Source organism: Corallococcus sp. AB018 (assembly GCF_003986945.1).
Lineage (GTDB): Bacteria > Myxococcota > Myxococcia > Myxococcales > Myxococcaceae > Corallococcus > Corallococcus exiguus.
Genome location: NZ_RAWR01000002.1, coordinates 1 through 55,742, shown reverse-complemented (window position 1 = coordinate 55,742; position 55,742 = coordinate 1). Strand labels below are relative to the sequence as shown.

The following is a 55,742-nucleotide window of genomic DNA, read 5'->3' as shown; positions in this document are numbered from 1 at the left end:
GAGTCCGGCGAGGAGCGCGTCAGCGCGTTGCCCGGCGAGATGGAGGCGCCCCCCACCAGAGTGCCCGTGAAGAAGCGGCCGGACAGGTCCGGCGTGCGCGTGAGGTCATACGCTCCGGCGCGCGTGACGAGCTCGTTCATGGGCAGGAAGAGCAGGTGGAAGGGGTCCATCAACTCGCCCAGGTCCACCTCGTTGTAGTCGGCGGTGTTGCTGCCGAAGAGAGCCAGCACGTCGTGCGTCTTCGTCACCGGCAGGTAATGCGCGGCATTGCTCTGCCCGGGCGGGAAGCTCTGCGAGGGCAGGCGCTCCTGCTCGAAGTTCCACATGGGCCCCGAGTAGAAGAGGTGCGCGATGTCCATGCGGTCCGTGTTGATGGCCCCGTCGATGTGGTACGCGGTCCAGTTCGTATCCGCGCCCACCAGGCTCACTGCCTCACGTCGCGCGCCGTCCGTGTACGTGACGGCGATGTAGACGAGGTTGCGGCCCTCGTGGTCCACCCACGCGTAGGCACCGCGCACCAGCGCACCGGAAGTGGTGTCGCCGAAGTCCTCGCCCGTGGCCGCCTTCAGCCGCTTCCATGCCAGCGGGTAGCGCTTCACGCCCGCGTTCGTGTCGTTGAACATCATCGACAGGGGACGCGGGTTGCTCCAGCCCGTGGCCGCGCACGGCGTAGGGTTGTACGCGTACATCATGTGGTCGATGCCGCCGGTGTTCGCGGGCGCGCCCTGGTAGATGATCAACCGGCCGTCGGACGTCATCGTGGGCTCGATGCCGCGAATCGTGGCGCCGGTGACGGTGCGCAGCGTCTCCAGCGGACCGGTGCTGAACGATGCAATGTCCGCCGCCGTCGTGAAGGGCTGGGACACGCGGATGTCCGTCGTGCGCCGCCGGAAGACGTTGTCCCCGTTGAACATCATCGAGTCGAAGAGGAACGGCTGGTACACCGCGACGCCGCTCGACAGCGCGTAGGGCTGGGCGGGGTTGGTGAAGCAGAACGCCAGCGCGTTCTCCCCGTTGCGCACGGTCACCGTCTTCCCCGCGGAGAAGGTGCCCGCGAACGACGGCTTGCCCGCCGAGTCGTACGTCACCGCCTCCGGACGGAACACACGGGCAATCCACGTGGTCGTCGTGGTCGCGGGGTCCTCGCCGATGTTGCCCACGAAGATGCGCCCGTCCACCGTGGACGAGTGCCCGTTCGCCCCGAACGGCGTCCCGATGCGCGTGTTCACCAGCGACGGCCGGCCTTGCGCGAACACCGCCCCGGGCAAGCCCGCGAGCGCCGTCCCAAGCATGACACCCAGGGCCCCACTAAGTAACTTTTTCATGGAAATAAGGTTAAGCCATTTTACCTGCTCTGATCTAAGTGGGGCGGGTCCCGGCTCCCTGTCGGAGCTGGACACACCTTCGAGGAAGACGATGGCGACGAGAGCCGGGAAGACGCTGTGGGCGCTGGCGGCGGTGCTGGGGCTGACGGCCTGTGGTGGGGGCTCCGCTCCCGCGCAGGACTCGATGCTGACGACGCCGGTGGTGGCGGAGCGGGAGCAGTCCGCCACGGCGGCGCCGCTGGGCCAGACGGTGTGGCTGAAGGCGTGCGCGACGCAGAAGTACGTGTCGGCGGACCGGAACCTGGGGACCACCGCGCCGCTCGTCGCCAACCGTGACAGCGCGCAGGGGTGGGAGCAGTTCCAGGTGGGTGACGCGGGCAACGACTTCATCTCGCTGCGCGTGGTGGAGACGGGCCTGTACGTGTCCGCGGATCCGAACGCGGGCGGTCAGGTGACGGGCTTCCGCACGGCGGTGGGTGACTGGGAGCGCTTCACCTGGGTGCCCTTCGCGGACGGCTCCGTGGGCCTGCGCGCCAAGAGCACCGGCCAATACGTGTCCGCGGACACGAACCTGGGCGCCAGCGCGCCGCTGTACGCCAACCGCGCCACGGCCGGCTGCTGGGAGTCGTTCTCCTTTGGCGTCGTGGGCGGTGGTGGCGAGGACCGCTGGGTGCAGGTCTGGAGCGACGAGTTCGACGGCAACAGCGTCAACACGGCCAACTGGACGCCCAACACAACGGTGCACGTGAACAGCGAGCAGCAGCAGTACACGAACTCCGGCGACAACATCTCCGTGAGCAACGGAACGCTGAAGCTCACCGCGCGCCTGCAGTGGAACAACGGCTACCCGTTCACCTCCGGCCGGCTGGAGAGCGCGGGCAAGCGCGAGTTCAGCCACGGCCGCATCGAGGCGCGCATCAAGATGCCGGTCGGCGCGGGCCTGTGGCCGGCGTTCTGGATGCTGGGCAATGACATCAACTCCGTGGGCTGGCCCGCGTGTGGCGAGCTCGACATCATGGAGAACGTCGGCTACGGCGACTGGGTGTCCGGGGCGCTGCACGGCCCGGGCTACTCCGGCAACACGCCCATCAACGGCCGCTTCTACCCGTCGTCCAGCGTGAGCAACTGGCACGTGTACCGCACGGAGTACTCGTCCTCGGACATCAAGTGGTACATCGACGGGGCGCTGGTGAAGACCACGACGCGCGCGGAGGTGCTGCGCTACGGCGCGTGGGCCTACGACAAGCCGCTGTTCATCATCCTCAACCTCGCGGTGGGTGGCGGCTATCCGTTCGGTGTGAATGGCGCCTCGACGCCGTACTACGGCGTGCCGCAGTCCACGGTGGACCTGGTGCGCAACGCGCCGCAGACCATGGAAGTGGACTGGGTGCGCGCCTACCAGTGGCGGTAGGCTCAACGGCATGACGCTTCCGCCCCTCCTCCTGCTGGCTGACAGCGCTCCGCTGTTCTGGCGCGTGGAGGGGCGTCCCTTCCTGGACTACGTGCGCGTGCTCACCGGCGCGGAGCTGCGTGTGCCTCCGGTGAAGGCCGCGTACCTGGGCGCGTCCAACGGTGACGTGCCGGAGTTCTACGACATCTTCGTCGCGGCCATGGAGGGCATCGGGCTCACGCGCTGCCGGAGCATCCCGGCCGCGCCGTCCGGCGAGGACCTGGCGTGGCTGAAGGACGCCGACGTCATCCTGCTGGCGGGCGGTGACCCACGCGTGGGATGGAACGCGTTCCAGGCCCACGGCGTGGACTCGATTCTCCGCGAGCGGCATCAGTCCGGCGCGGTGCTGATGGGCGTGTCCGCCGGGGCCATGCACCTGGGCCTGGGCGCGTGGTGTGAAGATTTGCCCGGCGAAGGCGAGCCCTTCCCGGTGCTGGGCCTCGCGCCCTACCTCATCGGCGTGCACGAGCCGCCCGAGTGGCCCGGCCTCAAGGCCGCCCTCCGGCGCATGGGATTGCCCACGCGGGCGTTGGGCATTCCGCAGGGGGGCGGCGTGCTCCTGCACGCGGACGGCAGCGTGGAGCCCGTGCGGCAGACCGTGGTGGACGTGACGGTGGACGTGGAGGGGCGGCTGCACGAATCGCTGCTCATGCCTCCGGCCACGCCGTACCGGGGCGAGCCCCCCGAAGCGCCGGTGGACCGGCGGACGCTCCAGTAGATGGCTCCCTTTCGAGGAACGACGATGGCGACGAGCACGTACAGGACGGTGACGGCGTGGGCGCTGGTGGCGGGGCTGATGGCGTGCGCGGGGGCACCGAAGCGCGCGGGAACAGTGGCGGGCGCGGCGGACGGATGGGTCCAGGTGTGGAGTGACGAGTTCGACGGCACGGAGGTGGACGCGAGCAACTGGCGCATCCAGACCGACGTGCACGTGAACAACGAGCAGCAGCAGTACACGACGTCGCCGGACAACGTGTCGGTGAGCGGCGGCACGTTGAAGCTCACGGCGCGGATTCAGACGGCCAACGGATACCCGTTCACGTCGGGCCGGGTGGAGAGCGCGGGCAAGCGGGAGTTCAAGCACGGCCGCGTCGAGGCGCGCATCAAGCTGCCGGTGGGCGTGGGGCTCTGGCCGGCGTTCTGGATGCTGGGCGGAGACATCCACACGGCGGGGTGGCCGGCGTGCGGGGAGCTCGACATCATGGAGAACGTTGGCTACGGCGACTGGGTGTCCGTCGCGTTGCATGGGCCGGGCTACAGCGGCAACACGCCCATCAACGGCCGCTTCTTTCCGCGCACTCCGGTGAGCGACTGGCACGAGTACGGCGTGGAGTCGTCGCCGGAGGCCATCCACTGGTACATCGACGGGGAGCGCGTGAAGACGTCCACCCGTGAAGAGGTGGAGCGCCACGGCGCGTGGGCCTACGACAAGCCCCTCTTCATCATCTTCAACTTCGCGGTGGGCGGCGGCTACCCGGAGGGCGTCAATAAGGCGAAGGAGCCGTACTTTGGCGTGCCTCAGGCCACCGCGGACCTGCTGCGCAACGCACCGCAGACCATGGAAGTGGACTGGGTGCGCGTCTCCGAAAAGCGCTGAGGCCTCCCTCCAACGGGGGATGGTTCGCACCGCGGCCGGGTTCCTAGGGTGTTCCTCCTTGGGAGGAGCAAGCCATGGCGGTCACGGTGGTGGTGGTGTCGGGGCCCATTGGCGCGGGGAAGACGACCCTCGCGCAGGGGCTCGCGCGGCGGTTCGGCGCGCTGCATCTCCACTCGAAGGATTTCCTGCGGAAGCATGGCGGTGACGGTTCCCGGCGCACGCGCCAGGAGTTGACCGTCGCGCTGGACCGCGAGACGGGAGGGCGCTGGCTGGCGGACGGAGTGCTCGCCGCGCTTCGGGGCCACGGCCTGGACGCCCCCAGGCTGATCATCGTGGATGCCGCGAGCAGCGAGGCGCAGCTGGACGGCCTGCGCGGAAGCCCAGGGCTCCGCGTCGTGCACGTCCACCTGGAGACGCCGGAACCGGAGCAGGCCCGGCGCGACGCGGAGCCAGACAGTTTCGAAGCGGCCTGGGCGCATTCCGCCGAGCGTGCGGTGCACGCGTTGGCCTCGCTGGCGGAGCTCGTGGTCGACACGGCGAAGACTCCACCCGACGCTGTACTCGTGCGGGTGGCCAGCCGGCTCGGGCTGTATGGGCGGCCCGGCGAACGGCTCGTGGACCTCATCGTCCCGGGGCCCCATGACGGTGTGGATACGCGGCCCCTCACGGCGCAGCTCGCGCCTCACTACGCCGTGCTGTTTCGACCAGACGGGCCAGACCCGAGGCCCTCACGTGAGGAACTGGAGGACGCCTTCGCCCGAGGACACCGCGTGCTCGTCGAATGCGCGGGGCCTTCCGCCAGCGGCTGCATCCAGGCGGCGGGCATCGCGCCGGGGCGGGTGCGGCGGGTGGTCCTGGCGTGCAGCTCGGAAGGCCGCGCGTTCGACTGGGTGGGGCTGCGCGAGGCTGCTTCCCTCAATGCCCCCACGGACCTGGCGCTCATATTCGCGGGCGACCTGGCTGCGACCAACTGGGCAGCACGGCGCTTCGACCAGCTCACCGACGCGGCCCGTCACCACCTGGAAGAACTCGAGCGCGTCGCGGGTGCGCCCGTGTCCTTCCTCGCCCCCTCGCTGGAGGCCCGCCACCTCATCGAGCGGCGGCCCTGGTGAGCCGGGCGCCCACGAATCGCCGAAACCTTTTCTGATTTTCCGGGTTGGGGTGTCCGTACAGCAACCGTTCCCGGAGCCCGCGTGCCCCTCCCCTTCCCAACACCGAGCCGATGGCTACTGCCCGGGCTGCTGCTGCTCGGGTTCGCCCCCCAGGCCGTGGCCATGCCCACCGGTCCCGGCACCTTCTGCGCCGAGTACCCCAACGCGCCCGCATGCCAGGGCACCCAGCCGGCCTGCACGTACTGCCACGTGGCTCCGCCCCAGCGGAACGGCTACGGCGCCGCGCTGGAGCCGCACCTCGCCCCTGGTAAGCCGCGCCCCCTTTCCGACGCGGACTTCGCCGCTGCCCTCCCCGCCGCGCTGCGTGCCATCGCCTCGGAGGACGCCGACGGCGACGGCGCCCCCAACCAGTTCGAGGTCGAGCAGGGCTCGCTCCCCGGTGACGCCACCAGCGTCCCGCCCAGCGGCGTCTGCGGCGGCGGAGAGAACCCCCAGTTCAAGGTCTGCCAGTACGACCCGCGCTTCGCGTACCGCCGCATGCTCAGCGACTTCTGCGGCACGTCCCCCACCTACGCCCAGGTGGTCAGCTTCCTGGAGCTGGGCAACGAGGAGAAGCAGCGCGCCTTCATCGACCAGGAGCTGGACCGCTGCCTCCAGTCCGATTTCTGGCGAGGCAAGCACGGGCAGCTCTGGAAGGTGGCCCACCCGAAGATCCGCCCCGTCGGCTCCATCAAGTCCGGCGAGGACGCAGGCATCATTCCCCTGGCGGACTACTACGACGACTACGCCCTCTTCACCTGGTCCCAGACGGACGACCACGACGCGCGCGACGTCCTCACCGCCAGCTTCTACGTGAAGCGCTCGGGATCGAGCCCCACCACGTACACCACCGCCAACAGCCTCTCCTCCCAGTTCGTGGAGGCCTCGCGCCGCGCCGGCAACATGACGAGCGCGTGGACGCTGACCTCGTTCGTCATGTTCACCGCGCTGCCGCGCAACGCCGCGTCGCAGATGTACCGCGCGTACCTGGGCCTGGACATCGCGAAGCAGGAGGGCCTGCACAGCGTCCCCAACGAGCCGCGCGACTACGACGCCAAGGGCGTCCAGGCGCCCCAGTGCGCCGCGTGCCACGCGACGTTGGATCCGCTGTCGTATCCGTACCGCAACTACAACGGCCTGGGCGGGCTGCCCAACCGCTACATCCCCAACCGGCTGGAGCTGCTCTTCCCCAACGAAGCGGCCACGCTGAAGAACACGCCCGAACAGGGCGCCATCCTGGGCCAGCCCGTGAACAACCTCATGGAGTGGGCCAGGGTCGCCGCCAACAGCGACGCCTTCGCCATCTCCACCGTCACGGACTACTGGAAGCTGCTCGTCGGCCACGCGCCCCTGCCAGAAGAGAACGAGGAGTTCGTCCGCACCTGGCAGGCCTTCCGCACGACGCACGCGTACCGCGTGCAGAAGATGCTTCACGACCTCATCCGCACGGAGGCCTACGGTGCGCCCTGAACGCCTGCTGTTGACCTGTCTGCTGCTCACGGGCTGCTCCGACAAGCTCCCCCCCGCCGTCGACCTGGGACCGGACGCGAACCCCGGCGTGACGCCCGAATGGGACGGCGGCGTCGCCAAGTCCCAGAAGGGAAACCTGCGCTTCAAGGGCCCCGAGCGCCTGTCGCTCGACCTGGCCCAGGCGCTGGAGCTGCCCGCTGCGTCCGTGTGCAACGAACTGGGTCAGTACCCCTGCCAGAACGTGCACGGCGTAGCGCTGGGCGGCGTGGACCCCTATCAGCACAGCGTCTACGAAACCGCCCCCGTCACGGGCGCAACCACGCCCATCGCAGTGGAGCGCACCGTGCTCTCCGCCTGCAACGCACGCATCGCGCTGGACGTGAACACGCCCGCCGCCGCGGTGGTGTTCAAGAATGTGGTCCTCAGCGCGGACGGCAGGCTGGCGGACGCAGCGAGCCCGGCTGTCGCCACGGCGGTGACATCCCTGGTGCGCCGAGCGTGGTTGCGCGACCCGACCCAGGATGAGCGGGACACGCTGGTGCGTCTGTCCGCCGACGTACAGGCCACCGGTGTGGCCACGCCAGGAGTCGCGTGGATGCAGGCCGCGTGTCTCGCCGTCTTCTCTTCCGCCGAAGCCGTCTTCTACTGAGGAACCCCTCCCATGACCCTCAAGACCACGGGCCGGCTGTCGCGCCGGGAGATGCTGCGGGCACTGTCACTCTGCGCGGCGGGCACCACGCTCGCGCCCTTCCTCTCCGGCTGCCGGGACTCGCTCCAGACGCCCGAGTCCCTGGAGAAGCTGGGCCGCAAGCGCGACGCGCTCGACGGCAAGCCGAAGTTCCTCATCGTCATCGGGGCGGCTGGGGGCGCGTCCATCGTGGACAGCTTCCTCGCGGTACGCCAATCCGAGTCCTCCAACGCCGCCGCGTTCAACACCTTCCCGGACGCGCAGGTGCAGGGCGTGGCGGACAGTCCCTTCCGCGCGGTGAAGTACAGCAACTCGCGCCTGGGCAGCATCAACATCCCGGTCGACACCGACCAGTTGGCGTTCGTGAAGAAGCACGCGAGCGAGATGCTGGTGGCCACCTCCGTGGGCACGTCCGTGAATCACGGCATCGCGCAGAAGCGCTCGCTGACCGGCAACGGCGCGTGGCGGGGCCGCACGCTCCAGGAGGCCGTCGCGCTCCAGTGGGGAGGCGGCATGCCGCTGCCCAACGTCAACATGGGCACGGGCGGCTACGCCGAGCGCGGCACCGACGACAGCCTGCCCCTGTCCTGCTTCGGGGAGCCCGTGGTCAACCCGTCGCTGTGGCCCCTGGGCCTGGATGGCTCGCGAGGCATCGCCGGAGCGCCGTCGAAGGACGTCATCGCGCTGGCTCGGAGCACGCGGGACGCCCTGGACCAGAAATCCATCTTCGGCCGCACCTTCCAGGACAGCGGCGCGCTGAAGCGCTGGAGCGAACAGCTCGGCGTGCAGCAACCGAAGCTGGAGGCCCTGGACCTCATCACGAAGCTCAACGTCCTGCCGAACCTGCCGTCCATTCCCCTGTCGAAGTATGGGCTGGAGAGCTCACCGGACGGGGCGCGGCTGCGAGAGGTCTTCCCCGGCTTCTTCACGGATCCCGTGCAGGGCCAGGCGGCGCTCGCGTTCCTGCTGCTCAAGTACCGCGTGTCCGTGTCGGTGACGCTGGGGCCGGACTTCAACGTCGCGGTGGGCGGGCCCAACGGCATCGCCAATCCACCGCTCGCGTTCGACATCAGCCACAACGACCACCGGGGCGGACAGGCCTTCATGTGGGCGCGCATCCTGTCCACGGTGGACTCGCTGATCACGCTGCTCAAGGCGGAGCCATTCGACGCGAACTCAGGCGAGTCCATGTGGGACCGCACGCTCATCTACGTGGCCACGGAGTTCGGCCGCACGCGTCCGCGCCCCTCCGGCGCCACGGAGTTCGGTTCGGGCCACGACCTCAACAATGGCTTCCTGCTGCTGTCGCCCATGGTGAAGGGCAACACCGTGCTGGGAGGCGTGGATCCGAACACCACCCTCACCTACGGCTTCGACGCGCGCACCGGCGAGCGCCAACCAGGCAAGGTGACCTCCAACGAGCCGGACATCTTCTCCGGAGTCCTCACCGCCATGGGCGCGGACCTGAGCGGCAGCGGCCTGCCCGACGCCAGCGCATTCAAGCGAACCTGAAGCCTCCCAGGTCCGGAACCGCCCGAACTGGGGCAACGGACGGAGGCGCCCGCCCGGGACCGGTTGCCTCAAAACCTGTCCGACAGTCGGACAGGTTTTTCTCCGACCGGGCCCGGAGGGTGCCCCCTGGCTGGCAATGAGAAGGGTGGGCTCGCACGTCCATGTCAGACCCCTGTGGTTGGATGGCGATGCTGGGACGAGGAGGGGGAGTGGGGATGGAACGGCGAGGACTCGTGGCCTATGTGGAGGCGCAAATCGAGCGCGATATCGCGCTGGGGCGTCTGCACCCGAGCGGACAATTCGGCTCCGAAGCGAAGCTGGCGCGCCGCTATGAGGTGTGTCGGGGCACCATCCGCGAGGCGCTGAGGCGGCTGGCGGCGCGGGGGCTGGTGGTGCAGCGCCCCGGACGCAAGACGCGCGCGGTGGCGTTGGATGAGTCACTGACGCTGGAGAATCTGGGGCTGGCGCTGCATGACGCGAGCAACCCGGATGCCCGGTGGCTTCTGGAGGGCTACTTCAGCCTCAAGCGGCAGGTGCTGGTGGAGCTTCTGGCCGACTGCTGCGCGAGGGCCTCGGACCTCGACCTGGACCGGCTGGGGAGCACGTGCTACCAGCTCCAGGACGCGGCGCACTGGGAGTCGGGGGAAACCTGCGCGCAGGTGGAGTTCGAGTTGCTGCGGCAGGCGGCGCGGGTGGCGGCGCGTCCCGGGCACGTGCTCCTCGTTCAGTCCCTGCAGCGGGCCTTCCTGGGAGGAGCCGCCCAACTGCTGCCGCTCATGGGCGGAGAGGCGCTGCGTGAGTGGGCCTTCCGCGCGATGGCGATTCTGAACGAGCGCGACGTGCAGGCACTTCAGCATGAGCTGCCAGCGCTGCTGAAGGCTCGTGATGAGCGCGTGCTGAATGCCTTCGCTCCCGTCCCCATGAAGCCTGCGGCCCCTGAGGCCCCATGCGCCCAGGAGGGACTCGTTGGTGCGCCCGTGGCAGCCACAGGGATGGCGGACGCGCCGGAGGTACGCCCTTCTGTCGAGGAGCGGAGCCCCGGTTGCCTTGAACCGGCCTCCGAGGACACCGAGGCGCTCGGGGTTGCGCCGTGCCCTCAGGTGCAAGCCCTCTCCGTGGCTCCGGCCAGCGAGGCACTGCTGTCTCCAACAGCTCCGGGGCCTACTCCCCCTGAGATTGATGGAGCGCGCGCCGAGAGAGAGGTAATGGGCTCGGCCTTGGGCAACCTGTCCAGCTGTCGGGCTGATGGGGACGGTTCGTCTCCGGAGAGCGGCCTCCCGCGGATCGACGCTTCAGCTACCGGCCCTTGTGGACCACCCTGCGCGAGCCTTGCTTGCGCGCAGGATGGGTCAACGTGCCTCGGGCCTCCTGATCAGCCGCCGTAGCAGTTCAGGGTGGAGCCGCCACAGTAGCTGGAGCCGGAGTTGCTCCAGGAGCCCGCCGAGTTGGTGCAGATCTGGTTCTGCCGGCGCTCCAGCGTGGGCGTGCAGCAGCCCACCTTGATGGTGCGCGTCTGGCCGGGGATGCAGCCTGCCTGCGCGGACACCTCCTGCGTGTCCTCCTGCAGCGGTGCGCCCTCCTCCGGCGCCTCCACGCCACAGCCCACGGTCCCCAGCAGGCAGCCCACCAGCAACAGTCCCCGCTTCAGCGTCTTCATGTGTCGCTCCCGGTTGTCGTGCTTCACGGCGGCCCGGGACGGTATCAGGGAGTTCCGTCTTCACCAGGATGCACGGGATTGCCCGAGCCCGGGAGTCGGGCCCACAACACCGTGGCGTTGGGCCGGGCGGGCTCCGGGGTGATGCCCAGCCTCTTGAAGTCCTTCGAGTAGCGCGAGCCCTTCAACACCACCACCCGGCGTGCCACGCGCCGGGCTTGGTCCACCGTCTCGCGCGTCAGCGGCGAGTAGTCCGCGTGGCGGCGCAGCGCTTCGAACGCGGCGGAGGACTTGCGCTCGCGCTCGAACATCGGATCGAAGAGCACCACGTCGACCGCGCCGTCCGGCAGCCCGCGCAGGAACTCCGCCGCGTCCGCGTACACCGCGCTCACCGCGCAGGCGGCCGGGTGGCGCTCGAGCCCCTTGAGCCCGTGCCGCGCCAGGAGATACAGCGCCGGACTCTTCTCCAGCGCGATGACGCTTCCGCTCGGCCCCACCAGCCGCGCCGCCACCTGCGCATCCGCACCCAGGCCCAGCGTGCAGTCCAACACGCGCTCCCCTTCGCGCAGGCCCGCGACGCGCACGAGCTGGTCCTCCATCACGCCCGCGTCCAGCTGCTTCACTCGCAGGTGCGCCAGCCCCGGTGAGAAGCGCAGCGTCCCTTCCGCGTCCACCAGCGACACCGCCGTGGACTCGAAGACAATGAGCGCGTCCGCCATGTCGGTGAGCAGCTTCTTCAGGGGCAGCTTGTGGTGGCGCTCCACATACGGCACGCCCACCGCCTCCGCCGCACTCCGCGCACGCTGTGCGAGCGGTGCGTCCACCCGGTCCGACGTGGTGACCACCAACGGCTGGCGGGAGGAAGTCTGCGTTCCGGGCGGAAGGGACATGGGACGGCACAGCCTACCCCGCGCGCAAGCCGTCCCTCCGGGACATGCGCCTGTCCACCGCCCATCACCCCACCGTCCCCCGGGACGCATGGCCCCACCCGGCGCCCCTTCTTACTTCTTCAACACCACACGGGGATGTCACGGAAACCGTGTTCATACGGCCTTGCCGGTTCAGGGCCGTGAATCGTGAATGAAGAGGGGGATGAACATGAGACACCCACGAATGGCCCATGCGGGAGTGATGCTGTTCAGCGCCGCGGTGCTGATTGCCATGGCGCTGCCGCGGATGGCGGCCACTGCACCCCAGCCGCTGCTGGACGCGCCTCGCGCCTCTCCCACGGGGATGGGGCCTCGCGCCGTGGCGCTGGGCGACTTCGACGAGGACGGGCGTCTGGACGTCATCACGGCCAACCACACCGCGGGCACCGTGTCCGTGTTGCGGAGCCTGGGGGACGGAACGTTCGCGCCCGGCATGGAGCGGCCCACCGGGGCGTTGCCCGGCGCGGTCGCGGTAGGGGACTTCAACGGGGATGGCCACCTGGACGCGGTCACCAGCCACTTCGGAGGCACGGTGTCCGTGCTGCTGGGGCGCGGGGATGGGACGTTCGGCGCGCGGACCGACCACTCCGTGGGCGCGGAGCCCTCGGCCGTGGACGTGGGCGACCTGGACGGCGACGGACGCCTGGACGTGGTGACGGCCAACTCGCTCGACGACTCCGTGTCGGTGCTGTTGAACCGGGGCTCCGGACGGTTCGTGCATCAGAAGGATGTCAACGCCGGCACCAACCCATTCGCGGTGAAGGTGGCCGACGTCAACCACGACGGGATGGCGGACCTGGTCACCGCGAACTTCGTGGACACGGTGTCGGTGCTGCTCGGCAACGGGGACGGGACGTTCCGGCCGCGCATGGACTTCGCCACGGGCAACGCGCCCTACTCCGTCGCGGTGGTGGACGTGGATGACGACGGGAAGCTGGACGTGGTCACCGCGAACTTCCGGGGCCAGAGCGTGTCCGTGCTGCGCGGCACAGGCGCCGGTACGTTCCCCGTGCGCGTGGATTTCGCCGTGAAGGGCGGGCCGTACTTCGTCGCGGCCGGCGACTTCAACGGCGATGGGATGCCGGATCTCATCACCGCGAACTTCAACGAGGACACCGTGTCCCTGCTGCCCGGCCAGGGCCACGGTTCCTTCGGCGCGCCCACGCGCCTGGCCACCGGCGAGGGCCCCGCGGCGCTCGCGGTGGGCCTGCTCGACGGCGACCTGAAGCCGGACGTCGTCACCGCCAACACCCGGAGCCATGACGTGTCCGTGCTTCGGGCCGCGGCCTCCGCGGACGTGGAGGTGACGCTCACCGCTGTCCCCAGGCCGGGTGTGTCCGTGCCGCGCATCGACTACACGCTTACCGTCACGCAGCACGGGCCGGATCCGCTGAACCGGGCCGTCATCACCGTGGCCCTGCCCCCGGGCCTCCAGGCCAGCACCCGGGACTGCCTCATGGCCGCCGGCACGCTCCAGTGCGAGGTGGGACCGATGGCCGTGGGCGACACCGCCCTCCTGCGGTTCTCCGCGCCGCTGCCTCGCTCCAGCGTGGGCCTGTCCTACCGCATCACCGCCACGCGGACGCTCAGCGTCCCCGAGGACCCCCACTCCGCCAACGATGCCGCGAGCCAGGACTACGTGTCCCTGGGCGGACTCGCGGCGACGTGGTGGTAGCGGTCCAGCCGGCGCGCCTTCCCTGGAGCGCTTCAGCCAACGACGTGGCGAGCCTGGACCGCGTGTCCCTGGGCAGGCTCGCCGCGACGTGGCGGTAGCAGCCCGGCCGGTAAGTCCTTCCTGGAGCGCATCGGCGTGAGCGCTTCAGCCAACGACGTGGCGAGCCTGGACTACGTGTCCCTGGGCGAGCTCGCCGCGACGTGGTGGTAGCAGCCCGGCTGGTGCGCCTTCCCTGGAGCGCTTCAGCGCGGGCGCTTCAGCTTGGACCACATGAGCCCGACGAAGGTGTCGGGGGCAGGCTCCGCGGTCATCAACTCTTCGTCTTCGTGACCGCGCGCGGGGGGCGGCAGGGGCTTGGGGGCCACGGGAAACGGAAGGGGCTCCGAGGTGTTCAGGCCCTGTGCCTGGCGTTCCATCACCTCCGCGAAGGAGCGCTGGGGCGCGTTGCGCTCCGCCACCGGAGCGGCGCCTTCCACGCTATGGAGGGCCCGGATGCGAAGGATGACGCTGGCGCCTTCCGCGCGCGAGATGCCCGTCACCCGCCCGATTGGACCTCGCGGCCCGCGTTCCCGGCTCATCGGTTCCCTCCCGGTCTTCGCTAGAACCGTAGCGCCTCCGGCCCCCCGCCGGCCACTGCCCGGCCCTCCGGCGAGCCACGGAGAGGCCCGCCCGGCCGGCAGGTCATCGTGGCCCCGCTGTAACCGTTCCCCGGTGTCGCGCGTAAGTTGGAATGGCGCCCTTTCTTCCGACGGCGCCCGGAGGCTTCGCGACCCATGTCGTCCGCCCGTGCAGTGCCGTCTCCCACCCCGCGGCCCGTGGCGCACCGGCTGTGGCCCGCCCTGCTGGTGCTGGCCGCCGCCCTGAGCGCGTGCACCGAAGCGCGTGGTGCTCCGCCCGGCGAGAAGCCCGCGGCCACCGCGTACGCCCCGCCACAGGACGGCCGCGCGTACACGAAGCCGTCCGACGCGGAGCTGAAGCGCAACCTGTCCCCCCTCGCCTACCAGGTGACGCAGCACGAGGCCACCGAGCCGCCCTTCCGCAACGCGTACTGGAACAATCACGATGAAGGGCTCTACGTCGACGTGGTCAGCGGCGAGCCGCTGTTCTCCTCGCGCGACAAGTTCGAGTCCGGCACCGGCTGGCCCAGCTTCACCCGCCCCCTGGACAAGGCCCACGTGGTGGAGAAGCGCGACAGCACCCTGGGCATGGAGCGCGTGGAGGTTCGCTCGAAGGACGGCGACTCGCACCTGGGCCACCTCTTCGAGGACGGGCCCAAGCCCACGGGTTTGCGCTACTGCATCAACTCCGCGTCGCTGCGCTTCATCCCCGTGAATGAGCTGGCCGCGAAGGGCTATGGCAAGTGGCTGCCCTCCTTCGGCCGCGCGGCCCCGAGCGGACCCCAGGGCGCGCTCGCCCCCGCCGCGGGCGCCGTCGTGCTGGCGAAGGCGACGGTCCCCACGGAGGCCACTCGCGAGACGGCGTACCTGGCGGGCGGGTGCTTCTGGGGCATGGAGGACATCCTCCGGAAGATCCCGGGCGTCATCGACACGGAGGCCGGCTACACGGGCGGCTCGAAGAAGGACGCGACCTACGAGGACGTGCACACCGGGGAGACGGGGCACGCGGAGGCTGTGCGCGTCGTCTTCAACCCGAAGCTGCTGACTTACGAGGCGCTGCTGGAGCAGTGGTTCTTCCGCATGCACGACCCGACGACCCTCAACCGCCAGGGCAACGACGTGGGCTCGCAGTACCGCTCCGCCATCTTCTACCTGTCGGACGCGCAGCGCCGGACGGCGGAAGCGGTGAAGGCCCGCGTGGACAAGTCCGGCAAGTGGTCCCGGCCCGTCGTCACGCAAATCACCGCCGCCAGCGAGTGGGTGCCCGCCGAGGGCTACCACCAGGACTACCTGGTGAAGAACCCCGGCGGCTACACCTGCCACTACCTGCGCGACTGAGAGCCCCGCCGCGCCCTCACGCGGCGCGGTCGTGCACTTCGAACGTCATGCCCGCCTTGCGCAGGCGCTCCACCAGCACCATGCCCATGGCGGACGCGGGGGTGAGGATGCCGCCCCGCTTGGGGATGGTGTCGAAGGCGAGGCACAGCGCGGACTCCGCGAGCATGCGCGCCGTGGCCGCGTAGCCCGGGTCGCCCTTCGACGCGACCTTGCCCTCCACCTTCACGCGCTGGCCGCTCTTGGGCGAGTGGCCCTCGCCCAGGAGCCGCACCTCGAAGAGGCCGCGCTCACGCACGGTGGCGGACGGGCCCTCGCCCGGCGCGGGCAGCACGTGCTTCTCCAACAGCTCCCGCGCGGGGTCCACGTTCGACAGGAGCATGAACCCGCCCAGCCCCGCGGTGGTCGCCGCGGCGAGCGCCAGGCCCTTGGGCCCGGGACCGAAGTCGGAGACCTCCGAGTAGAAGAAGTCTCGGCCCCACGGGTAGCCCAAGAGCGCGTTGGAGCGCCGCACGACGCGCGTGTTGACGGAGGCCATCACGAAGGGCGCGGTCCACGTGCCCGTGTCCGGGCTCTTCTTCACCGTGGCCAGGTCGCGCTCCTCCTTCGTGCCTCGGGAGGGCTCAGGGTCCAACGCGTGGGCGCTGGTCAGCACCTTCTTGAGGGCCGGCTCCGCCTTCACCGCCGCCAGGGTGTCCATCATGCTGGCGATGGTGCCGCCGCTGAAGCCGCCGCGCATGCGCGTCAGGTGGAAGCGCACCTGGTCGCAGTGGCCGCCGTGCTTCTCACGCATGTAGTCCTGGACCATCAGCGTGCCCAGGTCGGAGGGGATGGAGTCGAAGCCGCAGGTGTGCACGATGCGGGCGCCCGTCTCGCGCGCCCGCGCGTCGTGGGCGTCGATGGTCCTGCGCATGAACTGCACCTCGCCCGTCAGGTCGCAGTAGTCCGTGCCGGCGCGGACGCAGGCGTCGACCAGCTCGTTGCCGTAGCGGGCATAGGGGCCCACGGTGGAGATGATGACGCGCGTGCGCGCCACCATCGCGTCCAGCGAGGCCGCGTCCTTCGCGTCCGCGAGCACCACCGGCAGGTCCGCGAACTCCGGCCGCACCTTCACCAGCTCCGAGCGGACCTGATCCAGCTTCGCCTCGTCACGCCCGGCGATGGCCCACTTCGCGCGGTGCGTCTCCTGGTTGCGAGCCAGGTACTCCGCCACCAGGCGGCCGGTGAATCCCGTGGCGCCCCACAGGATGATGTCGAACGCGGGCTTCTTGTCGTGGGCCATGGGGCGGCGCGTAGCCGGACCCTCCATGTGAGCGCAAGCGCGATTCCACGGCCCGTGAACGCCCTGTGCGGGGCACCACATCAGGCGCGCAGGCGCAACCGGATGGGCCCGCGCGCGGTGGAGGGCTCCACCACCCTGCCCCCCTGGACGATGTCCAGCACGCCGCGAGCCACGAGCCTGCGCGCCGCCTCGCGCACGGGCTCCATGCACGCACGCCAGTCCTCGCCGCCGGACGCGCGGGCGACCTCGGAGGGGCACACGGTGGCGCCGCCTGCCCGCTGGGAGAGCAACTCCAGGATGCGCGCCTCCCACGGGGAGTCCCGCGCCTGGGTCCGCGTCCCCCGGCATGCCCCCGAGCAGTACCGCACCTGTTCCCAGTCGCGCGCCCACTTGCGGCGCCAGGTGATGGCGCGGCCGCAGACGGCGCAGGGCTTGGGAGGCGGAGGGGACGTCATGCACTCCCATCGATGCGTCCCGCCACGCCGGGATTCAACCCCCGCCGACGTCGATGACCGGGATGCGTCAGCCCAGCGCCGCCTCCACCTCCACGGCGCGGTGCGCGTACGTGTGCTCGGCCAGCACGCGCCGGAGCGCGGCCTGTCCCATGCGCCGGGCGTCTTCCGGGGTGAGGCGCTTCACGTGCTCGGCGACCTCTTCACCGGAGCGGGCCACCAGGACCTCGCGGCCGGGCTCCAGGAATTGCTCCACGCCCTCGAAGGCGTCGGTGATGAGGCAGGCTCCCGCGCCCGCGGCCTCGAACACGCGCGGGGACGGTGAGAAGCCGAAGCGCGCCATGCTGTCGCGGTGCAGGTTGAGCACCGCGCGCGCCGAGCTGTTCACCGCGTTGTGGTCCTGCGTGTAGACGTGGCCCAGGCGCCCGACGTTGGAGGGCACGACGCGTTCCTCCCAACCGTTGCCGCCCAGGAGCATGCGCGAGCGGGGCAGCGACTCCGCGACCTTGAAGAAGCAGGCCTCCACACGCGCCTCTCGGTCCGGCAACCGGTTGCCCAGGAAGGCCAGGTCGCAGGCGAAACGCGACTCAGGCGCCACGGGGTGGTGCGTGTCCGGATCCACCGCGGGGTGGATGGCCACGCAATGCTTCGCGCCCAGCTCGCGGTACGCGTTCACCACCGGCGCGCCGCCGCCGGACGTGAGGATGTGGTCGAAGCGCGGGATGAGCTGACGGAAGAGATGGTGGGCGTCCTTCGCCACGTGCTCCAGCGTGGCGGGCGCGTTCATGTCCCAGAACACCACCTGCGTGCCGGAGCGGCGCAACTCCAGCACTCGCGCATCCAGATACGCGTCGAGGGCGCCCACGCCACTGGCCTTCACCACCACGTCGACACCGAAGGCGTCATCCAGGCACTCGTCCACCGAGCCCAGGTTGTTGGAATAGACGACGACGCGTGCCTGGTCCGGCCCCTGGAGGTCGCGGTGCTCCTGCCGGCCGGAGGCATCCGGTTCATAGAAGGTGACCTGGTGTCCGCGCGCGTGCAGGGCGCGCAGCAGGCCCCGGTAGTAGGTGGCCGCGCCGTTCCACCAGGTGGACACGAGGCTGGAACCGAAGAAGGCGAAGCGCAGGCCACGGCTCATGCGAGGACTCTTTCCGAGGACAGCGGGTGGAGGACGTCGCCGGACATCCCCAACTCCTGACAGAAGACGAGCAGCGCCTCCACCCGGTGCGCGCAGGTGTGCCGCGACAGTACCGTGCGCAGGCCGGCTTCCGCGAAGGCGTGCCGCATCTCCGCGTCCGCGACCAGCGCGGACAGGTGGCGCCGCATCTGCGCCCCGTCCCGGGCGACGAGGTAGTCCTTCCCCGCGGTGAAGAGCCCGTCCGAGTCCTCCCACGGAGCGGACACCAGCGGGATTCCGCACGCCAGCGCCTCGAAGGGGCGGATGGTGGGGACGCCGGGCAGCAGCGTGGCGTAGGGCCGCCGGGGGATGTGCACGGTGACGCGCGCCTGGGAGAAGGCCAGGGGCACGCGGTGGTTGGGCAGCCAGCCGGCGTACTCGATGCCGGCGTCGAAGAGGGCCCGCAGGGCGGGGACCGGATAGCGCACGCCATGCACCCGCGCGGTGAGGCCCAGCTCGTGCACCGGCTCCACGAGGAACTCCTGCAGCTCCTTCGTGCGCTCGTCATCCCCCCAGTTGCCAATCCAGACCAGGTCGCGCACCTCGCGGTTGCGCGGGTGCGGGTGGAACACGCGAACGTCGGCGGCCTCGTGCCAGGTCCACGCCCGCCGCGCCCAGCCCCGCTCCAGGTAGAGGTCCCGGAGCACGTCTCCGGAGGCGAGCACCCCGTCGTACCGGGACAGATCGTAGCCGGCCATCACCTCCGGCGCGCTCACGCTCCGGTGGAAGGTGTCGTGGAAGAGGAGGCGGAAGCGGCCGCCGTCACGGCGGTGCACTCCGATACGGCGCACCAGGTCCGGCGGCGTCCAGGCGTGCACCAGCACCAGGTCCGCGCCATCGAGCACGGCCTCCAGGTCCAGCGTGTCGGGCGCGTACCGCTCCGGACGCACGTGCGGATAGAGGGCGCGGACCTCGTTGAGCGCGGCCACGCCGTGGGGCTCCTCCAAGAGGCACTGGAAGCTCCCCGAGTCCTCGGGTTCGAACACGCGCACGGAGTGGCCTCGCGCGGCCAGCTCCGTCACCACCCCGCGCAGGAAGTGGGCGTCACCATGGTTCCAGTCCGACAGCAGGGAATGACAGAAGAGGATGACACGCATCGATGGACGACTCCTCGGGCTCCCCGCCGCGTGGCCATGGCCCGGTCGGGAAAACGGTAAACACCCCGCCGTCCGGTTCACCCCTCCCTGATGGCTTGTCTGGGCGTCAGCCCTCGGGGACGCCCTTTCCCCTCCCTCCAGGGTCCCTTGTTCGCGAAGTACGAAGGGCTTCGTTGACACCTACGAAATCGTTCGTATAACTATGCGTAGGAAGCGGTGAGGAGAGAGGAAGCCATGAGCCGAGGAAAGCTGCCGCGACCCACGGATGCCGAGCTGGCCATCCTGCGGGTGCTGTGGGACGGGGGCTCGCGCACGGTGCGCGAGGTCCACGAGACACTCCAGGACGGGAGCGGCTACACGACCGTCCTGAAGACGATGCAGATCATGACGGAGAAGGGGCTGGTGACGCGCGACGAGTCCCAGCGCGCGCACGTCTACAGCGCCCGGCTCCCCCGGGAGAGCACCCAGCAGCAGCTGGTCACCGACCTGATGGACCGCGTGTTCGGCGGCTCCCCGGCGCGGCTCGCCCTGCAGGCCCTGTCCACGAAGAAGACGTCCCCGGAGGAGCTGGCGGAGCTGCGCCAGCTGCTGGATTCGCTCGAGAAGGAGTCGGAGTCATGAACGGTCTCATCCTGGAAGCGGTGGGTTGGGCGCTCGTGCACCTGGTGTGGCAGGGCGCGCTCGTGGCGGTGGCCCTGGCGCTGGCGCTCCGGTGGGTGGGCCGTCGTTCGGCGAACCTGCGCTACGCGCTGGCGTGCGGCGCGCTGGGCATCATGCTGGCGCTGCCGGTGGCCACCGCGTGGCGGCATGCCTCGCGCGCGGTGGAATCCCGTCCCGTGGTGAGCACGGCGTCCGTCCCTCGAACCGTGGCGCCCATGGCGGCACCGGTGTCCGTTGCACTGACGCAGCTGCCCGCTCCGCGTCACCTGAAGGAGACCGCGACGCTGCCCCGGCTGGATGGAGTGTTCCAGCAGGTGGGCGAGCACCTGCCCTGGCTGGTGCTGGCGTGGGGCCTGGGCGTGGCGGCGTCGTCGCTGCGCCTGCTCAAGGGCTGGATGGGGCTGCGCCGGCAGGTGGACGAGGCGGTGCACGCGTCGTGGGAATGGCAGCAGCGGCTGGAGGTGCTGGCGCGGCGGCTGAACCTCACGCGTCCGGTGCGCCTGCTGGTGTCGTCGAAGTTGGATGTGCCGTCCACGCTGGGCTGGCTGAAGCCGGTGGTGCTGGTCCCCACCGCCACGCTCACCGGGCTGGCCGTGCGAGAGCTGGAGCTGGTGCTGGCCCACGAACTGGCCCACATCCGCCGTCACGACTTCGCGGTGAACATGGTGCAGACGCTGGTGGAGACGCTGCTCTTCTACCACCCGGCCGTGTGGTGGATGTCCCAGGTCATCCGCGTGGAGCGCGAGAACTGCTGTGACGACCTCGCGGTGCGCCATGGCCCCGGCGCCCTCCCCTACGCCCGAGCGCTCACCGCGCTGGAAGCGCTGCGGTTGCAGGGCATGGACGCCAGCGGTCCCGCGCTGTCCGCGCTGGGCGGTTCGCTGAAGGACCGCGTGCGGCGGCTGGTGGTGGCGCCCACGTCACGGTGCTCGTCGCGCTGGGCGGCGGGGGTCTCCATTGTCACGCTGGCCAGCAGTCTGGCGCTGGCGGTGCCGCTGACGGCGCTCGCCGTGCAGCCTGTGAAGGCGCCGGAGACGAAGGCCCTGGCGTCTCCTGTCGTCAGCGCCACGCCCCGTCTCCACGTCTCCGTGCCCGCGCCGGTCGCGGCTCCGGTGCTCGCGGTCGTCGCGGCGCCCCCTGCTCCGAACCCCGCTCCCGCGCCGGTCGTCGCGCCAGCTCCGAACCCCGCGCCGTCCCCGAAGGAGAAGGCCCGCGCGGCGAGCAAGGAGTCGGACGATGCCGACGAGAAGACCCGCGTGGGCGTGGATCCGCTGAGCGTGGACCAGCTGGTCGCACTGAAGATCGCGGGCGTCACGCCGGAGGTCGTCGACCGCATCACCGCCATGGGCTACGAGCCCACGGTGGACACGCTGGTGGGCTTCCAGCACGCAGGCGTCACGCCGGACTACGCGAAGTCCATGACGGACCGCTTCGGCCGCTCCATCCCCGCCGAGCAGCTGGTGGCCATGAAGCACCTGGGCGTCACGCCGGAGTGGCTGGGTCAGATGGCGGCCCTGGGCTTCGGCAAGGAGGACTCCGACGACCTGCTGGGCGCGAAGGCACTGGGCATCAACGCCGCGTGGCTCAACGAGCTGAAGGCCGCGGGCTTCGCGAACCTGACGCTGGATGAAGCCATGCAGCTGCGCGCGCTGTCCGTGGACGCCAACTTCCTGCGCGAACTGGAAGCCGCGGGCGTGAAGCCCGCCACCGTGGATGAGCTGGTGCGCCTGCGCGCCGGCGGCGTGGACGCGGACTTCATCCGCCGCATGCAGAAGTCCCGGAAGTAACCCCTCCCTTCCTCTCCCAAGCGGCCCCACCGCGCGCTCCATCCCGAGCGCGCGGAAGGGCCGCGCCTTGCCGAAAAGGAGTCGCCGTCATGACGTCGCGCCTGTCTCCGTGGCTCACCCTGGTCGTGATGCTCCTCACCCTCCCCGTCCTCGCCGCCGAGGCCCAGCGCACCGGCACGTGGGGCGCGTACGTGAAGGAGCAGCAGTTGCAGCTGTCATTGCAGCCCAAGGACCGTCCTGATTCGCACCATGGCTTCTCCGCGCCGCTCGCCGACTTCCAGGGACTGTCCACGGCGGAAGGAAGCAGCGCCCCCTTCAAGCTGGTGCGTGAAGCGGGCACGTTCGACTTCGAGGGCCGCTTCAAGGACGGACAGGGCGTGGGCACCTGGCGCTTCACCCCGGACGCAAGCTTCACGAAGAAGCTCGGGGAGCTGGGCATTCCCAAGCCGGACGCGGACGAGCAATTCCTCCTGGCCAGCGTGAACGTCGGCCCGCGGCGCGTCCAGGCGCTCGCGGCGGTGGGCCAGAAAGTCATCACCGTGGATGAGCTGGTCCAGGTGGGCATCTTCAACGTCACCCCGGAATACGTCCGTGCGATGGCGGCCGAGGGCTACCCGAAGCTGACCATCGAGCAACTGGTGAGCTGCCGCATCCACAACGTCACGCCGGAGCGCATCCAGGGCCTCGCGGCGATGGGATTCAAGGGTCTGCCCCTGGATTCACTCCTGGCCATGAGCATCCACGGCGTGACACCGGACTTCGTCCGCGAGATGCGAGGCCTGGGCTTCAAGGACCTGAGCGCGGATGACCTGGTGGCCATGCGCATCCACGGCGTCACGCCCGCGTTCGTGAAGGAGATGCGCGACGCGGGCTACGAGAACGCCACCGCGGATGACTTCGTCTCCATGCGCATCCACGGCATCGACTCCATCTTCGTCCGCTCCATGTCCAAGAAGCGCAAGTAGCCAGACACCGGGGGCCTTGACGTTTGGAGCGTCAGGCCTTAACACTGAACCAAATGGTTCAGTCTCAAGTCGCCCTCGACCGTACGTTCGCGGCGCTGTCAGACCCGACGCGCCGGGCCATCCTCCTGCGACTGGGGGGAGGGACCGGCACGTCCATCGGCAGCCTGTCCGAACACTTCGAGATGACGCTCACGGGCTTCCAGAAGCACGTGCGCATCCTGGAGGAGGCGGGGCTCGTCACGACGGAGAAGGTCGGACGGGTACGCCAATGCAAGCTCGGGCCGAAGCGACTGGAGGACGTGGCGAAGTGGATGGCCACCTACCGGACCATGCTGGAGCAGCGCCTGGACAACCTCGAGGACTTCCTCGAGCGCACGAAAGGAACGCCATGACGACCCAAGTCGCGAGTGCATCCCCCAACAAGGCCATCGTCACCCAGACCGCGGAGCGGGAGCTGCGCATCGAACGCATCTTCAACGCGCCCCGCGAGCGGGTGTGGAAGGCGATGACCGACCCCGCGCTCGTCTCCCAGTGGTGGGGCCGGGGCAACAAGGTGGTCGTCGAGCGCATGGACGTCCAGCGCGGCGGCCACTGGCGCTTCGTCGAACACACGCCTGAAGGCACCCACGGCTTCGAGGGCCGCTACCGCGAGGTGAAGCCCATGGAGCGCATCGAGCAGACCTTCGAATGGGACGGCATGCCGGGCCACGTGACCGTGGAGACGATGACGCTGGAGGACCTGGGCGACGGCCGCACCAAGCTCGTCAACATCTCCCTGTTCCACACCGTGGAGGACCTCCAGGGCATGGTCGGCTCCGGCATGGAGCAGGGCCTCAACGAGAGCTACGCGGCGCTGGACAAGCTGCTCGCGCGGCCCAACTGAGGCAGGGCCCCAAAGGCGGGAGGCTCCGGGCCTCCCGCTCCCCCTGGGTCCAGCAGGAGCTCCGTCGGATTCCGCACACGCAAAGGTCCGCTGCCGGATGCTCCGGCGGCGCGGAGTGGTGCGCGCCGCACATCCCTCCCACCCTTCAATCCGTCGTACCGTCCACCCGCTTTTCGGTGTATCCCTGGCTCCCCCTCAACGGGCTTCCCCCCTGCCCGGCCCATCAGGAGCGAGCCATGCATCACAGCCGACTCAGCACGTTCGTCATCGACTGCAAGGTCGAGGACTTCGACGCCGCCACACGGTTCTGGAGCGCGGCGCTGGGGAGGGCGGTGAAGCCGGTGGATCCGGACTCGCCCACCTACCGCGAGCTGGAGGCGAAGGACACCGAGCCCATGCTGCTCCTCCAGCAGGTGGAGCACGAGAGCCGCATCCACCTGGACATCGAGTCGGATGACCTGGACGCGGAGCTGGAGCGGCTGGAGGCCCTGGGCGCGAAGCGCGTCGCCTACGTGCAGCGCTGGTGGGTGATGGAGGCCCCCACCGGCCAGCGCTTCTGCATCGTCCGTCCGCAGCGCGGTCCCCTGGCGGGCCGCGCCAACGTGTGGGACGGCGAGGGCCGCTGAAGCGCGCCCTACCCCGGGCCCAGCGCGGCCTGGAGCAGGTCCAAGAGCCCCGGCCACTCCTCCGCGGACAGCCACAGGCCCTCCGGTGCGTGCTCCGCGGTCATCCGCAGGGAGGAGGACTCGAAGAGGCGGGCCGCCAGCGCGCCCTCCTTCGGCAGCGCCCCCTCCACCCGGAGCACCTGTCCGTCCCAGGCCAGTCCCGGCGGCAACAGCTTGCGCGCCAGGGCCTGGAGCGCGGCCTTCCCGGCCCCCGTGCGCAGCGCGCCCATCAACAGCGATGACGCGCCGGGGGACTCCTCCAGCTCCACCCGGCCGGGCGTGGCCAGCCACAGCGTGTAGCGCCCTCCGGCCAGTTCCACGCGCTGGGGGGTGGTCTCCACCCGCAGCTTCCAGCCCCGCACGTCCAGCCGCAGGTCGTACACGGACGGAGTGATGTCCCAGGAGCGCAGGGTGAGCCCCTTCACGCGGCCCAGCACGCCCCTCGACAGCGCCTCCACCCGCGCGTGCGACAGGCGCACCCGCCGGCCGCTCACGTCCACCGCCACCTGGTTGGACAGCCCCGCCGGCAGGGCCTTGGCCCACGTGACCACCCCGTCCAGCATCTCCGTCCACGGCTGCCCCGCCATCTCGCGTCACTCCCTGGGGGCCCGGCCGGGGCACCCGTCGGGTGCACAATGGGGGACGCGGGCCCCCCGTGCAAAGCATCCGCGCGGTGCTACGGTGCGCCCCGTGCCCCAGAGCGAGTCCCTGTCAGAGCGGGTGGAGCGGTTGGAGCTGCCCTTCAACGAATACGGTGTCGACCCCTACGGCATCTCCAAGAAGCACCTGAAGCTGGCGCTGGAGTTCTTCTCCTTCCTCTACCGGAACTACTTCCGGGTGCGTTGCACCGGCGTGCAGCACATCCCGAAGAAGGGCCGCGGCATGCTGGTGGGCAACCACTCCGGCGGCGTCGCGGTGGACGGGATGATGGTGCTCACCTCCACGATGCTGGAGATGGACCCGCCCCGGCTCGCGCAGGGCATGGTGGAGCGCTTCATCCACAAGTTCCCCGTGGCCTCGCTGTGGGCCAGCCGCACCGGCCAGTTCACCGGCCTGCCCGAGCACGCCGTGCGCCTCCTGGAGGACAACCGGCTGCTGATGATCTTCCCGGAGGGCGCCCGCGGCACCGCGAAGCTCTACCCGGACCGCTACTCGCTGGTGGACTTCGGCACCGGGTTCATCCGGCTGGCGCTCCAGACGCGCTCGCCCATCATCCCCTTCGCCTTCCTGGGCGGCGGCGCGGCCATCCCCACGGTCACCAACGCGTACGCGCTGGGCAGGCTGCTGGGCATCCCGTACGTGCCGCTGACGCCGTACCTGCTGCCGCTGCCCCTGCCCGTTGGGCTTGAAATCCATTACGGCGAGCCGCTCGTCTTCGAAGGCACGGGCGACGAAGAGGACCACGTCATCCAGGGCTACGTGGACCAGGTGAAGGCGAGCATCCAGCGGCTCATCGAAGACAACCGCGCCGAGCGCAACCTGCGCCGGGCCCGGAGGCTGTTGCCATGAGGGTGTTGATTGCGGGCATCTCCGGCGGCATCGCGCGGAGGCTGGCGCTCAAGCTGCGCGACAGCGGCCATGAAGTCGCGGGCATCGACATCCGCCCGTGGAGGGACGCGCCCAAGGGCATCGAGGTCCACCCGGTGGACATCCGCAAGCGCGCCGCCGAGGACCTCTTCCGGCGCTGGAAGCCGGAGGCCGTGATTCACATGGCCACGGTGACGGCGTTCACCGTGCAGGGCCACGAGCGCGGCCGCATCAACCTGGACGGCACCAAGGCGCTGTTCGACCACTGCGCGGCGCACGGCGTGAAGCAGGTGCTCTTCGTGGGGCGCCACACGTTCTACGGCGCGGCGCCGGACTCGCCGCTGTACCACTCCGAGGACGAGCCCCCGCGCGCGCTGGAGGCCATCCCGGAGCTGGCGGACCTGGTGGCCGCGGACCTGTACGCGGCGACGGCGCTGTGGCGCATGCCGGACGTCACCACCGCGGTGCTGCGGCTCGTCTACACGCTGGGCACGCCGGGCACGGGCACGCTCGCGAACCTGCTGCGCGGCAAGCGCGTGCCCATGGTGCTGGGCTACGACCCGCTCTTCCACGTGCTCCAGGAGGAGGACGTGGTGACGGCGCTGCAATTGGCGCTGGAGAAGCAGGTGCGCGGCATCTTCAACGTGGCGGGGCCCGCGCCGGTGCCGCTGTCGGTCATCATCAAGGGCACGGGCCGCACGCCGGTGCCGCTGCCCTCGCCGCTGTTCTCCGTGCTGATGGGGCGCGCGGGCTTCCCCCGGCTGTCCGTGGGGGCCACGGACCACCTGCGCTACCCCATCGTGGTGGACAACAAGCGCTTCCTGGAGGCCACGGGCTTCCAGGCCGCCTACGACGAGGGCCGCATCCTGCGCGCCTACGCGGACGCGCTGCCGGTGGACCGGGCGGGCAATGGTGGCTGACAGCGTGGGTGCCTCGTCCGCCGCCACTCCGGGCCTGCTGCGCCGGGTGGAGGCGGTGGTGTTCTTCACCGTGTTCCTGGACCTGGTGGGCTTCGGCATCGTCATCCCGATGCTGCCCTTCTACGTGCAGTCCATGGGCGGCTCGGCGCGCACGGTGGGCATCCTGCTGGGGTGTTTCAGCTTCACGCAGCTGCTCGCCACGCCGCTGCTCGGGCGCTATTCGGACCGGCACGGGCGGCGGGCGGTCATCCTGCTGAGCCTGCTGGCGAACGCGGTGGCCATGGCGCTGTTCGCGCTGGCCAGCCACCAGCTGATGCTGCCGCTGCTGTTCGCGTCGCGCATCCTGGCGGGGGCGACGTCCGGCAACATCGCCGCGTGTCAGGCGGCGCTCGCGGACGTGACGACGAAGGAGACGCGCGCCCGGGCCATGGGCCGCATTGGCGCGGGCATCGGCCTGGGCATGGTGCTGGGGCCCACGCTGGGCGGCCTGTTCTCCGGTCTGGGCCCCTGGGTGCCGCCGCTGCTCGCGGGAGGCCTGGCGCTGGTGGGCTTCGTGGCCGCGTTCTTCGCGATGCCGGAGACGCACCCGGTGGAGAAGCGCGTGGCGGCGAAATCCCAGACGCGCTGGTCCGCGTTGCAGGACCCGTCCCGGCGCAAGGCATTGGGGATGGTGCTGGGTTTGTTCTTCGCGGTGTTCCTGTCCATGACCACGCTCCAGGTGGCGTTCGCGCTGCTGGTGCAGGCGCGGCTGGGCTGGGGCTCCAAGGAGGTGGGCTACGCCTTCGCGGTGGTGGGTGGTCTGGGCATGGTCATCCAGGGCGGGCTGATTGGTCCGCTGTCTCGCGCGGCGGGTGAGTTCAAGCTGCTCATCTGCGGAGCGCTCCTGCTCGCGGGCGGCATGGCGGGGCTCGCGGTGTCGTGGCAGGCGATTCCGATGATGCTCTCCGTGGTGCTGGTGGGCGTGGGGATGGGCTTCCTGCAGCCGTTGATTTCAAGCCAGGCCTCCCAGGTCGCCCCGCCGTCGCAGCAGGGCGCCGTGCTGGGTCTGGCGCAGTCGTGCGGTGGACTGGCCCGCACGGTGGGTCCGGTGGCGAGCGGCTGGATGTATGCGTCATGGAGCACCCAGGCCCCCTTCCTGACGGGCATGGTTTCAGCGCTCGCGGCGGCTGGATTGGGACTGCTTCTCCATCGGGAAACCGGCGACGACGCAGGGCGGTAAAGCCTTTCAGACCCACCCGGGTCTCTTCCTTCCCGGAATGCCATACCTCCTTTGGGGGGCTTGTCTTCACCCAACCCGTGGGAGCAGTCTTTTGCTCACGAGGGGCGGTGAAGCCATCACTCCCGGGGGGTAGTGCTTGCCATTGGCGGGTGACGTCGCGCTGCTGGATGCGTTGGACCGCCAGGCCCGGCGCCGGGCGGAGGGCATCGCGACCCTGAGCGTGTTGGAGGGACCGGAGGCCCTGGGAGGGACCCTCTGGAGCCAGTGGGCCGCGCGGCACGGGCTGACGGTGGTGGAGGTCTCCGGGGAGGACCCGCACGAGGCGGCGCTGGGCTGGGCCCGGGCGCTGGCGGCGACCCGGGACCTGGGGGTGGACGCGGAGGCGCTGGCGACGTTCAGCCTGACGGCGGCGAACCCCAGACATACGCCGCGGTTCCAGGGAAAGACAGCACATGAGCGGCGCGTGCTGCTGGAGGCGCTGCCGCCGCCCGCGATGCTGGCGGACGCCACGTGGGCGCTGTGCCGGGAGCTGGTGATTGGCCGTGAGGCGGTGGAGCCCGGAGCGCTCCCGAACGCCGTGCGCACGGCGCTCGCGAGGAACCTGGGCGCGGGGCTGCGTGCGGTGCACGCGCTGGTGCCGCCCGGGAAGGCGCCGGCGGTACGAATGGCGGTGGGGGAGGCGCCATCGTACCGCGGGCTCCAGGTGGCGGGGGTGTTGAGCAGCGCGGTGCCGGCGCTCGCGGTGGCGTGCGTGGTGTCCAGCGAGGCGCTGGGGGCGTTCCTGGCGGGCGGGGAGACGCGGCTGAAGGCGCTGGTGCGCGAGGGCGTGGTGGAGGTGCCGGCGGAGCCCTCGGAGACCGCGAGCGCGGTGGCGACGCTCCGGAAGCTGGAGCGCACGGGCGCGCCCGAGCAGCAGCGGGTGAGCGCCGCCGAGGTGGCGCTGGCGGTGCTGACGGGCGCGGGCGCCGCGGGCGCGGACCGGGCGCGGAGCAAGGCGGAGGCGTACCTGCGCGACCGGCTGGAGGAGCACCGGAGCACGGCGGGCCTCTTCGAGCTCAACACCCGGCTGCACCCCGAGGACAAGCGCAGCTGGGAGGTGGACCTGCTGTGCCGCTCGCTGCGCATCGCGGTGGAGATCGACGGCTACCACCACTTCCAGGATCCGGAGCGGTTCCGCCGCGACCGGCGCAAGGACCTGGACCTGCAGCGCGAGGGCTACTGGGTGTACCGGCTGCTCGCGACGGACGTGCTGTCCCAGCTGGAACACATCCTCCACACCCTCGACACGTTGATTGAAGCCCGCGGGCGCGAGCCCGGCGGGCGGGAGCCACGACATGGACACCGACACTCCTGACACCCGGCTTCAGGGCCTGGCATTGGCCTGGTTGGCGACGCGCTCGACGAAGAAGGCGGGCACGCGCACCGAGCTGGCGAAGACGCTGCACTCGTTCGTGGAACACCGCTGGAGCCAGGGCGAGTGGACCGGCCGGTTCGAGGCGCTGCTGACGGAGCTGCAGGAGGACAAGCTGGTGGAGGCCCGGAGCCGCACGGCGCTGGCGCTGACCTCGCAGGGACGGCAGCGCGCCTTGAAGTTCCTCCGGGTGGACTCCCCCAAGGGACTCACGTGGAAGCGCGTGAAGCAGCAGCACCTGCTGGCGAAGGGCCTGGGCCTGCCGAACTCCAAGGTGGTGTTCGGGCGCCTGTCGAATGCCAGCGGCGTGCGGTCCCTGCTGCTCAAGCGGGCCCACCAGGTGGAAGGTCCGGAGCTCCCCACGCTGGCGCAGGTCGAAGACCGATTGCTGTGGCGCGAGCTGGGCGTGGAGACGGATGAGAAGCTCACCCTTGCCGCGCTGAAGGCCCACCTGCTGAGCAAGATCCTGGGGCAGGAGGTCACCAACGCGAGGCGGGGACTGGACCTCCTGGCCGCCCGCGCCGTCGGTGCGTCGCGAGTGGACGCGGAGGTGGTCCGGATGTCCGCGCTGCGGCGCTGGGTCCTGCCCGAAGGCGAGGACGAGCCGAAGGTGAAGCGCGCCAAGCCCGTGCGCGTGGAGACGCCTCCGGCACCGCTTCCCGCCGACACCGCCTCCTTCGCGACGCGCATCCTCGCGGTGGCGAGGAAGCTCCCCACGGGGCGGTTCGGCGACAACAAGGTCTTCATCTCCCACGTCTGGAAAGCGGTCCAGCCGGAGTGGAGCAATCGCGAGGCCTTTGACACCGCGTTGCTCGACGCCAACCGCAAGCGGCACCTGTCGCTGAGCCGGGCGGACCTCGTCCAGCACATGAACGCCACGGACGTCGCCGAGTCCGAAGTGCAGTCCTACGGCGCCACGTACCACTTCGTCGTCATCTAGCCCGAACCCTCCTGGAACCCCCATGCCCACCGACGCCCGCCTCGCGGCCTTCCTGGCCGACGGTCCCGAAGTCTTCAGCAGCGTCCAGCAGGGACAGACCCTCTGGAAGCGGGACCCCTTCGATGTCGAGTCCCTCAACGCTCCCGCGCGTGCGAGCTTCGAGCGGTTGGTGAAGCGCGCCACCCGGACTCCCCCGCCGGACGCGGGCCGCATGCTGCTGCTGCTGGGCGAGTCCGGAAGCGGGAAGACCCACCTGGTGCGCGCCTTCCGCAACGGCGTCCACGCCCGGCAGGTGGGCTACGTCGGCTACATGCCGATGACCGTGGATGCGTCCCACTACGACCGCCACATCCTGTCGTACTTCATCGACTCGTTGGATCAGCCGTATGACTCCGGCGAGGGTGAGGACTCTGGGCTGATGCGGCTTTCGGACGCGGTCATGGCCCGGTGCAGGAGCGCCTTCGCCCCGCTCATCCCGGAAGAGCGCATCCTGGAGGAGCACGAGCTCCACGACATGATCCGCTCGGTCGCGGATGAGCTCCACGCGGACGAGGCGTTCCGTCACATCGACGTGCAGTTGCTGCGCGCGCTCATCTGCCTCCAGCGGCGGGAGGCGCGCTTCCACCACCGCATCCTCCAGTGGCTGCGCTGCGAGGACCTCCCCCCTGTCGACCGCGCCGTGATTGGAGACCTGGTCCCGCGGACCGCCGACAACGACCCCATCCGCATGCTGAGCCATCTGGGGTTGCTCATGGGGGTGATGGGGCAGGCCATGGTGCTCTGCGTGGACCAGGTGGAGGACATCAGCGACTTCGAGCAGAGCCCTGGCATGGAGCCCTCCTTCCGCCGCGCGATGAACAGCCTGGCCGCCTTCGCCGGCAAGGTGCCCACCGCGGTCGTGGTGGTCTGCTGCCTGGAAGACTTCTGGATGAAGATGCGCAACCAGCTCAACCAGGCCATGCGCGACCGGATCGAACACGATCCCGAGCCCGTCGAGCTGGAGACGGTGGTGACGGCGCAGACAGCCCGGGACATCGCGGCACGCCGGCTGAGCGTCCTGTTCGCGCAATCCGGCATCGCGCCGGATCCCGCCGACCCCACCTACCCCTTCCCGGCGAAGGGCTTCGAAATGCTCAGCGGTCAGCGGACGCGGGATGTCCTCAACCAGTGCCGCCGCTACCGCGAGCGCGCCATCCAGGATGGAAAGCTCCCCAAGGAGTTTCCGCTGCCCATGTCCGTCAGGGGTGGCAGCAAGCCTCCTCACGTTCCGGAAGCCAACGGCGTCCACAAGACGGACCAGGCGTGGATCGACTTCCGGGCGAAGTTCAAGGGCGCCATTCCCGAGGAGGACTCGGATGTCGCCGCGCTGCTGGCCTGGGCCATCGAGCTGGGCGGAGACGAGCTGGGAGGCTCCACCCGATTCCAGGTCAAGCCTCGCGACGAGGACTCACTGAACGTCACCATCCAGCCCGGCAACACCCAGATGTTCGTGGCGCTCTGCAACCGCTCGCCACGAGGCGGTGGGCTGGGACGCCAGATGGCGGATGCCCTGAAGTCCTCGGCGGGCAAGCTCCCGGTGCTCGTGCGCACGACGGAGTTTCCCGGAACGCTGGGGACACTGGTCGCGGACCAGACCACGGCGCTGCTCAAGAAGGGCGGACGCCGGGCCGTGCTTGGCAACAGCGACCTGCGTGAACTGGTGGCCTTGCAGTCCTTCCAGAAGGACCACCCCGCGCCCGCGTTCATGGAGTGGAGCCGGTCGACGAAACCCGTCACCCGGCTGAAGGCCATTTCAGACGTGTTGGCCCTGGAGAAGACCGTCCCGAAGCCAGAGCCCGTCACCGCCCGCGCCCCGCGGGAAGAGGTTGAACAGGACGAGAAGCACAGCAAGCCGGACAACGAGCCGCTCGTGGACAAGGGCCCGAAGAGAACCCAGACGCCCAAGGAAGTGCCGCAGCAGAAGCGGCCTGAGAAGACCGCCAGTGACACGAAGCCGGGCGCGCTGCGGGTCGGCGATTCCGAGGGCGTCTTCACCAATCCCGTCTTCGTTCAGATGGAGGAACTGACACGGCACAGCGCGTTCCTCGGCGGCTCTGGCAGCGGCAAGACGACGCTCGCCTTGAACCTCATCGAGCAGTTGCTCCTGCAAGGCATTCCCGCGTTGCTGGTGGACCGCAAGGGAGACCTCGCCGCGTATGCGCGCGGCGAGTCCTGGGAGGAGGAGCTGAGCAACCCCGCGATGGAGGAGCGCCGGCGCCTGCTGCGGGAGCGCGTGGACGTGGCCCTCTACACGCCGGGCCGCACGGACGGACGCGCGCTCGCGATTCCCGTGGTCCCCCGGGGGCTGGAGTCACTGCCGCCGGAGGAGCGCGAACAGAGCGTGATGCAAGCCGCGGATGCCATCTCGAGCATGCTCGAGTACCGCAACAGCGCCCGGGACAGGGCCGCGAAGGCGCTGCTCGCCCAGGCCTTGCGGCTGCTGGTGGAGCGCCCCATCGGACAGGAGCTGACCCTGGACCTGCTCCAGAAGTTCATCGCGTCCGAGGACGTCACCCTGGTCCAGGAGACGAGCGGCATCGACCAGAAGGTGTTCCCGAAGCTCGCCCAGGACCTGGCGACGCTGCGGCTCAACGCGAGAAACCTCCTGGCCTCCCAGGGCGAGAAGCTGAACATGGAGGAACTGCTCGGGCTTGGGAGCACGAAGGTGCCGGGCAAGACGCGGCTGAGCATCATCAGCACCAAGTTCCTCGGGGGAACGCAGGGCGCGCTCTTCTGGGTGTCGCAGCTGCTCGTGGAGGCCAATCGCTGGGCCAGCCAGCATCCCTCCTCCAAGCTCCAGGCGATCCTCATGTTCGACGAGGCGGACATGTACCTGCCGGCCGTGGGCATCCCCGCGACCAAGCAGCCCATGGAGAACCTGCTCAAGCGCGCACGCTCGGCGGGCATCGGCGTGATGCTCGCGACCCAGAGCCCGGGGGACCTGGACTACAAGTGCCGGGAGAACGTGCGCAGCTGGTTCATTGGCCGCGTGAGGGAAGACCGCGCGCTCGGCAAGCTCCGGCCCATGTTCTCGGATGCGCGCATGGACCCCGCCACGCGTCTTCCCGCGCAGAAGACGGGCCAGTTCCACGTCCTGCGGGATGGCCAGGTCGAACAGCTCAAGGCGGACCGGAACATCGTCAAGGCCGACCAGCTCTCCGAGGACGAAATCCTCCAGCTCGCGCATCGCACCCGCGAGCAGGACACCTGACGTCCGCTACACAGGCTCCCCTTTCCCGCGGAATTCCAGGCCCGCGGGCAGGGGGGCGCTCCCCTTCCGGGGACGGGACTGGCCCACGAGCGGGGAGCCGTCCTCGCGCGGCTTCGCGCGGCAGCAACTCCCATACTTCCCTCAAGTGTCTTTCATGAGGGGGTGGAGGAATGGCCGTGCGACAGGGCCACGAACGGACCTCGCTTGAGCGCCCGGCGTCAGAGGCTCCCTCATCCATCCAGGCCCTCGATGCCCTGGAGCGCATCTCGGACGCGGTCTTCGCGCTCGACCGCTCCTGGCGCTTCACCTACCTCAACTCGAGCAGCGAGTGGATGCTGCGCCGCCCGCGCGCGGAGCTCCTCGGGCGCGACGTGTGGGATGAGTTCCCCGAGGCGCGCGGCTCCTTGTTCGAGCAGGAGTACCGGCGGGCGCTCGCGGAGCAGGTCCATGTCGCGTTCGAGTCCTACTACGAACCCCTCGATGCCTGGCTGGACGTGCGGGCGTACCCCTCCTCGGGAGGCCTCACGGTCTGCTTCCGGGATGTCAGTCCCCGCAAGCGCGCCGAACATGCACTGCATGCGTCGGAGAAGTTCCTGCGCTCCACGCTCGACTCGCTGTCCACGCACATCGCCATCCTGGATGGACAGGGCACCATCATCGCCGTCAACGCCGCCTGGAGGCGCTTCGCGCGCGACAACGGCTGCGCGGACGGGGACAGCCGCTGCGGCGTGGGCGCGAACTACCTGGAGGTGACCGAGAACGCACGGGGCGAGTACGCCGAGGAAGCCGCCGCCGTGGCGCAAGGCATCCGCGACATCCTCGCGGGCCGCAGCGAGTCGTTCCTCCTGGACTACCCGTGCCACGAGCCTGGAGGCGGCAAGCGGCGCTGGTTCCTGCTGCGCGCCACGCGCTTCGTCGGGTCGGGCCCGCTGCGCGTGGTGATGGCCCACGAGGACATCACCGCCCGCTACGAAGCAGACGAGGCGCGCAACCGGCTGGTTCGGGAAGAGGCCGCCCGCGAGGAGGCGGAGGTCGCCCGCGAGCGGATGAACGCGGTGCTCGAGCGCATCACCGACGGCTTCGCCGCGTTCGACCGGGACGGGCGCTTCACCTATGTGAACCGGCCCGCGGAGACCCACTTCGGCCTCAAGCGCGAGGTGCTGCTGGGTCGGCGGCTGGAGGAGGTCTTCTCCAGCGACCACGGCTCGGCCATGGCGGCCCTGGTGCGCCGGGCGACGGCGGCGCAGCTCCCCGTGGAGGAGGAGCAACCCTCGCTCGTGGACAGCCGCTGGCTGCGCGTCGTGGCGTACCCGTCCCCGGAGGGGCTCTCCGTCTACTTCCGAGACATCACCGAAAAGCGGCGCGTCGAACTGTGGGGCCGCTTCCTCTCCGACATGGGCGCCGCCAGCACGCGCTCGCTGGATTGCGGAGAGGTGGTCCGCACCGTGGTGACGCTCGCGGTGCCCACGCTCGCGGACGGCTGCGCCATCTCCACGCGGAGTGGCTGTCTGGATGAGGAGTCCTCCACCGAGGTCGCCGCCGTGACGCACGGACTGGCGGACGCGCTGCGAGCGGCATGCGCCCCTGGCGCCGAGACCGTGTTGGGGCGGACCGTGGCGCAGGCGCTGCGCACGGGGTCGGGGGGGCTCCTGCAGGGGCCCTCCGCGGACAGCCCCGGAGTGGAGTCCGCGGTGGCCGTGCCGCTGGCCCTCCAGGACCATTCCCTGGGCGTGCTGCTGCTGGTGTCCGCGCACCCGGGCCTGCGTTACGGGAAGGAGAGCCTTCCGCTCGTGGAGGAGCTGGCGCGGCGGACCGCGCTGGCGCTGGAGAACGCGCGGCTGTACCGCACCGCGAAGCAGGCCATCGCCGAGCGGGACGAGGCGCTGGGCATCGTCTCCCATGACCTGCGCGCGCCGCTGAACACCATCACCCTCCTGTCCCAATCCGCGGAGCGCAGCCTGGTCCGGACGCACCAGGAGGCCCATGCCACGGAGGCCCTGCGCAAGGTCCGCCTCGTGGTGGGCAACATGGAGGGGCTCATCGACGACCTGCTGGAGGTCGCGCGCGTGGAGTCGGGGCGCACGGTGCTGGACGTGGAGCCGCTGGACGTGCCCCGGCTGCTCCACCAGGTGCAGGCCTTGAACGAGCTGTTGGCGGCGGACAAGGCGCTGCGGCTCGAAGTGGAGTCCGAGCCGGACCTCCCCCAGGTGCGCGCGGACCGGGCACGCATGATGCGCGTCTTCCAGAACCTGGTGGGCAACGCCATCCGCTTCACCCCGGCCGGGGGCCACATCCTCCTGAAGGCCGAGCGCCGGGGGGACCATGTGTGCTTCCGCGTGAAGGACTCGGGGCCGGGCATCGACTCGCAGTCGATGCCCCACGTGTTCGACCGCTTCTGGCAGGCCATCCACACGCGCAAGGCGGGCGCCGGATTGGGGCTCGCCATCGTCAAGGGGCTGGTGGAGGCCCACGGCGGCCGCGTCTGGGTGGAGAGCCAGCCGGGCCACGGCGCCGCGTTCTTCTTCACGCTGCCCGGCATCCCGGCGGCCTCCGCGAGCCTCCCGCTCGGCGACGCAGCCAGCCCGTGAAGCCTGGCGCTGGCCTAGAATGAGGCCATGCACCCGCAGCCCGCTTTTCATCTGCCGCCGTGGCTCTTCTTCTTCATGTTCCCGGGGATGTTCGTGCTCGTCTCGTACGTCCTCGCCGCGATGGGAGGCTGGCGGCGGCTCGCGCGGGACTACCGTCTGGACAAGGGCGGAGGCTTTCCGTGCAGCTCCTTCGTCTCCGGCGAGGTGGGCGGGGTGTCGTACGGCAACTGCCTCACCCTGGGCGGCGACGCGCGGGGGCTCTACCTCGCGGTGTTCTTCCTCTTTCGCCTGGGCCACCCGCCGCTGTGCATTCCCTGGGCGGACGTCCATGACCGCGTTCGCGAGCGGCGATTGTTCCTCTTCTCCTGGGACACCTTCAGCGTGGGACCCGACCGGGTGAAGCTGCGCATCCCGAGCACCGCCACGGCACCGCTCGACAGCTACCTGCCCGCCGTCCTCCAGGCCTGATCATGTTCTCCACCGTCTCCGTCGATGGCGTCGTCCAGCGCTGGGAGGACCTGCGCCTGCACGACTTCTCCCAGGGCTTCTTCTTCGGCGCGGGCTTCTTCACCACGTTCCGCATCGACGCCGGGCAGCCGAGGCTCCTCGCACGGCACCTGTCCCGCCTGCGCGGAAGCCTGGACGCGTTCTCCACGGCGGTGCGCGCTCCGGCGCCCTCGCTCCTCCGCGAGGACGCCGTGCGGGAAGCCCTGCGCCGCTGTCTCACCGCGGATGCGGCGATGGGTCCCCGCTTCACCGGCGTGGGCAAGCTCGCGGTCAGCGACGGTCACGTGCTGTGCACCTTCCGTCCCCTCCCCGCGGAGCTCGAAGCCCTGCACCGGCAGGGCCGCGAACTGGAAGGCGTGGAGGCCGGGGCCTACCGGCGCGCGGAGCGCACGGTGAACCACAAGGGCCTGGCGTACTTCCGCCAGCACGCGCTGCTGCCGTGGATGCCCGTGCTCACCAACGAGGCAGCGGAGGTCTGCGAGCTGCCCACGGCCAACCTCTTCGTGCAGCTGGACGGCGCGCTCGTCACCCCGCCGCTGTCCGCGCCGTGCCTGCCGGGCATCGCGCGCGCGGTGCTGCTGGCCATGGCGTCCGTGGAGGGCCTGCCGGTGGTGGAGCGCGTGCTGCCGCTCGCGGACCTGTCGCGGGCGCAGGCGTGCTTCTACAGCAACGCGGTGGCGCTGGCCGTGGGCGTCCCGAGGCTGCTGGGCCGGGAGCTTCCCGACAGCCTCCGGCTCGCGGAGCGGGCCCGTGCCGCGCTCGAGGCCCGGGCCATTCGCGAGGGCTGAGTCCATGTCCCACCCGCGCCCCGGGAGTGCCGCGGGGCACAAGGCGCTTTCGTGGAGGCCGGGAGCCATTAACCTGGGGCGCATGTCCGCACCCTTCGTCTCCCGCGTCCCCTTTGAAGCGGTCCACCCGAAGACCCTGGCCGTGTACTGCTCGGACGGGCGCTTCACCGAGGCCGTGGAGGACCTGGCCCGGCACCTGGGCCACCCGCGCATCGACACGCTCACCCTTCCTGGAGGCCCCGCGCTCCTCAACCGCTGGGCGTCGGACTACCTGGAGAGCGAGGGCTTCACGAAGGCCGCCCGCTTCCTCATCGAAGGCCACCACATCGAGGACGTGCTGCTGCTGGCGCACGCGGGGTGCGGCTACTACCACGCGAAGCACAGCGCGCTGGGGCCGGACATCGCCGTGGAGCAGCAGCTGAAGGACCTGCACTTCGGCGCGAAGGAGCTCCAGACGGCGTACCCGCACCTGCGCATCCACCTCTATTACGTGCGCCCCCACGGGAAGACGATCGAGTTCGAGCCCATCCCCCGCGAGGGTTGAGCCCCGAAGCGACAGGCGTCCGCCGACCTGATACGGGGCCCCCCATGAAGCAGCAAGACGTAGGAAGGGCGCTCCTGGCGCTGTCCCTGGGTGGCTTCGGCATCGGGACGACCGAGTTCGCCACCATGGGCATCCTCCCGCAGATCGCGAGCGGGCTGGGGACGACGATTCCCCGGAGCGGGCATGTCATCGCCGCCTATGCGCTGGGCGTGGTCGTGGGAGCGCCGCTGGTCGCCATCGTGACGGCTCGGATGTCGCGCCGGGCGTTGCTGCTGCTGTTGATGGTGGCGTTCACCCTGGGCAACACGGCCTCGGCGCTGGCACCGACCCTCGACACGCTCGTCGTGGCCCGGTTCATGGCGGGCCTGCCGCACGGCGCCTACTTCGGGGTGGCCTCCGTCGTGGGAGCCGAGCTGTTGGGAGCCGGGCGCAAAGGGCGCGCGGTGGCGCTGATCATGGCCGGGCTCACCGTCGCCAACATCATCGGCGTCCCGGTGGCGACGTTCCTGGGGCAGCAGCTGGGATGGCGAAGCACGTTCCTGCTGGTCGGTGCCATCGGACTGGTGACGCTCGCGGCCCTGTGGCTGTGGGTGCCACACGTGGCGTCACTGGGAGGAAGCAGCATCCGTCAGGAGTTGTCCGCGCTGAAGCAGCCGCAGGTGTGGTGGACGTCGCTGGTGGGCGCGGTGGGCTTCGGAGGGCTGTTCGCGGTCTACAGCTACATCGCGCCGACGCTGACGTTCGCGTCGGGCCTGCCCGAGTCGGCGCTGCCGTGGGTGCTCGCCCTCTTTGGCGTGGGCATGACGACGGGGGCGATGCTGGGAGGCCGTCTGACGGACCATTCGGTGTCGCTCGCGATGTGGGTGGGGTTTGGCGCGACGACGCTGGTGATGGCCCTGTTCGCGCTCACGGCGACATCGCCCTGGGCGGCGGTCCCGCTCGTGTTCCTCATCGGCATCTCGGCGCAGTTCCTCGCGCCCGCGGTGCAGGTGCGGCTCATGGAGGCTTCGCCCGGTGCGCCCTCGCTGGCCGCGTCGATGTCGCACTCCGCCCTGAACATCGCCAACGCCGCGGGAGCATGGCTGGGCGGCGTGGTCATCGCGGCCGGGTATGGATACCTCGCGCCGGCCTGGGCCGCCGTCGCGCTCACACTGATCGGAGCTGGGATCTTCGCGGTCTCGAACCGTGTCGGCGGCCGTCCCGCGCCGGCACAAGTCGAGCACGCGTAGCCATCCGAGGCAGCACGGCAGTCGCGAGGACAGCAGCGCTCAGCGCGTCCCGCCCTCACGGGATGCCGCGTTCTGGAGCCCACGTCGAAGCGCGTCCAGCAGCGACGGCGGGTCACCCACGCGGAAGGCCTGGAGCCCCGCGTCGAAGTCCGCGCGAGCGCCCGTGACATCGCCACGCTGAAGCCTGAGCACGCCCCGCTCGTGCAGCAGTTCGGGATCCACCGCGTCACCGACCTGGGACGCGAGTGCTTCGGTGAGGTCCGCTTCCGCGGCATCCATCCGCCCCGCGCGGGTGCGACTCCGGGCCCGCTGCTGGAGCAGCCACGGATTGCCCCGGTCCTCCGCCAGGGCCGCCGTCCAGTCCGCCTCCGCCTCCGTCAGCCGCCCCAGCACTTCGAGCGACTCCGCGCGCTTCATGTGCAGCACCAGCGCCTTGCGGAACCCCGCGGCCTCCACCTGCGCGAACTCCTCCACCGCCTCCGCGTGCCTGCCCAGCCGAGCGAGCGTGAGCGCCCGGTGGTAGCGCGTGGCCACGTGGCCCGGCGCCAGCTCCAGCACGCGGTCGAACCAGGGCAGCGCCTCCGCCGGCTGGCCACCCCACACCCCCAGCGTCAGCCCCACCTCCACCAGCACCCGCACCTGCGTCGGATGCGCCTCCGCCAGTGTCCGCGCCAGCGCCAGCGCCGACGTGTAGCGGCCTCCCCGGCGCAGGCGGTCCACCTCGCGCAAGGGCTCGGAGAGCTCCAGGGGCCACGCCTGTCGTCCGTTGCGTTCCATGGGGTGGGGGCGGTCGTCCGCATTTCGCAGGCACGTCCCGGGGTGTCAAGGCTGCGACTTGACCCGGAGGCCCGGTCGCGCGAAGAGCGCTGGCATGAAGCCCTGGGAAACAGTGGAGCGAGCGCAGTTGCCGGACGTGGGCGAGGTCGTGCTCGCCAAGCGGGACGAAGAGTACGTGCTGCGCGTGCGCGGCCAGACGTTGATGTCCAGCCGCCAGCATGGCTCTGAGATGGCCATGGCCGACGCCGGCTGCGCGAACTTCGCGGCGGACGCGCCCGCCCGGGTGCTCGTGGGCGGGCTGGGCTTCGGCTTCACGGTCCGCGCGGTGCTCGACCGCCTGGGACCGGGTGCCCGCATCGTTGTCGCGGAGCTGATGTCCCCGGTCGTGGAGTGGAACCGGGGTGTGCTCGCGTCGCTAGCGAACGCGCCGCTGGAGGACCCGCGAGTCACCGTGGTGGAGGGTGACGTGGGCAAGGTGATGCGCAGGCAGCAGGGCGCCTTCGACGCCATCCTGCTCGACGTGGACAACGGCCCGAAGGCCCTGACCCACCCGGACAACGACAGCCTCTACGACCTCACCGGCGTATCGCACGCCTTCAACTCCCTGCGCTCCAACGGAACGCTGGTGGTGTGGAGCGCCGGGCCCTCGCCCGCGTACGTGAAGCTGCTGGAAGAGGTGGGCTTCACCGTCAACCTCCTCCACCCCACGGCGCACGGCACCAAGGGGCCGCGGCACACCCTCTTCGTCGCCCGGCGCGTGCCCAAGGCGAAGTCGTCGTCCTCGTCGTCCCGTTCGCCGTCCCGGCGCTGAAGCACCCGAGCATTCATCCCTTCCAGAGGTGGCAGCCCATGCGGTGTGTCCGTCTGTTCCTGCTCGCCGTCGTCCTTGTCAGCGGCGTGGCCCATGCCGCTGAAACGGAGCCGATGCCTCCGCACGCGACGTTCACGCTGCCGTCGAAGAAGCTCCAGGAAACGCGGCGCATCAACGTCTACACGCCGCCCGGCTATGACGCGGCGAAGGGCGTGCGCTACCCCGTCCTCTACATGCCCGACGGCGGCGAACAGGAGGACTTCCCGCACGTCGCCACCATGGTGGACACCGCCATCCGCGCTGGGGAGATGCGGCCCGTCATCCTGGTAGGCATCGAGAACACCGAACGGCGCCGGGACATGACCGGCCCCACGCAGGTCGCGAAGGACAAGGAGATCGCCCCACGCGTGGGTGGCTCGGCGGCGTTCCGCGCCTTCCTGCGCGACGAGCTGATGCCCCACGTCCGCCGCAAGTACCGCGCCACCGACGAGACGGCCATCATCGGCGAGTCGCTCGCGGGGCTGTTCATCATGGAGACGTTCTTCCTCCAGCCCGGGATGTTCGGCACATCCATCGCGCTGAGCCCCAGCCTCTGGTGGAACAACGAGGAATGGGTACGCAAGGCCGGAGACCAGCTCAAGGCAAGGCCGGGCCTGAAGGCCACGCTGTACATGGCGTCCGCCGGCGACGACGTAGCGGCCGAAGCCGGACGCCTGGCCGAAGCGTTCCGCGCGAACGCGCCCACGGGACTGAAGTGGAAGTACGAACCCCATCCCGACCTGCTCCACGCCAACATCTACCGTTCGCTGGAGGCGAAGGTACTGCGAGAGGCCTTCGCGCCCGCCTCCACGAAGGCGGTCCCTTGAGCAGATAGCCAGACGCAAGTCGCCGCAGGAACAACAGAGGACGCAGGGGCTGTCGCCACTCACGAAGCAGGCAGCCCCAGGGTCACGGCAATGAATCGCCAGAGGCGAGCAGCCCACCGGCCCAGGGGACCCCGGCCACCGTGAAGCGGACCCGCGTCCGTGTGCACCGCCCCCTGAGAGAAACCGCGAGAGCCACTGGGCGACGTCCCGGGCAAGAGTCGCTCCTCCACGCCCAAGGCGGCAGGACCTGTCCGACAGCAGGACACCTTGCCCAAGGCCGCGCTTACCGAATCCCCGGCACACGCCCCACCTGGCTCACAGGGTACGAGCCCGATGGCGGCTGGAGGCAGTAGCGGCCCGCTGGTTTGCTCCACGCGGAAGCCGTGTTCCTGGACGAGCCCCTCACTGCTCTCGACTGCTGGGGTGGGACAGTCAAGGCCACGCGCCTCCACGCCGGGGCGTGCTTCCACTGCATTGACCTGCGCGGTGGCTGACGCAGGGGCAGGGGGTATTTCCTCCTGGGCGCGGTCGTCCTGAGAGGATGGGCGCCCCTGGGAGGTTGGGGCGAAGGCGTTCAGCACGTGCTCATCGCGAGCCTTCAGCAGTGCCGGCAGCTCGTGCTGAAGTGCCTGCACGTCGCGCTCGTGCAGGATTTCGCTCACGCGGATGGCCCACTCGCGCAGCGCCTCTCCGCCCATGAGCGGCAGCAGTTGGGCGGCTCCTCCCAGGAAGGCCCGCTGCAGGGACTGAACGAGGAGCACGTGCCCGGGGCGCGCCGCCACCCGCGCCGCATGCCGCAGCAACTCGAATTCCGCCTGCGCGCAGGTTTCCCCCGACTCCCAGCGCGCCGCGTCCTGGAGCTGGAAGCACGTGCTCCCCAGCCGGTCCAAGTCGAGGTCCGAGGCCCTCGCGCAGCAGTCGGCCAGCAGCTCCACCAGCGCCTGCCGCTTGAGGCTGAAGTAGCCCTCCAGAAGCCACCGGGCATCCGGGTTGCTCGCGTCATGCAGCGCCAGCCCCAGGTTCTCCAGCGTCAGTGACTCATCCAACGCCACCGCGCGCGTCTTGCGTCCGGGGCGCTGAATCACCAGGCCCCGGGCGGCCAGCCGCCGCAGCGCCTCACGGATGGTGCCTCGGCACACCTCATAGCGGCGCGCCAGCTTCGCTTCGGAGCCGAATTGCCCGCTCGGGTGCAGCCGCCCCAGCGCGATATCGCGCTCGATTTGCGCCTCCACATAGGCCACGAGTCCTCGCCGTTCCATCCCCATCCCCTTCCTCGTCCCAGCATCGCCATCCAACCACAGGGGTCTGACATGGACGTGCGGGCCCACCCTCCTCATTGCCAGCCAGGGGGCCACTCTCCGGGCCCGGTCGGAGAAAAACCTGTCCGACTGTCGGACAAGTTCGCGGGCCGCATGCGGCGAAAACCTGTCCGACTGTCGGACAAGTTTTGAGGCAACCGGCCCCGGGCGGGGGCCGCTGTCCGTGCCCCACCATCGGGTCCGCGCACGGCCACGACCGTGGCCCACCACCGAGGTTGGGGCTTCATGCGGCGCATCCCTGTCCGACTGTCGGACAGGTTTTGAGGCAACCGGCCCCGGACGGGGGACCTCTGTCCGTGCCCCACCTTCGTGTCCGCGTATGGCCACGACCGCGGCCCACCATCGAGGTGGGACTTCATGCGGCGCATCCCTGTCCGACTGTCGGACAGGTTTTCGGAAAGCGTGCCCGGTGGGCGGCGCAGTGATCCTCGCGGAGAACCTCAGGCCGTGGGATTGGCCAACCCCGGTGCAGGTTGCTGGACGTCCGGGCGCCGGAAGGATGGGGGCTGGAGTTCGCGACGGCTGAGGGCGCCATCGACACGGCGCAGTGGCTCGACCCGGCCGTGGTGGCCTTTCGTGGCATCAGCCCTTCGGAGCTGGAGGACTTCGTTCGTCTTCACTGGCGAATAGGCCCCGCGCAGCGAGGCCTTCTTCCAGCTCACCGACGCGCAGCTCGCCGCGGCCCTGGACTCGCCCACGCCGACAGTGCCGAAACGGCGTCCGGCATCCTGAGCCTGGGGCACGCTGCTACGGCGCGAGCCGCGTGGTGCCCGTGCCTACCGCCCCTGGAGGCCGCATCATCCCGGCCGCCACGCGCAGGCCCAGCCGGCGCGGCGTGAAGCGCGTCAGGTTCGCTTGCATCCAGTTGCGCCACCCCGGCACCACCGACGCGCGGCCCTGGTCCAGGGCCTTGAGGGCGTGCAGCACCACCTCCTCTGCCGTCGCCATGGGGCCGACCGCGGCCTGCTGGGTGCCCACCACCTCGAAGAAGGCCGTCTTCACGGGGCCCGGGCAGAGGGCGAGCACGCGCACGCCGCGCTCGCGCGTCTCCTCCGACAGCGCCTCCGTGAAGGACAACACGAACGCCTTGCTGGCCGCGTAGATGGCCATGTACGGCACCGGCTGGAAGCCCGCGATGGACGCCACGTTGAGGATGCCGCCCACGCCGCGCGCGAGCATGTCCGGCAGGAACAAGTGGCTGGTGTCCGCCAGCGACGTGACGTTGAGCATCACCTGCTCGTGCTGCCGCGCGAACGGCGCCGCGTCGAAGGCCCCGTGCGTGCCGAAGCCCGCGTTGTTCACCAGCAGGTCCACCCGCAGGCCCTTCTCCTGGCAGCGCGCGTACAGCTCGCGGCCCGCACCCTCGCGGCCCAGGTCCAACGCGATGACCTCCGCCTGGATGTGGTGGGCCTCCTTCAGCTCCGCCGCCAGCTCGCGCATCCGGTCCTCGGAGCGGGCCACCAATATGAGATCCATCCCTCGCGCCGCCAGCTCGCGGGCGAACACCACCCCCAGGCCGGACGACGCGCCCGTCACGAGCGCGCGGTGGCCTGCGTAGGGGAAGGCCTTGCCCCTCGGGGAGGACGGCGAGACAGACGAACGAACAGGGGACTGGGACGAGGTCGTTTGCATGGGGTTAGAATGTGAGCGGTCGCTCACGTTCTCAACTCGCGTGGTGCTCACATTCCCTCGAGGAGGCCTCATGCCCCGCCGTCCCCCTCCCTCCCGTCGCAGGGCGCCCCGCCAGGAGCGGGCGCAGGCCACGGTTGATGCCATCCTCACCGCGACTGCTCGCGTTCTGCTCAGGGACGGCTACGAGGCCGCGAGCACCAACCGCATCGCCCAGGAGGCGGGGGTGAGCGTGGGTTCGCTCTACCAATACTTTCCCAGCAAGGAGGGGCTGGTGACGGCGCTGATGGAGCAGCACCGCGCGCGGTCACTGGCGGACTTCGAGTCCGGGCTGGTGCCGCTCGCCGGGCAGCCGCTTCCGGTGGCGATGCGCGCCATCATCCGGCAGGTGCTCGCGGTGAAGCGGGAGAACCCTCGCCTGCAGCAGGTGCTTCACGAGCTGATGCCGCGGATGCGGCAGTGGGGCCTGTCGGATGCGTACTCGCAGCGGCTGCACCGGCTGGTGCGTGCGTTCCTCGCGCCCCGCTTCGAGGACCTGCGCCCCCGGAACCTGGACATGGCGGTCTTCATCCTGGTGAACACCGTGGAGGCGCTGTGCCACACGGCGCTGACGGACCGGCCGGACTACGTGGAGGACGATGCGTTCGTGGATGAAATCGCCGCGCTCGCGGTCGGCTACCTGCGTCCGGAGCCGGCCCAGGCGCGTCCAAGGCGCGCGACGCGGGAGCGCGTGGCCCGCGTGTGAAGGGCACAACGTCCTTCCGCGAGGAGGGTCCGACGCGTGGCCTTGGAGGGGCGTTCTCGCGCGTGGACACCCTCCTCGCGGGAGGAAGGCCGTGTGTCAGGGCGGCGCGGGTGCGCGGCCCAGGGGAATCACCAGCGGTCCGGGCAGGTCCGGCCGCGACACCACCTCCACCTGCAACCCGAAGGTGCCCGCGATGAGGCCGGGCGTCAGCACGCCCGAAGGCGTGCCCGTCTCCACGCACCGGCCCTGGTCCAACACCGCGATGCGGTCCGCGTACCGCGCGGCCAGGTTCAGGTCATGCAACACCGCGAGCACCGCGCCGCCGTCCTGCGCGAAGGCGCGGGCACGCTCCAGCACCAGGTGCTGGTGGGACAGGTCCAGGCTCGCCGTCGGCTCGTCCAGCAGCAGGTAGCGGTGGCCGTGCGCGGGCGGCGTCCACAGCTGGGCCAGCACGCGGGCCAGTTGCACGCGTTGCCGCTCGCCACCGGAGAGCGTCGTGTACGCGCGCGAGGCCAGGTGCTGCGTGTCCGTGGCATCCAGCGCCGCGCGGGCGATGTCCAGGTCGGACGCGTCACCGCCACGCCGGGCATGCGGGCTGCGGCCCAGGGCCGCCACTTCCAGCGAGGTGAAGCCGAAGCCCAGTGAAGACTCCTGCGGCAGCACGCCCAGCCGCTGTGCGCGCTCCAGGTAGGGCCACTGGTGCAGCGCGCGGCCCTCCAGGTACACGTCGCCCGTCTTGCAGCGCAGCTCGCCTGATAGCGCCGCGACCAGGGACGACTTGCCCGCGCCGTTGGGGCCCACCACGGCCAACACCTCGCCGGGCTGGACCTCCAGCGACAGCGGACCGGCCACCCTCCCCCGCCCGCGCCACACCTCGATGCCGCGTGCCTCCAGGCTCATGCCACCCCCTTGCGCGCGAGCAGTCCGATGAAGGCGGGCACGCCCAGCACCGACGTGAGCGCGCCCACCGGCAGCTCCGATGGGGAGGACAGCGTCCGCGCGAGCAGATCCGCCGCGAGCAGCAGCGAAGCCCCCGACAGCGCGGATGCGGCCAGCAGCCTGCGGTGGTCCGGACCGAGCGCGATGCGCAGCAGCGCCGGCACCAGCAGGCCCACGAAGCCAATCATCCCGCAGAACGACACCGCGGCTCCCACGCCCAGCGCGGCGGCGAGGATGAGCTTTCGCTTGAGCCGCTCCACGTCCACGCCCAGGTGCCACGCCTCACGCTCGCCCAGGAGCATCAGGTTGAGCGCCCGGGCCTCGCTCAAGAGCAACCCCAGCGTCACGACCAGCGGAATCGCCGCGGCGCCCACGGTCTCCCACGACGCGCCGCCCAGGCTGCCCAGGCTCCAGAAGGTGATGGTGCGCAGCTGCGCGTCCGACGCGGCGTGCGTGAGCAGGCCCATGCCCGCGAACGCGCCCGCGCTCACCGCCACGCCCGCCAGCAGCACGCGCGGCGTGTCCGTACGCCCGCCTCCCGTGCCCAGCCGCAGGGCGAGCACCGTCGCCGCCAACGCGCCCAGGAAGGCCACCCCCGGCACCACCAGCATCCGCAAGGGCCCCACGTGCGCGGCCAGCGTCACGTCCAGCACGATGGCCAGCACCGCGCCCAGCGCCGCTCCGCTGGAGGTGCCCAGAAGGCCGGGCTCCACCAGCGGATTGCGGAAGAGTGCCTGGAGCGCGGCGCCCGTCGTCGCCAGCACCCCGCCCACCATCACGGCCATCAGCACGCGCGGCAGGCGCAAGGTGAACAGCACCGCGCGCTGCATGGAGTCCATCCGGTGGGAGGCCTCGCCCAGGCCCAGCGCCTCCCAGAGACTTCCGAGGATGGCGGACGGCGGCACCGTCATGGAGCCCACCGCCAACGACACCAGGACCATCAACGCCAGCAGCAGTCCCAGCGTCACCCACGGCCCCGCGCCCGGCAGCCGCGAAGGCACCGGACGCGAAGCGGGCACGGGCATGGCCTCCGACGCGCTCATTTGCCGCCGCCCTTCGCCGGAGCCTGGGCCGGAGCCGAAGCCGGGGCCAGCGCGTCCTGCACGCGGGCCACCGCCTGGCCCAGGTTGGGTCCCAGGCCCATGAAGTCCACGTCCTCCACGGTGACGAGCTTCCAGCCCTTCACCTGCGACAGACCGGGCAGCTTCGCCAGCCCCTCCGCTCCGCCCACGGACGGCACCGAGCTCGCGGGCAGCAGCACGAACTCCGGCGCCGCCGCCACCACGGCCTCCGCGCCCAGCGGCTTGTAGCCCGGCAGCGAGTCCGCCGCGTTCATCCCGCCCGTCAGGCGGATGAGCGTGTCCGCCACGGTGCCCGAGCCCGCCACCATCATCGTGCCCGCGCCGCGCGCGTAGATGGCGAGGATGCGCGGCGGCTTCGTGCCCTTCACCTGCGTCGCGCGGTCCGCCGCCTTCTTCAGGTCCGCGTCCAGCTTCGCCACCAGCGCCTTGCCCTGCTCCGGCGTGCCCAGCCGCTCCGCGATGCCCTGGATGCGAGCGCGTGCGCCCTCCACCGTGGGCTCGTTGGCGAACGTCTCCACCTTCATGCCCGCCTGCTTGAGTTGCTCCAGCACCGGCGGAGGCCCGGCCTCCGCGGAGCCCAGCAGCAGGCCCGCGCCCAGCGACAGCACGCCTTCCGCGGACAGCGCGCGCTGGTAGCCCACCGTGCGCACCTTCGACGCCTCCGGCAACGCCGCGCTGGAGTCGTCCACGCCCACCACCCGGTCGCCCGCGCCCAGCGCGAACACCGTCTGCGTGATGGCCGGTCCAATGGTGATGAGCTTCGGCGCCGGTGCGGGCTTGGGGGCGGGAGGCGCCGCGTGCGCCACCAGCGCGAACAGGGCCGTGGCGAGGCCCCACTTCGAGGCCGTCCGCCTCATGACGCCACCTCCACCGCGGGCAGCGTCCGGACCAGTTCCTCCATCAGCGTCCGCCACGCGGGGGACTCCAGCTCGCCCGGCTTCCGCTTGCCGAACAGCAGCGCGATGTTCTCGCCCGCCTTGTCGAACAGCTCCAGCGAGGTGACGTCGCCGTCGCGCGTGGGCTTGCGCACCACCCAGGCGGTGTGAACGTGGTCCGCGCGGACGTGCAGGTTGAAGCCCGGATCCATCACGTTCATCCACGGGCCCATGGGCCGCACCGTGCGCACCGGGCCGGTGTGGATTTGGATCGCGCCCGGGTTGCCCACGAACACCATGATGGGCAGCTCGCTCGCCGCGGCGCGCTCCAGCGTCCAGCCCAGCGAGTCCGGCGTCACCGGCTTCGCGAACTCCGTCCCGGCAAGCCGCAGCGCCTGCGTACGCGCCACCTTGAACTTGCCGAGCAGCGCGAAGAACTCGTGCGTGTCCTGGAGCGCGCGCCAGCCGGCCTTGAGCCCCAGCGCGTCGATCTCCGAGTCCGGCCGGGGCTCGGCGGGAGGAGACACCGGCACCACGTCCAGCACGTGGCTCTGGTCCTCGTGCTGGAGCTCGCGCACCAGCCCCTCGAAGGCGGCGACGTTCGCGTCGTCCTGGAGGTAGATTTTGTGCACCGCCGTGCCGGCGGCGTCGAACACCTGGAAGCTGCGGCGCACCGTGCCGGAGAGGTCCTCGCGCAGCGCGAAGACGAAGCACCAGCGCGACAGGAACAGCCGCAGGTCGATGTCCTCGTCCAGCACCAGCGCCCGGGCGCCGTGCAGCTCCACCTTGCGGTAGATGCCCTTCTTCTCGTGCACCGCGGACGCGTTGCGCGTGAGCGCCATCACCCGGCCCAGCGACTCCAGGCGGGGCAGCAGCACGTCCAGGCGCGGCTCCAGCCGCACCAACTCGCCGTTCAAGCCGGTGGCGAGCAACTCCGCCTCGCTCACGCCAAGCTTGTCCGCCGCGTCGCGGATGCGCATGCGCGGCTCGGATTCACGCAGGGCCACCCAGCGCTCCCGCAGCGCGGCGAGCGGGCTCCCCTCCTCCGTGCGGCCCATCACGGCTGCCCCCCGGCCGGCGCGGCCACCTGCGCCCAGAGCAGCTTCATCATCGCGGGCGTGCCGGCGGCGTCGTAGTACGACTGCACCTGCACCTTGAAGTACGTCCCGGAATCCGAGCGCACGACATAGAGCTGCTCACGCGGCGTGAGCGTATGGGTCGGCAGGTCGTAGACGTACCAGCCGTCCCCCAGGTTGAAGACGGTGTCCGGACTGTCGCCGGTGTCCGGGCCGTCCGCCGCGTCCGTCATGTAGCCGGACGCGGGCGCCTGGGTGAGCGCCGCGAACGTCGTGCCCGGCACGATGGCCACCTGCACATTGCCCGTGCCGCTGACGCCGCCGCGCGCCTTCACCGTGTAGCGCTGGAAGGCCAGGTCCCAGACCGCGTCCTCGGTCGCGCTCACCTGCTTGCCCGTGTCCAGATCCACGCCCACCCACGCTTCCGCGTTGGTCGCGTCGACGACGGAGGTGAACGAACCGTCGCCGTTGTCGTGGTGCTTCAGGTTCGCGCCGTCCTGCGGCGTGACGACGGGGTTCTCGTCCTCGTCAGGCCCTGGCGTGGGCTGGAGGTCGTCACCGCATGCGGTGCCCAGACCCGCGATGAGCAGCGCCGCGCAGGCGCGGCCCAGGAAGCCGGGACGGAAGGGAATGAGGAACATGCGGACTCCTTCAGTGTGCAGGGGTGAAGAATCAGAACCGGGTGGAGACACCGGCCTGGAGGGTGCGGGGTGGGATGGGCAGGTCCGTCGGATTGCCCGCACCGGTGAGGTTGCTGCCCACTACGAAAAGCTGGAGCCCGCCCGCTGGCATCAGCCAGGCGACTCGGGCATCCAGGGAGACGGTGGGGCTGGCACGGTAGGAATCCGCCACACCGTCTCCGTTGGTATCGGGATAGAAAGGACGCTCGCCCGTGAGCGCGCCGCGCAGGTTCGCCTCCAGGCCCCACTCGCGGTGGCGCCACGTGGCCTGCGCGGTGAGCCGGTGCCGCGACTGGCCCTCCAGCGCGCGGTCCAGTTCCTGGTCGGTGCCGTCGGTGAGCGTGTAGCCCAGCTCCACCTGGATGCGGCCGGGCAGCGTCTGGCGAAGGCCCAGCTCGCCGCCGCGCACGCGCGCCCGGGCGATGTTGATGTACGAGTAGCGCAGGAAGTCGCCCTCGGACTGCAGCGACGCGGAAATCATGTCGCGCAGCGAGTGCTGGAACACGCCCACCCACACCACGGAGTCGCGCGTGGGGCGCGTCTCCACGTTGAAGCTGAAGCTGCGCGAGCGCTCCGGCTTCAGGTCCGGGTTGCCGCGCACGGTGTAACCCACGGAGGGGTTCTCGAAGTCGATGAGCAGGTCCTGGAAGCTGGGCGCGCGGTAGCCCCAGCCGTAGCTGCCGCGCACGGTGAGCCACGACAGGGGGTCCACCTTCAGCGCGAAGCGGGGCGTGAGCGCGAGCCCGAACTGCGAATCCACATCCACCCGTCCGCCGCGCATCGCCACCAGCCCCTTGCGCTCCCACAGCGTCCAGCTGTCCTGCGCGTATAGGGAGCCACGGCCGCGCCGGCCGCGTCCGCCGTCCAGCCGGTCCGACTGCAGCCATTCGCCCAGGTACTCGGTGCCCACCACCAGCGCGTGGCCGCCGCCGGGACGCGCGTCCATCTGCGCACCCACGCGGGCCTGCTGGTCGCGCGTGTCCTCCACGGTGTCCAGCGCGGAGGCGTTGCGCTGGTCGCGCAGGTAGCGCCGCTCGTAGTGACCGTAGGACACGTCCGCACGCAGGTTCACCTTCTCCCCCAGCCGCCAGGACGGGGACAGGCGCGAGGCGAAGGTGTTGTCGCGGGTGGCCCGGTCGAACACCGCGCCCGCGGCGCCCAGGTCCACGCCGCGCTGGATGCGGTGCGAATAGGAAGCGGTGCCCTCCAGCGACATCGTCTCCGAGCCGCGCCAGTCACCGCGCGCGGACAGGTCGTAGCCACTCAGCGTGCTGCCCGTGGTGCCGAGGTCCGTGGTGTCCAGGTCGTAGGCGTCGCGCCGCTGGAGTCCGGCGCTCATGCGCAGGCCCCACGCGTCGCCGCGCGTCTCACCGGTGGCGTCCAGATCCAGGCGCCCGAGCGTTCCGTACGCGGCGCGCAGGTCCGCGCCCAGGGTGCGCTGCGCGCGGCGGGTGATGAAGTTCACCACGCCCGCCACCGCGTCGCTGCCGTAGAGCACGGACCCGGGGCCCTTCACGATTTCGACCTGCTCGATGTCCTCCAGCGACAGGCGCGACAGGTCGATGTTGCCGTCCACCTTGCCGGTGACGCGCTCGCCGTCCACCAGCACCAGCACGTACTCCGGAGCCAGGCCCTGCATGGACAGCCCGGAGCCCGAGAAGCCCTGCTGCACCACGAAGCCCGGGCGCGCGTTCAACAACTCCGACGCGTCTCGCGCGCCGCTGGCGACAATCTCAGAACGGGTGATGACCTCGGTGGCCACCGGCGTCTCGCGCAGACGCTCCTGCGTGCGGGAGCTCGTCACCACCGTCTGGAGCGCGGGAGGCTCCTCCACCGGAGGCGTGGCCTCCACCGCTTGAACGGGCTTCGCGGGCACGGCCTCCGCGGACACGGAGGCGGCATCCGGCTCCGACGGCGACGCGGGCACGGCCTCCGCGGACACGGAGGCGGCATCCGGCTCCGACGGCGACGGCGACGGCAACGGCGACGGCGACGCGGCCACGGGCTCCGCTGACGTGGCGGCCTCCGCGGCGGGCGCGGACTCCTGCCCCGGCGTTTCCGGCCCGGGCTCCGCGTCAGACGGAGACGCGGCCTGCGCCACGCCTCCGTTCGCGGACGGCACGTCCTCCGCCCGGGCCAGGCCGGACACGGCACTCCACAGCAGCGCGCACAGCCACCAACGCCCGGACATCCCACGTCCTCCCGGCACGAAAGCCGGGGGGCCTCCGCTCACGGGAAGCCTGTCGGGCGCTGGGCTCAAGGGCCTCGGGCCTCAGGAAACACACTGCCGCGAGCCCCTCACCGAAAGGCCCGGTCCTTCAAAGCGTCTCAGCCGCCATTGCCTCGGGGAGCACCGCCGCCCCGTGGCTCCGCCGACGAACCCGGCTCCAGCGGAACCACCTGCGTCCGGTGACACCGGCGGCACTTCAGCTCCACGCCGCCCGGCACCAGTCGCGCCAGCAGGCTGCCGCACATGCAGCGCAGCTCTCCGGCACTTCCCTGTGGCCCGCATCCCTCGTGCATCGCGGCTCCCTGCGTTTGATGGGGTCGGACGATATTGATACTGACTATCAAAGTCAAAAGACTTCCAGTGAACGCTCCAGGTAGGCGTCTGGAGGAGGACCGTCTACTTCGTCCCCGTCTTTGCCTCGGGGCGCGGAGCGGGCGCGGCGGCCTTCGGTGTGGGGAGCAGGGGCACCCGGCCTTCCGGGTAGAGCGCGGTGAGGCGGTCGCCGCGAAGCTCCAGCGCGGCCAGGTGGCGGCCGTAGTGGGTGCTGAGGCCGGTGTCGATGACGATGACGCGGCCGCCGAAGCGGACGGAGAGCCGGCCATCCTTGGACGGCGTGTGGCCCATCACCATGCGGCGGGCGCCGAAGCGCTCCAGCACCTGGGTGAGGCCCGCGTCCCACTTCGCCTCGTCGTCGATGGCGTAGCCGCGAAACCACACCGGGCCCTGCGGATCCACGCCGCCGCCCGGTGCCTGCCCCGGCGTCAGGTCCTGCCACACCCAGCGGTTCACCTCCTCCAACGTGGTCCCGGGAACGGTGGGCGCCAGGCCGCCGTGGAGGAAGAGCGTGTCGTTGACGCGGATGACGGCGGGGTGCGAGCGCAGCCACTTCCCGTAGCGCCCGTCCGCGGCGTAGGCGGCGGCGTGGCCGCGGAGCCCCTTGGGTTCCCCCGGGCCGTCAGCGACGGAGGACTGGTCCGCGAAGGAGGCGAACTCGCCGGGCGTGACGTAGCGCAGGTCTCCGCGCATGTTCATCAGCTCGTGGTTGCCCAGCAACGGGTGCACGCGGCCGCCGGCCTTGCGCGCCTCGGTCTCCAGGCGCATCAGCAGCTCGAAGGCGTCGCGGGTGTGGTCGCCCCGGTCCGGCAGGTCCCCGGTCTGCACCAGGTGCGCCTTGCCACCAATCCAGCGGTCCTTCGCGTCGATGAGGCCCGCGAGCCGCAAGACTTCCTTCAGCGCGTCCACGTCGCCGTGCACGTCCGCCACGGCGACGATGCGCTCCACGCCCGTGAAGACGAATGGGTCCTGGGCCTTGGGGGCGGCGGCACCCGCGAGCGCGGGCAGGAGCAACAGGGACAGGAGAACGGGACGCACGGGCTTCCTTCCTTTGAAGAGGGAGGAAGCCTAACGCACGTCCCGCCTGGGCCTACGCGTTCGCGGCGGCGTAGATGTCCAGCAACGTGATGCCCGCGACAGCGCCGGTGGCTGCGAGCAGGCGGCCCTTGCGCACGCCGGGCTCGCGCAGGCCCTTGCCCATGGTGGCCAGGTCGAGCGCGTCACCGGCCACTCGCGCCCACAGCCACGGACGCTTGTTCGCGGGGCTCAGCAGGGCCACACCGGCGGCGAGCTCCCGGGCGCCGTAGGCCCGCACCCACTTGTCGCCGCGCGAGATGCCGAAGAACCGGAGCAGGTTCCACGCACCCAACAACTCCGTGACGCCCAGGCCCACGCTGAACCACCCCAGCGCGCGCGGCAGCTTGCTCATCGCCTTCGCCATGTCACCGTCTCCTCGAGCAGAAAGGTCCGGTGGAAAGCTGAGGGTGTCCCCGGCGCACGCCAAGGCCCTTGGCTGTCCGGACGCTGACGCATGCTGGAAGGCAGGCAGGCGACGGAGCCCCTGACCTACGGGGAGTTGCCGCGGAAGCGGGCCGGAATGGCGCGCAGGAGCTGCGGATCCTTCCAGTCCCAGACGCGCTCCGTCGCGAAATCCACGTCCACCGGCACGGAGTTCCACGCGTGCACGTCGTAGGAGGTGGAGGCACGCCAGTGGAAGACGACGCTGAACGCGGCCGTCGCGGCGAGCACGCCCGCGAGAACGCGATGCTGGCGGGGCGCATCCACCGCGAGCTGCACGGGATACGCGAGGAAGACGACGAGATAGGGCAGCACGTCCGTGAAGAACCGCGGCCCCACGGAGTGCCCCGCCCACCAGATGGGGAACGCGGAGATGGCCACCCAGTGCAGGAGCACGATGACGGCGAAGGCCTTCTCGTATGGCGTCAACTCCCTGCTCCGCCACCGCTGGACGAACCCCACCCCGGCGAGCACCAGGAACGGCGAATAGAGGAGCAGCCCGCGCGACGGGCTCACCAGGTTCGCGGCCAGCGCCATCACGAAGCGCGACCCCATCACGTCCAGCGGATGCGTGTAGTACGGCGACAAAATCGAGCCGTAGAGGTGGAGGTTGTACCCGCAGAACGGCAGCGCCACGAGCGCCGCGCCGGCGAAGTACGCGGGCAGCAGCCGGTGGAAGCGCAGGACGAAGTACGCGGTGACGACGACCACGGAGATGGAGTGCGTGGGCCGGCACACATACGCGAGCGCCACCGCGAGCCCGGCTAGGAACGCGGTGCGCTGCGTCTGCGCGGGCCTCGCCAGCAGCAGCACGACACAGGCAATGGCGAGCAGCCCGGGGCCGTGCTGCCAGAGGACGCGGCTGGCGGTGGAGTACGCCGTCGTCCCCAGCCCGAAGAGCAGGACGGTGACGAGCGCGGCGCGAGCGGACACGCGCCTTCGCAGCGCGACGAGCAGCACGCCCGCGGCGGCGCACACGTAGAACGAACCGATGAGCTGTTCGGTGCGGTGGAAGGAGCCCAGGTCCACCTTGCCGGTGCTCCGGAACAACTCCAGCCACGCCAGCGCATCCGCGCCAGGAGCGCCCAGGTGCGCGAGCACCGGCCGGCCCAGCGAGAACAGCCCTTCCGCGGCCGCCAGGAACGGGAGCGCGGCGACCATCACCCCGGGCGGATACTCGTAATAGGTGCGGCCGCCGTAGATGCCTCGCGCGTACGCGGTCGCCGGGGTGAACGACGGCGCGTACTCGTCCAGGTCGGCGTTGCCCTCGTGGAGGATGCTGGCCGCGGAGGGAATGGACCACAGCGAGTCCGTCTGCATCTGCACCTGGCTCGCGGTGTAGACCGCGAACAAACCCAGACACAGCAGCCAGGCCGCGAGGGCCGAGGCCGCGAAGTCGCGAGGGGACGGAGAGGACGCCGGAAGCATGACGCCGCTTCTAAGCCATCCCGACTAATTCCGTTCAGGGGTGTTGGCCCAGATGGGGAGCCTGCCGCGCCTGCGGACGCGGCGCAGCAGGAGAACGGCCTCATCATAGAAGGCGTCACGGTCCGCCGTCAGCATGC

Annotated in this window: 51 protein-coding genes and 1 pseudogene (1 of these 52 running past the window's edge); 30 read left to right on the top strand and 22 right to left on the bottom strand. The window is 70.6% G+C overall.

Annotated elements, in window-relative coordinates; genetic code table 11:
• Window positions 1–1,292, bottom strand: partial view of a LamG domain-containing protein gene (locus tag D7Y11_RS00605; RefSeq protein ID WP_233596996.1) — the 5' portion only. 1,261 nt of this gene lie to the left of the window's left edge; the window shows 1,292 of its 2,553 coding nt (coding positions 1–1,292); its start codon is at window positions 1,290–1,292; its stop codon lies beyond the left edge, outside the window.
• Window positions 1,293–1,416: 124 nt separating this feature from the next.
• Between D7Y11_RS00605 and D7Y11_RS00600 the strand changes: the two genes are divergently transcribed.
• The 8 genes from D7Y11_RS00600 to D7Y11_RS00565 all read left to right on the top strand — a co-directional run bounded on the left by D7Y11_RS00600 (window position 1,417) and on the right by D7Y11_RS00565 (window position 10,578).
• On the top strand, window positions 1,417–2,736 hold the full coding sequence (locus tag D7Y11_RS00600; protein WP_120576980.1) for a family 16 glycosylhydrolase: 1,320 nt from the start codon (window positions 1,417–1,419) through the stop codon (window positions 2,734–2,736).
• Between the two features lie 10 nt (window positions 2,737–2,746).
• Window positions 2,747–3,493, top strand: coding sequence for a Type 1 glutamine amidotransferase-like domain-containing protein (locus D7Y11_RS00595; RefSeq protein WP_158624405.1), 747 nt, complete (start codon window positions 2,747–2,749; stop codon window positions 3,491–3,493).
• Window positions 3,494–3,517: 24 nt separating this feature from the next.
• Window positions 3,518–4,372, top strand: coding sequence for a family 16 glycosylhydrolase (locus tag D7Y11_RS00590; protein WP_126932753.1), 855 nt, complete (start codon window positions 3,518–3,520; stop codon window positions 4,370–4,372).
• A 74-nt stretch (window positions 4,373–4,446) separates the two neighbouring features.
• Complete coding sequence (locus D7Y11_RS00585; RefSeq protein ID WP_120576977.1) at window positions 4,447–5,484, top strand: AAA family ATPase; 1,038 nt, start codon at window positions 4,447–4,449, stop codon at window positions 5,482–5,484.
• A gap of 81 nt (window positions 5,485–5,565) precedes the next feature.
• The gene (locus D7Y11_RS00580; protein WP_126932752.1) at window positions 5,566–6,993 is read left to right on the top strand and encodes a hypothetical protein; all 1,428 of its coding nucleotides are present in this window, start codon (window positions 5,566–5,568) and stop codon (window positions 6,991–6,993) included.
• Entirely contained in the window at window positions 6,983–7,642 is a 660-nt protein-coding gene (locus D7Y11_RS00575; RefSeq protein ID WP_233605042.1) for a hypothetical protein, read from the top strand. The genes D7Y11_RS00580 and D7Y11_RS00575 overlap by 11 nt, the downstream gene beginning before the upstream one ends.
• Before the next feature lie 12 nt (window positions 7,643–7,654).
• Window positions 7,655–9,193: a hypothetical protein gene (locus tag D7Y11_RS00570; RefSeq protein ID WP_126932751.1), complete on the top strand. Its 1,539-nt coding sequence runs from the start codon at window positions 7,655–7,657 to the stop codon at window positions 9,191–9,193.
• 215 nt (window positions 9,194–9,408) lie between these two features.
• Window positions 9,409–10,578 carry a FadR/GntR family transcriptional regulator gene (locus D7Y11_RS00565; protein WP_233607157.1) on the top strand — a complete coding sequence of 390 codons (1,170 nt, stop codon included), beginning with the start codon at window positions 9,409–9,411 and terminating at the stop codon, window positions 10,576–10,578.
• Here D7Y11_RS00565 and D7Y11_RS00560 read toward each other — a convergent pair.
• Window positions 10,566–10,850: a hypothetical protein gene (locus D7Y11_RS00560; protein WP_126932750.1), complete on the bottom strand. Its 285-nt coding sequence runs from the start codon at window positions 10,848–10,850 to the stop codon at window positions 10,566–10,568. The genes D7Y11_RS00565 and D7Y11_RS00560 overlap by 13 nt on opposite strands.
• A 44-nt stretch (window positions 10,851–10,894) precedes the next feature.
• Window positions 10,895–11,737 carry a class I SAM-dependent methyltransferase gene (locus D7Y11_RS00555; RefSeq protein ID WP_126932749.1) on the bottom strand — a complete coding sequence of 281 codons (843 nt, stop codon included), beginning with the start codon at window positions 11,735–11,737 and terminating at the stop codon, window positions 10,895–10,897.
• Between the two features lie 208 nt (window positions 11,738–11,945).
• On the opposite strand from D7Y11_RS00555, the gene D7Y11_RS00550 reads away from it, so the two are divergent.
• A complete protein-coding gene (locus D7Y11_RS00550) occupies window positions 11,946–13,451 on the top strand; it encodes an FG-GAP-like repeat-containing protein (protein ID WP_158624464.1) in 1,506 nt (501 codons plus the stop codon).
• A gap of 242 nt (window positions 13,452–13,693) precedes the next feature.
• On the opposite strand, the gene D7Y11_RS00545 is transcribed toward D7Y11_RS00550, so the two are convergent.
• Window positions 13,694–14,029 carry a hypothetical protein gene (locus tag D7Y11_RS00545; protein ID WP_126932748.1) on the bottom strand — a complete coding sequence of 112 codons (336 nt, stop codon included), beginning with the start codon at window positions 14,027–14,029 and terminating at the stop codon, window positions 13,694–13,696.
• A gap of 381 nt (window positions 14,030–14,410) precedes the next feature.
• Here D7Y11_RS00545 and D7Y11_RS00540 point away from each other — a divergent pair.
• Window positions 14,411–15,406 (top strand): annotated as a pseudogene (locus D7Y11_RS00540) (bifunctional methionine sulfoxide reductase B/A protein); the annotation flags it as partial.
• Between the two features lie 16 nt (window positions 15,407–15,422).
• Here D7Y11_RS00540 and D7Y11_RS00535 read toward each other — a convergent pair.
• From D7Y11_RS00535 to D7Y11_RS00520, 4 genes are all read right to left on the bottom strand, one after another.
• The gene (locus D7Y11_RS00535) at window positions 15,423–16,685 is read right to left on the bottom strand and encodes a trans-acting enoyl reductase family protein (protein ID WP_121754322.1); all 1,263 of its coding nucleotides are present in this window, start codon (window positions 16,683–16,685) and stop codon (window positions 15,423–15,425) included.
• Between the two features lie 80 nt (window positions 16,686–16,765).
• A complete protein-coding gene (locus tag D7Y11_RS00530) occupies window positions 16,766–17,140 on the bottom strand; it encodes a DUF2256 and DUF3253 domain-containing protein (RefSeq protein ID WP_120578351.1) in 375 nt (124 codons plus the stop codon).
• Between the two features lie 67 nt (window positions 17,141–17,207).
• Complete coding sequence (locus D7Y11_RS00525; RefSeq protein ID WP_126932746.1) at window positions 17,208–18,278, bottom strand: glycosyltransferase; 1,071 nt, start codon at window positions 18,276–18,278, stop codon at window positions 17,208–17,210.
• Window positions 18,275–19,414, bottom strand: coding sequence for a glycosyltransferase (locus tag D7Y11_RS00520; RefSeq protein ID WP_126932745.1), 1,140 nt, complete (start codon window positions 19,412–19,414; stop codon window positions 18,275–18,277). Before D7Y11_RS00520 ends, D7Y11_RS00525 begins: the two co-directional genes overlap by 4 nt.
• Before the next feature lie 234 nt (window positions 19,415–19,648).
• Between D7Y11_RS00520 and D7Y11_RS00515 the strand changes: the two genes are divergently transcribed.
• The 6 genes from D7Y11_RS00515 (at window position 19,649) to D7Y11_RS00490 (ending at window position 24,335) form a co-directional block, all read left to right on the top strand.
• The gene (locus D7Y11_RS00515) at window positions 19,649–20,035 is read left to right on the top strand and encodes a BlaI/MecI/CopY family transcriptional regulator (protein ID WP_120578354.1); all 387 of its coding nucleotides are present in this window, start codon (window positions 19,649–19,651) and stop codon (window positions 20,033–20,035) included.
• Complete coding sequence (locus D7Y11_RS00510; protein WP_126932744.1) at window positions 20,032–21,861, top strand: M56 family metallopeptidase; 1,830 nt, start codon at window positions 20,032–20,034, stop codon at window positions 21,859–21,861. Before D7Y11_RS00515 ends, D7Y11_RS00510 begins: the two co-directional genes overlap by 4 nt.
• An 89-nt stretch (window positions 21,862–21,950) precedes the next feature.
• The gene (locus D7Y11_RS00505; protein ID WP_126932743.1) at window positions 21,951–22,826 is read left to right on the top strand and encodes a 4-hydroxy-3-methylbut-2-enyl diphosphate reductase; all 876 of its coding nucleotides are present in this window, start codon (window positions 21,951–21,953) and stop codon (window positions 22,824–22,826) included.
• Between the two features lie 53 nt (window positions 22,827–22,879).
• A complete protein-coding gene (locus D7Y11_RS00500) occupies window positions 22,880–23,218 on the top strand; it encodes a helix-turn-helix transcriptional regulator (RefSeq protein WP_126932742.1) in 339 nt (112 codons plus the stop codon).
• The gene (locus D7Y11_RS00495; protein WP_120578358.1) at window positions 23,215–23,709 is read left to right on the top strand and encodes an SRPBCC family protein; all 495 of its coding nucleotides are present in this window, start codon (window positions 23,215–23,217) and stop codon (window positions 23,707–23,709) included. The genes D7Y11_RS00500 and D7Y11_RS00495 overlap by 4 nt, the downstream gene beginning before the upstream one ends.
• 236 nt (window positions 23,710–23,945) lie before the next feature.
• Window positions 23,946–24,335: a VOC family protein gene (locus D7Y11_RS00490; RefSeq protein WP_120578359.1), complete on the top strand. Its 390-nt coding sequence runs from the start codon at window positions 23,946–23,948 to the stop codon at window positions 24,333–24,335.
• Between the two features lie 8 nt (window positions 24,336–24,343).
• Here the strand turns inward: D7Y11_RS00490 and D7Y11_RS00485 are convergent, their stop codons facing one another.
• Entirely contained in the window at window positions 24,344–24,961 is a 618-nt protein-coding gene (locus D7Y11_RS00485; protein ID WP_126932741.1) for a hypothetical protein, read from the bottom strand.
• Window positions 24,962–25,064: 103 nt separating this feature from the next.
• On the opposite strand from D7Y11_RS00485, the gene D7Y11_RS00480 reads away from it, so the two are divergent.
• From D7Y11_RS00480 to D7Y11_RS00430, 11 genes are all read left to right on the top strand, one after another.
• Complete coding sequence (locus D7Y11_RS00480; RefSeq protein WP_199753671.1) at window positions 25,065–25,883, top strand: lysophospholipid acyltransferase family protein; 819 nt, start codon at window positions 25,065–25,067, stop codon at window positions 25,881–25,883.
• Complete coding sequence (locus D7Y11_RS00475) at window positions 25,880–26,821, top strand: SDR family oxidoreductase (RefSeq protein WP_120578362.1); 942 nt, start codon at window positions 25,880–25,882, stop codon at window positions 26,819–26,821. The genes D7Y11_RS00480 and D7Y11_RS00475 overlap by 4 nt, the downstream gene beginning before the upstream one ends.
• The gene (locus D7Y11_RS00470; protein WP_126932739.1) at window positions 26,811–28,040 is read left to right on the top strand and encodes an MFS transporter; all 1,230 of its coding nucleotides are present in this window, start codon (window positions 26,811–26,813) and stop codon (window positions 28,038–28,040) included. Before D7Y11_RS00475 ends, D7Y11_RS00470 begins: the two co-directional genes overlap by 11 nt.
• A 136-nt stretch (window positions 28,041–28,176) precedes the next feature.
• On the top strand, window positions 28,177–29,394 hold the full coding sequence (locus D7Y11_RS45115; RefSeq protein ID WP_126932738.1) for an endonuclease domain-containing protein: 1,218 nt from the start codon (window positions 28,177–28,179) through the stop codon (window positions 29,392–29,394).
• Window positions 29,375–30,391, top strand: a complete 1,017-nt coding sequence (locus D7Y11_RS00460; RefSeq protein WP_126932737.1) for a hypothetical protein — start codon at window positions 29,375–29,377, stop codon at window positions 30,389–30,391. The genes D7Y11_RS45115 and D7Y11_RS00460 overlap by 20 nt, the downstream gene beginning before the upstream one ends.
• A 22-nt stretch (window positions 30,392–30,413) precedes the next feature.
• On the top strand, window positions 30,414–33,641 hold the full coding sequence (locus tag D7Y11_RS00455; RefSeq protein WP_126932736.1) for a DUF87 domain-containing protein: 3,228 nt from the start codon (window positions 30,414–30,416) through the stop codon (window positions 33,639–33,641).
• 170 nt (window positions 33,642–33,811) lie between these two features.
• Window positions 33,812–36,229 (top strand): PAS domain-containing protein, encoded by a 2,418-nt coding sequence (locus D7Y11_RS00450; RefSeq protein ID WP_120578366.1) that lies wholly within the window; start codon window positions 33,812–33,814, stop codon window positions 36,227–36,229.
• A gap of 27 nt (window positions 36,230–36,256) precedes the next feature.
• Window positions 36,257–36,697, top strand: coding sequence for a hypothetical protein (locus tag D7Y11_RS00445; RefSeq protein WP_121754314.1), 441 nt, complete (start codon window positions 36,257–36,259; stop codon window positions 36,695–36,697).
• Window positions 36,698–36,699: 2 nt separating this feature from the next.
• The gene (locus D7Y11_RS00440) at window positions 36,700–37,524 is read left to right on the top strand and encodes an aminotransferase class IV (protein ID WP_121754313.1); all 825 of its coding nucleotides are present in this window, start codon (window positions 36,700–36,702) and stop codon (window positions 37,522–37,524) included.
• 82 nt (window positions 37,525–37,606) lie between these two features.
• The gene (locus D7Y11_RS00435; protein WP_120578369.1) at window positions 37,607–38,068 is read left to right on the top strand and encodes a carbonic anhydrase; all 462 of its coding nucleotides are present in this window, start codon (window positions 37,607–37,609) and stop codon (window positions 38,066–38,068) included.
• A 44-nt stretch (window positions 38,069–38,112) separates the two neighbouring features.
• Complete coding sequence (locus D7Y11_RS00430) at window positions 38,113–39,297, top strand: MFS transporter (protein WP_121754312.1); 1,185 nt, start codon at window positions 38,113–38,115, stop codon at window positions 39,295–39,297.
• A 39-nt stretch (window positions 39,298–39,336) separates the two neighbouring features.
• Here D7Y11_RS00430 and D7Y11_RS00425 read toward each other — a convergent pair whose 3' ends face one another.
• Complete coding sequence (locus D7Y11_RS00425; protein ID WP_121754311.1) at window positions 39,337–40,074, bottom strand: tetratricopeptide repeat protein; 738 nt, start codon at window positions 40,072–40,074, stop codon at window positions 39,337–39,339.
• Between the two features lie 94 nt (window positions 40,075–40,168).
• Between D7Y11_RS00425 and D7Y11_RS00420 the strand changes: the two genes are divergently transcribed.
• Together D7Y11_RS00420 and D7Y11_RS00415 are read left to right on the top strand one after the other, a co-directional pair.
• Window positions 40,169–40,885: a hypothetical protein gene (locus D7Y11_RS00420; protein ID WP_120580944.1), complete on the top strand. Its 717-nt coding sequence runs from the start codon at window positions 40,169–40,171 to the stop codon at window positions 40,883–40,885.
• Between the two features lie 38 nt (window positions 40,886–40,923).
• Entirely contained in the window at window positions 40,924–41,751 is an 828-nt protein-coding gene (locus D7Y11_RS00415; RefSeq protein ID WP_121754310.1) for an alpha/beta hydrolase, read from the top strand.
• A gap of 59 nt (window positions 41,752–41,810) precedes the next feature.
• On the opposite strand, the gene D7Y11_RS00410 is transcribed toward D7Y11_RS00415, so the two are convergent.
• Entirely contained in the window at window positions 41,811–43,016 is a 1,206-nt protein-coding gene (locus D7Y11_RS00410) for a FadR/GntR family transcriptional regulator (protein WP_126932735.1), read from the bottom strand.
• An 801-nt stretch (window positions 43,017–43,817) separates the two neighbouring features.
• Window positions 43,818–44,702, bottom strand: a complete 885-nt coding sequence (locus tag D7Y11_RS00405; protein WP_121755647.1) for an SDR family oxidoreductase — start codon at window positions 44,700–44,702, stop codon at window positions 43,818–43,820.
• Window positions 44,703–44,772: 70 nt separating this feature from the next.
• On the opposite strand from D7Y11_RS00405, the gene D7Y11_RS00400 reads away from it, so the two are divergent.
• On the top strand, window positions 44,773–45,444 hold the full coding sequence (locus D7Y11_RS00400) for a TetR/AcrR family transcriptional regulator (RefSeq protein ID WP_120580940.1): 672 nt from the start codon (window positions 44,773–44,775) through the stop codon (window positions 45,442–45,444).
• Between the two features lie 96 nt (window positions 45,445–45,540).
• On the opposite strand, the gene D7Y11_RS00395 is transcribed toward D7Y11_RS00400, so the two are convergent.
• The 10 genes from D7Y11_RS00395 to D7Y11_RS00350 all read right to left on the bottom strand — a co-directional run bounded on the left by D7Y11_RS00395 (window position 45,541) and on the right by D7Y11_RS00350 (window position 55,605).
• On the bottom strand, window positions 45,541–46,344 hold the full coding sequence (locus tag D7Y11_RS00395; RefSeq protein WP_120580939.1) for a heme ABC transporter ATP-binding protein: 804 nt from the start codon (window positions 46,342–46,344) through the stop codon (window positions 45,541–45,543).
• Complete coding sequence (locus D7Y11_RS00390; RefSeq protein ID WP_121755649.1) at window positions 46,341–47,426, bottom strand: iron ABC transporter permease; 1,086 nt, start codon at window positions 47,424–47,426, stop codon at window positions 46,341–46,343. Before D7Y11_RS00390 ends, D7Y11_RS00395 begins: the two co-directional genes overlap by 4 nt.
• On the bottom strand, window positions 47,423–48,322 hold the full coding sequence (locus D7Y11_RS00385) for a hemin ABC transporter substrate-binding protein (protein ID WP_120580937.1): 900 nt from the start codon (window positions 48,320–48,322) through the stop codon (window positions 47,423–47,425). The genes D7Y11_RS00390 and D7Y11_RS00385 overlap by 4 nt, the downstream gene beginning before the upstream one ends.
• Window positions 48,319–49,398 carry a hemin-degrading factor gene (locus D7Y11_RS00380; protein ID WP_120597552.1) on the bottom strand — a complete coding sequence of 360 codons (1,080 nt, stop codon included), beginning with the start codon at window positions 49,396–49,398 and terminating at the stop codon, window positions 48,319–48,321. Before D7Y11_RS00380 ends, D7Y11_RS00385 begins: the two co-directional genes overlap by 4 nt.
• A complete protein-coding gene (locus D7Y11_RS00375; RefSeq protein WP_121755650.1) occupies window positions 49,398–50,057 on the bottom strand; it encodes an HmuY family protein in 660 nt (219 codons plus the stop codon). Before D7Y11_RS00375 ends, D7Y11_RS00380 begins: the two co-directional genes overlap by 1 nt.
• Before the next feature lie 31 nt (window positions 50,058–50,088).
• Complete coding sequence (locus D7Y11_RS00370) at window positions 50,089–52,287, bottom strand: TonB-dependent siderophore receptor (protein WP_121755651.1); 2,199 nt, start codon at window positions 52,285–52,287, stop codon at window positions 50,089–50,091.
• Window positions 52,288–52,424: 137 nt separating this feature from the next.
• Window positions 52,425–52,571 carry a hypothetical protein gene (locus D7Y11_RS00365; protein WP_233601300.1) on the bottom strand — a complete coding sequence of 49 codons (147 nt, stop codon included), beginning with the start codon at window positions 52,569–52,571 and terminating at the stop codon, window positions 52,425–52,427.
• 151 nt (window positions 52,572–52,722) lie between these two features.
• Complete coding sequence (locus tag D7Y11_RS00360) at window positions 52,723–53,697, bottom strand: metallophosphoesterase (protein WP_121755652.1); 975 nt, start codon at window positions 53,695–53,697, stop codon at window positions 52,723–52,725.
• A gap of 52 nt (window positions 53,698–53,749) precedes the next feature.
• Window positions 53,750–54,100, bottom strand: a complete 351-nt coding sequence (locus D7Y11_RS00355; RefSeq protein WP_120579282.1) for a hypothetical protein — start codon at window positions 54,098–54,100, stop codon at window positions 53,750–53,752.
• Window positions 54,101–54,225: 125 nt separating this feature from the next.
• Window positions 54,226–55,605, bottom strand: a complete 1,380-nt coding sequence (locus D7Y11_RS00350; RefSeq protein ID WP_121755653.1) for a hypothetical protein — start codon at window positions 55,603–55,605, stop codon at window positions 54,226–54,228.
• Between the last annotated feature and the right edge of the window lie 137 nt (window positions 55,606–55,742).

Coding starts and splice junctions, on each gene's coding strand:
- D7Y11_RS00600 (WP_120576980.1), top strand. CDS start 1,417: ATGGCGACGAGAGCCGGGAAGACGCTGTGGGCGCTGGCGGCGGTGCTG.
- D7Y11_RS00595 (WP_158624405.1), top strand. CDS start 2,747: ATGACGCTTCCGCCCCTCCTCCTGCTGGCTGACAGCGCTCCGCTGTTC.
- D7Y11_RS00590 (WP_126932753.1), top strand. CDS start 3,518: ATGGCGACGAGCACGTACAGGACGGTGACGGCGTGGGCGCTGGTGGCG.
- D7Y11_RS00585 (WP_120576977.1), top strand. CDS start 4,447: ATGGCGGTCACGGTGGTGGTGGTGTCGGGGCCCATTGGCGCGGGGAAG.
- D7Y11_RS00570 (WP_126932751.1), top strand. CDS start 7,655: ATGACCCTCAAGACCACGGGCCGGCTGTCGCGCCGGGAGATGCTGCGG.
- D7Y11_RS00565 (WP_233607157.1), top strand. CDS start 9,409: ATGGAACGGCGAGGACTCGTGGCCTATGTGGAGGCGCAAATCGAGCGC.
- D7Y11_RS00560 (WP_126932750.1), bottom strand. CDS start 10,850: ATGAAGACGCTGAAGCGGGGACTGTTGCTGGTGGGCTGCCTGCTGGGG.
- D7Y11_RS00555 (WP_126932749.1), bottom strand. CDS start 11,737: ATGTCCCTTCCGCCCGGAACGCAGACTTCCTCCCGCCAGCCGTTGGTG.
- D7Y11_RS00550 (WP_158624464.1), top strand. CDS start 11,946: ATGAGACACCCACGAATGGCCCATGCGGGAGTGATGCTGTTCAGCGCC.
- D7Y11_RS00545 (WP_126932748.1), bottom strand. CDS start 14,029: ATGAGCCGGGAACGCGGGCCGCGAGGTCCAATCGGGCGGGTGACGGGC.
- D7Y11_RS00535 (WP_121754322.1), bottom strand. CDS start 16,685: ATGGCCCACGACAAGAAGCCCGCGTTCGACATCATCCTGTGGGGCGCC.
- D7Y11_RS00530 (WP_120578351.1), bottom strand. CDS start 17,140: ATGACGTCCCCTCCGCCTCCCAAGCCCTGCGCCGTCTGCGGCCGCGCC.
- D7Y11_RS00525 (WP_126932746.1), bottom strand. CDS start 18,278: ATGAGCCGTGGCCTGCGCTTCGCCTTCTTCGGTTCCAGCCTCGTGTCC.
- D7Y11_RS00520 (WP_126932745.1), bottom strand. CDS start 19,414: ATGCGTGTCATCCTCTTCTGTCATTCCCTGCTGTCGGACTGGAACCAT.
- D7Y11_RS00515 (WP_120578354.1), top strand. CDS start 19,649: ATGAGCCGAGGAAAGCTGCCGCGACCCACGGATGCCGAGCTGGCCATC.
- D7Y11_RS00510 (WP_126932744.1), top strand. CDS start 20,032: ATGAACGGTCTCATCCTGGAAGCGGTGGGTTGGGCGCTCGTGCACCTG.
- D7Y11_RS00505 (WP_126932743.1), top strand. CDS start 21,951: ATGACGTCGCGCCTGTCTCCGTGGCTCACCCTGGTCGTGATGCTCCTC.
- D7Y11_RS00500 (WP_126932742.1), top strand. CDS start 22,880: ATGGTTCAGTCTCAAGTCGCCCTCGACCGTACGTTCGCGGCGCTGTCA.
- D7Y11_RS00495 (WP_120578358.1), top strand. CDS start 23,215: ATGACGACCCAAGTCGCGAGTGCATCCCCCAACAAGGCCATCGTCACC.
- D7Y11_RS00490 (WP_120578359.1), top strand. CDS start 23,946: ATGCATCACAGCCGACTCAGCACGTTCGTCATCGACTGCAAGGTCGAG.
- D7Y11_RS00485 (WP_126932741.1), bottom strand. CDS start 24,961: ATGGCGGGGCAGCCGTGGACGGAGATGCTGGACGGGGTGGTCACGTGG.
- D7Y11_RS00475 (WP_120578362.1), top strand. CDS start 25,880: ATGAGGGTGTTGATTGCGGGCATCTCCGGCGGCATCGCGCGGAGGCTG.
- D7Y11_RS00470 (WP_126932739.1), top strand. CDS start 26,811: ATGGTGGCTGACAGCGTGGGTGCCTCGTCCGCCGCCACTCCGGGCCTG.
- D7Y11_RS00460 (WP_126932737.1), top strand. CDS start 29,375: ATGGACACCGACACTCCTGACACCCGGCTTCAGGGCCTGGCATTGGCC.
- D7Y11_RS00455 (WP_126932736.1), top strand. CDS start 30,414: ATGCCCACCGACGCCCGCCTCGCGGCCTTCCTGGCCGACGGTCCCGAA.
- D7Y11_RS00450 (WP_120578366.1), top strand. CDS start 33,812: ATGGCCGTGCGACAGGGCCACGAACGGACCTCGCTTGAGCGCCCGGCG.
- D7Y11_RS00445 (WP_121754314.1), top strand. CDS start 36,257: ATGCACCCGCAGCCCGCTTTTCATCTGCCGCCGTGGCTCTTCTTCTTC.
- D7Y11_RS00440 (WP_121754313.1), top strand. CDS start 36,700: ATGTTCTCCACCGTCTCCGTCGATGGCGTCGTCCAGCGCTGGGAGGAC.
- D7Y11_RS00435 (WP_120578369.1), top strand. CDS start 37,607: ATGTCCGCACCCTTCGTCTCCCGCGTCCCCTTTGAAGCGGTCCACCCG.
- D7Y11_RS00430 (WP_121754312.1), top strand. CDS start 38,113: ATGAAGCAGCAAGACGTAGGAAGGGCGCTCCTGGCGCTGTCCCTGGGT.
- D7Y11_RS00425 (WP_121754311.1), bottom strand. CDS start 40,074: ATGGAACGCAACGGACGACAGGCGTGGCCCCTGGAGCTCTCCGAGCCC.
- D7Y11_RS00420 (WP_120580944.1), top strand. CDS start 40,169: ATGAAGCCCTGGGAAACAGTGGAGCGAGCGCAGTTGCCGGACGTGGGC.
- D7Y11_RS00415 (WP_121754310.1), top strand. CDS start 40,924: ATGCGGTGTGTCCGTCTGTTCCTGCTCGCCGTCGTCCTTGTCAGCGGC.
- D7Y11_RS00410 (WP_126932735.1), bottom strand. CDS start 43,016: ATGGGGATGGAACGGCGAGGACTCGTGGCCTATGTGGAGGCGCAAATC.
- D7Y11_RS00405 (WP_121755647.1), bottom strand. CDS start 44,702: ATGCAAACGACCTCGTCCCAGTCCCCTGTTCGTTCGTCTGTCTCGCCG.
- D7Y11_RS00400 (WP_120580940.1), top strand. CDS start 44,773: ATGCCCCGCCGTCCCCCTCCCTCCCGTCGCAGGGCGCCCCGCCAGGAG.
- D7Y11_RS00395 (WP_120580939.1), bottom strand. CDS start 46,344: ATGAGCCTGGAGGCACGCGGCATCGAGGTGTGGCGCGGGCGGGGGAGG.
- D7Y11_RS00390 (WP_121755649.1), bottom strand. CDS start 47,426: ATGAGCGCGTCGGAGGCCATGCCCGTGCCCGCTTCGCGTCCGGTGCCT.
- D7Y11_RS00385 (WP_120580937.1), bottom strand. CDS start 48,322: ATGAGGCGGACGGCCTCGAAGTGGGGCCTCGCCACGGCCCTGTTCGCG.
- D7Y11_RS00380 (WP_120597552.1), bottom strand. CDS start 49,398: ATGGGCCGCACGGAGGAGGGGAGCCCGCTCGCCGCGCTGCGGGAGCGC.
- D7Y11_RS00375 (WP_121755650.1), bottom strand. CDS start 50,057: ATGTTCCTCATTCCCTTCCGTCCCGGCTTCCTGGGCCGCGCCTGCGCG.
- D7Y11_RS00370 (WP_121755651.1), bottom strand. CDS start 52,287: ATGTCCGGGCGTTGGTGGCTGTGCGCGCTGCTGTGGAGTGCCGTGTCC.
- D7Y11_RS00365 (WP_233601300.1), bottom strand. CDS start 52,571: ATGTGCGGCAGCCTGCTGGCGCGACTGGTGCCGGGCGGCGTGGAGCTG.
- D7Y11_RS00355 (WP_120579282.1), bottom strand. CDS start 54,100: ATGGCGAAGGCGATGAGCAAGCTGCCGCGCGCGCTGGGGTGGTTCAGC.
- D7Y11_RS00350 (WP_121755653.1), bottom strand. CDS start 55,605: ATGCTTCCGGCGTCCTCTCCGTCCCCTCGCGACTTCGCGGCCTCGGCC.